Here is a 56,625-nt window from a genome sequence, read left to right on the forward strand (position 1 = left end):
TGAGGGGAGAACAAGCCAGCTTCATCAAAGCGTTGCTCTGCAGCGAGGCGTCCATGCGTCCAGAGATCTTCAATGCCGGTCTCCGTGTCTTGTCAGCTGCCATCTCCGAGGATGGCGGGAATTGCTGCCTGGTCTTCGCTTTCCTTGCGCTCCTTGCTCCGACCACGCTCGCCGACAGCGCCCCGCCGTTGGTCGACGCCGATTGGCTGAAGGCCAGCCGCGGCCGATCGGATGTGGTCGTTCTGGATATCCAAGCGCCCAAGGAGTATCAACGATTCCACATCCCGGGAGCCGTCAATGCACCCTACGATCGTTGGCGAACACAGCCGCCGAAATCGGACAGCAAGGCCAAAAACGCTGAGGCTGAGGACACACTGACGTCGATGCTGCCGCCGATCGAGAAGCTCGAGTCGATGCTCGGCGAGCTCGGCATCGACAACGGCGATCATCTCTTGATCGTCCCGACCGGCCGCGGTGCCGGGGACCTGGCCGCGGCCGCGCGGGTGTTCTGGACACTGAAGGTGCTCGGCCACGACCGGGCGAGCGTGCTCGACGGCGGCCTGATCGCCTATGCCGACAGCGGCTTACCGCTCGCGCGCGGCAGCGAGCAGCGCCCGGCAACCGAGTATCAGGCGAACCTTCAGCCCGAACTCGTCCCCGACGCCGAAGCCGTCCGCACCGCGATCGCGAACGACGCACAGCCCGTCGACGCCCGCAGCGAAGGCGAGTTCGTCGGCCTCTACACCGGCGACGAGGCCGAGCGCCCCGGCACCATCCCCGGTTCCCGCCACCTGCCGTACGACTGGGTCAGCAACGATGGCTCAAGCAAGCTGCGCGGCCCGGGCGCGCTCGATGCACTGTTCAAGGCCCGAGGCGTCGACACCGACGGCGAGCAGATCCACTTCTGCCACAGCGGCAATCGCGCCGCGCTGACCTGGTTCGCCGCCTATGCGGTGCTCGGCAACGAGGATGCACTGCTCTACGACGGGTCCATGATGGAATGGGCGCGCGACGACTCCCTCCCGATCAGCGCCGAGATCGAGCTCTGCGATGCCTGCTAGGCAGTCAGGGCAACAGCCAGAACTAGTCGTCGAGACGTCTGGTGTGTCGCGTTTGCTCGGCCGGTCGGAATCTTAGAAGAAGAGCGTGGGGAGGTAGGACTGTTTCGCCATCGACAACGCCAAGCTCACGGGAACTGCGGCGCCGCCCGCTGTGGTGCCGATCCCGGCGGCCGCTTGGCTCTTCGGGTCGGCATTGGCGGGGATGGTCGGCATCGGCTACCGGCGCACCCGCAAGGCATGACCTGGGTTGGCCACTGAAAAGCCACGACGAGCCGATAGGACTATCTATTGGCCGCCTTGCTTCCGGCGAAGGATCGCCAGGACAAGAGCACGCGGATGCTCGGAAGAGGCGGCCCGAAAGGGAGTCCCCACCCTGTTAAGGTAGTTCTCCCGGCGCGCATCGAGGAACGCAGCCCCACGCATCGACGGGCGCCTAAGGCGGCTTCCCATTCCAGCTTCTTCACCATCGCCTCGAGCAGTTACGGGTAGTGCAGCACCGTGATCGGGCGTTCGGCGAGCCTGACATCGTGAACCGCCGCGATGATGCCGGAGTCCGCTTGTTGTGAGTCAGACCGCGATGGTGCGCCGACGCGGTTGATTCGCTCCGGTTGGCGCTGCAGTGATCTCCAACTGCGCACCGGTGGCGAGGTGGCTTCATGCACCGCGCCGGCGTCGATCAGCACTCGCGACCGCTGTGCCGTGCATGCCGTCTTCCTTGTTGACGATGCCGCGTCTGCGCGGAGGCGCGCTTCTGTCTAGCGGCGGATGTTCCACGGTTTTTCTATGGCGCCGCGGCGACTTTCTGAGAGATTGTCCTCAAAGCGCTTTCCCCCACGCTGGCCCGGATTTCACCGGGGATGTTCCACGGCCTTCAGGGTCTGCTTACTCCGAAAACCCTGGTTTCCTTCCAAGATCGCAACAGATCTGTTCTTGTTTTAATCATCGAAGGAGCTCTCAGCGCCGCAACCCGCACTGCCGGGGGCGCTTCGTTTATCCTGCCGGCTGATGGTCCGGATCAGTCGTTGTCAAGGTATGACGAGAGACTGTCGATAGGACGTAGAGAAGGGCGTCGCGGTGAGGCACGCCGTCAACCCTGCTGGCCTGTTGAGCCCTCGCAGCCCGTGATCAAAGCACGTTTCTTAGAGCGAGACCATCCACGATGGCCGACGCGCGCCGCGCCCACGATCGCGCGAGCGATGACAGGGTGCGCGAACAGGTCGTCCCTGCCAACGATGCGCTGCAAGCCGATCCCGAGCGGGTCGTCTCGGTCGGCCAGGTCCGCGCCCGTTTGGTTGAGGAGGACTGGACGCTCCGCCGCCCTGGCGGGGCGTCTTCGTGCCCGAGGTCGACGTCCACCGCGTCGCGCTGTATCACTGTTGGGCGCTTCCAATTTGTGACAGTCTCAGCGGACAGCGGTCTTGCGTGTGGCGATGCGGACCAGGAACAGCGCGACCAGGCACTGGACAGCGTGAACAAGCCGGCTCTGAAGCTCACCGGCGCCGGCCGAGACACGATCTTGATTTCATTGGGTGCAAGAGTGAAGCAGACCGAACCCGAAACGCCGATATTCAGTCTCATGGCACATCAGAAGCGAGGCTTACCCCTATGCTGACCAGCATCGAAGGCATCTACGAAGACGGCCAGGTTCGTCTTCTGGAGCCGCTGCCCGGTGTCGAGCGGGCGCGTGTCGTGATCACGTTATTGCCCGAATCGATGGTGCCAGTCGACGGTACGCAAACACCTGCCGCGACCGTCACCCCCGATCCCGTCGTCGAGCACTTTGAACCACGTACCGAGCTGGGCCGCAGGCTCTGGACTCTGCGACGCAAGCATGTTGAGCAAGGGGGCAAGCTGCTGACCCCAGAGGAGATCGACGCGGAAGTCAGGGAGCGGCGTGGCGGTATCGTTGATGACTAAACGGGTCTATCTCGATACCGGCGTCCTGATCACCGCCTGGCGCGGACGCGAGCACGCCGGGCTGACAGCGCTGGAGATGCTCGATGACCCAGCCCTGCTGCTGGTGCTCAGCGATGCGGTCTGGCTCGAGGTGTTGCCCAAACCGCTCTATGAAGGGCGCCACGACGAGGTCGCTTTTTATCAGGTCGTCTTCGAACGCGCGGAGCGCCTCCCCTGGTCGCTCGACGTGCTTCGCTTGGCCCAGGATCTGGCCCGACAACACGCGATCGCGGCAATGGACGCGATTCATGCCGGATTTGCTGTCGGGCATGGTGTCGACGAACTGGTCACGACCGAAAGGCCGGAAAAGCCGCTGTTTCGTATCGAGCAGCTCCCGGTACGCTCGCTTCGTTCCGGTGCTCGATGAGCGCGTACTGCGTTGCAGGGACACGGCATAACGTGTGCACGACGGAATCTTCACTCGATTCTCGTCTGCACTCGGGCCCGCCGATGGACGGGGGTTGGGCTGCGGGACTCCCGCAGCGGCATCGCAAGCAGAACCGGGTCAGCGCTCTCGCGCACAAGAATCGCGAAGGCTGCGTCCGTGTCCTTGGGGGTCGCGCGATGCGCTCGCCAACCTCCGCCTTGTAAGCAAACAGTAAGTGGCTGTCAGTTTTCTACTTCCCGATGATCGCCCAACGCTGGCTCGTAAATCGGGAAGAAGTTGATGGACAGCTTCTTAGCGGCGATGTTTCGTTGCGTGCAGGAAGCCGTTGACCTGCTGGAGAACCCCGACCACCGCCCCGCCGCCGAAGTGAAGACCCGCTATGCGCAGTGGGTGCAGCACTTCAGCGAGCGGCTCAAGACCCCTGTCGGCGACACCATCCGTCACTGGGGAGAACAGCTCCTGAAGATCACCCGCAGCGATTGGCCGGGACTCTTTCATACCGATGACGTGCCGGGGCTGCCGCGCACCAATAACGATCTCGAGCACCTGTTCGGCTCTTTGCGTCATCAGGAGCGGCGCATCACTGGACGTCAAGTCGCCAGTGCCAGCCTCGTCGTGCGCGGTGCCGTGCGGGTGCTCGCCGCCGTACTGACCTGGCTGAGTCCCCCACACCGAGCCAGCTCGGCGACGTCGATCCGGCCGTCTGGCACGAAGAGCGCCGCCGGCTCGGAAAGCTCCGTCATGCGCGGGTGCTACAGCGGCGCTTCCGCCAACACCCCGAGACGTACCTCGCGGCGCTCGAGGAACAGCTGCTCAAGCTCAGTTTGCCTCCAGAGTTTTTTTGGACCGCATCAGGTTGACCTTTATGACCCGCGGTGGCGTAGACCTCTTCGGCCTCAACCTCACCGCTGAGCAGCGGATCAGGCTGCGCGCACTCGATGCCCTGGCGCAGTTGCTGGGTCATGCGCTGCACGTCATCCTTGTTGAGTCTCAGCTCCCTGGCGATCTGGCGATTCGACAGGTTCAACCCCATGAAGTACAGGCACAGCACCCAGGTGCGCAACGGCTGATGATGGCCCCCAAAGACCGTGCCCGTCAGGTCGTCGAACCAACGCCCGCAGTCGCCGCAGCGGTACTTCTGGCGCTCAAGCTGGGTGGTATCCCGTCCCTGCTTGGTGATCGCTGCCGAACCGCACTGCACGCAGCGCACCTCCTCGGGCCAGCGCAGCGTGCGCACCGTCTCGAAACACTTGGCATCGTCGATGAGCGTTTGGATGTTCAGCATCATGACACCCCGGCAGCGGTTCAACAGGGTCGGAGCGTATCGCTTGACCGCCTGCTGTCGCAACATCAACCCGCAGCTTTAGCGCATCAGCTCGCGGCCGGACGCCTGACTGGAACGCATAAAGGGCGTCATGCAAATCCAGATAGCAGCGTTCGGCATCGCCAAGACTCCGGCAGGCTGATTCGAAGTGGTCGCAGGCGCCTGCAGCCGGGCACGATAATGGAGTGCACTACCGAAAGCGAGGATTCCAAACATGGGCATGAACAAATGTCCGGATGCCTGATGAGCTCTTGCAACGGTTCCACGACACGGCGATACGCCTGCGCCGATCGAAGGGCTGGATCATCAACGACGCCGTGCGCGAGGGCTTGCGGCGCGAGGACTTGCTGCAGCGTCGCGACGCGGATACGCGGCGGCCTTGTCCGAGTTGGATGCCAGCCAAGTGGTCGAAGGCGAAAGAGGTGCTCGCCTGGATCGATAGCTGGGGCTCTAAAAACGAGCGAGAGCAGCCCCGTTGAAGCGGCTCCAGCTCACGGCGAGCGCCACAAGGGGTCTGCATGTTGTTTCCAACACTACTCCACCAGGATCGAACCGAAATACTCCATCTCTCCAACGGCCAAGCTCCCCGCGCTCGGATACTGCCTGAGCAGGCGCGGGACTTTCCGCTTACGACCCAGAGCTGCCACTGGACTTACGTCGCCCGGCGGCAGCTGAAGAAGCGAGACCAGACGTTATTGTTCCGCCAGGACTAATCCAGACGGAGGAGCCGCCTATTTCCAGTATCTGGCGGCTTCTTGGTGTCCGGATCACATAAGTCGGGACAATATCTGTGAGGAAGAAGGACTCCTCGGCGGTCATTGGAAGTACAAGATGTTCCTTTAAGTAGCCTATAGCGCTAAAATGCGGCAAAAAGGAGATCCCTAATGGCCGTCAACGTCAAGCTGCCCGAAGAACTCGTCAGCCAGGCGAAGCACTATGCTCGGGTTGAACATCGCTCGGTGCCCAAGCAGATCGAATATTGGTCGCAGATCGGCAAGATCGCCGCAGAGAACCCCGACCTGCCATTCTCGGTGATTCGCGAGATCCTGATCGCCGATCAGGAAGATGCGGTTGGCGAGTACCAGTTCGGCTGATGCGCCTGCTCGTTACACCGACCTTCGCTCGCGCGGTTAAGAAGCTCCATCGCAGGCAGAAGGCCGATCTCGACGAAGCGGTGAGGATCATCGCGCAAGATCCCGGGATCGGAGAGGCCAAGGTCGGCGACCTCGCCGGTGTCAAGGTCTACAAGTTCCGTATGGCCAATCAGCTGTGCCTGGTCGCCTACCGGGTCATGGACGCAGACCGTCAAGTATGCTGGTGCAAACTGTGCCGTAGCCGCGCCTGGCAAGTGTGGCAGCCACCGGTCCTTGGGGTTGGCGAATCAGTGCGGAGAGGATATTGGTGTCGAGCAGGTACCGAAGGCCCAAGACGTTCGTCATGGTCGTTAAAGTCGGATGTCGTCCAGTGGCGGCAGACCTTCGTCCACGTCGCGGAGGACCTCGTCGAGTGGCTCCCATCCGGCGAGCAGCGCGGCCAGATCGGGTCGGCGCCGGACCGGTTCGACGATCAAACGGTCGCCGTCTTTGCGGACAATTGCCTCGTCGGCATCCAGCTCTAACTCACGCGGGATGCGCAAGGCCTGATTGCGGCCATTGCGAAAGAGGCGCACATGACGCTCAGGCTGCATAGGAAGGCGCTCCTGAAGAGAAGAACGTGACATACGCCCAAGCATATGCCAAATGGTCAGGTTGCGCGAGACCTTCGGCGCGACATCCCGACATGCGCCGGGCGCCGGAAAGCCTTGAGGGAACCGCCCGAATGAAGACCGCGTCTATCCAGCGCCGCGGATGCGGGATCCGGGTGGTCTCGGATTGCGAGGGCTGTGGAGCCGAGCGGTCCTACGCGGGGATTCGGCGAGGGTCATTTCTTGGCCGTAAGCGGCCGAACGAGTGACTGGAACACTTTAAGACTCGTGGTGCTTCCGGCACCGACCAAATCGGCGGATAAAACCGCAACTGTCCTGGTGATTTATTGCGAGAAATCTTCGCGGAATAGCGTAAGCGACAACATCCTGCGGTGCCTTCGCAATTTGGTTGCCGAGCGCGACCCGGCGGCAGTCGTCCGCGTCAGCAAGCGCATGAGGTGCACAATCCGATTGCTTCGGGTCCAGCCAACGCTGGCGGCGAAGCAGCGGTTGCGCGGTCGCCTTGCCGACCTCGGCTTGACGCTTCGAGGCTGTTTGGACACTGCCGTGAAGCATCGATGTCAGGGTAACACCCCTAAACGATTCAATTGGGTCCGCCGACCCGCTTGACGGCATAAAGGTCAATCAGCGGGTCGTCGGTCATCAAGAACAGCGGCTCGGTCCTCGCTTGGGCGATCAGTAGGCGGTCGAAGGGGTCGCGATGATGGGCCGGCAAGTCCCGCACCGCCGCGGCATGGACTGCGGATACCGGCAGCTCGCGAAATCCGGTTTCCAGCGCGGCGCGATAGACCGCCTCGGGCTCGACGTCGAAATCCGGACGATCGAGTGCCCGCTTGATCGCGATCTCCCAGATATTGACGGCGCTGAAGAACACCTGGTGCTCGGGCGATTCCAATACATCCCTGTCGGTCGCATCGAGGCGCCCTGGCCGCAACAAGGCCCAAAGCAGAATATGCGTGTCGGTCAAGACACGCATCAGCGGCCCTCGACAGCGTCGATAAAATCGTCCGGGGTATCCGGAATCGGAGTGGCGTGCTCGTCAGGGAGCTTGAATTGGCCCTCTAGCCGCCCAAGCCTGCGTCGCTTGGGCTCCTCATCGACGCGCACGAGGCGAACGACTGGCCTCCCGGCCCGAGCAATGATTGCCTCGCCGCCGGCCTCCACCTGCTCGATCAGCTGGGATAGATGGGTCTTGGCCTCGTGAATACTGAACTGCGTGCGCATGATTAGTCTCCTGTTAGCTAACTGGAGATTAGGCGCTTTCCACCGACTGGACAAGGCCCATCGTGGGGCCTTATTCAGGCGTTCGTTTCGCCGTCCCGCCGTTCCATGACGCTCAGGAACGCCTATTCGGGTAGCGGCTTGCGAAGCAGGAGGCGCAACGACGACAAGGGGCGCGCCGACACCCGGGATCACCGCTCGGACGGTGCCGCGCCGCGCCACGCCGGCATAGCTGACCGGGGGGAACACGGAGCCATCCGAACGGCGGCCTAGACATCATGTCTAGGATCATTCGGGCGGGAAGCGGTCTCAGGGAAATGATGCTCTTGATTCTGGTCATGGCTGAGACAGAAGCCTGAACTGACTGCCAGACGGTCGCATCGGTATCAAGGAGCCAGGACCCGGCGAGCAGCGTCCTCTGACCACCCATCAAACAAGGCAAGTGCGATGACTCTTCCATTGCCAGCACTGACAGACATCCCGGCTTGGAGCAGCGTGAATGCGTCCCGCTTCGCCGACGAGCAGCAGTTACGAGCGCATGCGATCGATGCGATTGCCCTCGAGAGCTCAGCACGCGCCCGAGTCCTGAAGCGTGCCCGGAGCTGGGTGCACGCGGTTCGCCGCCACGGCCGCGCCGGTCTGCTGGATCGCTTCCTGGCCGAGTTCGGGCTCACCAGCCGTGAGGGCATCGCGCTGATGTGTCTGGCCGAGGCGGCATTGCGCATCCCGGACGATGCCACGCTCGACGCGCTGATCCGCGACAAGCTCAGCGGCACCGAATGGCGCCGCGGCGGCAACGCAGACGGCGGCTCGCTGTTCGTCAACGCCTCGACCTGGGCGCTGATGCTGACCGGCCGGTTGCTGGAGCCGGACGACGACCCCGCCGATCCGGAGACCGGCCTGTTGGCGGCCTTGCGCCAGCGGGTCCGGCGCGGCGGCGAGCCACTGGTGCGCAAGGCCCTGCGTCAGGCGATGGCGATCCTCGGTCATCAGTTCGTGATGGGCCGCGACATCGACGAGGCGCTCGCACGCAGCGCGAAGGGCGACGAGGCCCGCTACCGGCACTCGTTCGATATGCTCGGCGAGGCGGCGCGCACCGCTGAGGATGCCGAGCGTTACTTCGCGCGCTACCAGCACGCGATCGCCGCGGTCGGTCGCGCCGCGGCCGGCGCCGGGCCGATCGACGGTCCTGGCATCTCGATCAAGCTCTCTGCCCTGCATCCGCGCTTCGAGCCTGCGCAGTGGTCCAGGGTTCGCCCTGAGCTGGTCGCCCGAACGCTGGAGCTTGCGCAGGCTGCCGCCGCGGCGGAGATCGGTCTCACGATCGACGCCGAGGAGGCGAGTCGGCTCGATCTGCAGCTCGACGTGCTGGCCGCCCTCTGCGCCGAGCCCGAACTTGGCGGCTGGCAGGGGCTTGGCATCGCACTGCAGGCGTATCAGCGCCGGGCGCTCGACGCCTGTGCACTGCTCGGCGAGCTCGCGGACCGCCGCGGGCGCGGTCTGATGGTGCGCCTGGTCAAGGGCGCGTACTGGGATACCGAGATCAAGCTCGCACAGCAACTTGGCCTGCCCAGCTATCCGGTCTTCACCCGCAAGGTCAACACCGACCTCAACTACCTCGCCTGTGCCCGGCGCCTGTTCGATCTCGGCGAGCGGATCTATCCGCAGTTCGCGACCCACAACGCCCACAGCATCGCGGCGGTGCTCGAGATGGCCAACGGCCGACCCTTCGAGCTGCAGCGCCTGCACGGGATGGGCGAGGCCTTGCATGCCGAGGTGCTGGATCAGACTGGAACCCCATGCCGAGCCTACGATCCGGTCGGCAGCCACGATGAGCTGTTGCCCTATCTGGTCCGGCGTCTGCTCGAGAACGGCGCCAATAGCTCGTTCGTGCATCGCATCGCCGATGAGAGCCAACCGGTCGAGCAGGTCGTCACCGATCCGGTCGAGGTGGCCGCCTCGCAGCCCGAGGCCCCGCATCCGCGCATCCCGGCTCCGTCCGAACTGTATCGACCTGATCGTGCCAACTCCGCAGGGCGCGACCTCAGCGATCCGGTCGCGGTCGCGACCCTGTATCGCGCGATGGACTCGGCTGACGTGCCCCTTAGGGAAGCAGTGCCGATGGTGGCGGCTGCCGCCAGCTCGAAGACGAACCAGCGAGACCGACAGCTTGGCGCCGGGTCTCGCGTGGCGACGAGCTCTGGGGCTGAACCCCGTTCCGCCACAGGGCCTGATGCAACGCGCCGCGCACCATCCAGCTCAGCCTCGGGCGTCGATGACAGATCGAGCCGCAGCCGCCAACCGGCGGTGCGCACGCTGCAGTCCCCAGCCGATCACCGCCGCACTGTCGGACAGGTCCAGGATGCGCTTCCAGAGCAGGTGAGCGCCGCCATTGCAGCCGCCGCAGCTGCCTTCCCCGCGTGGGATCGATCACCTGCCGATCAGCGTGCGCAATGTCTCGATGCCGCCGCCGACCGGCTCGAGGCCCATCTCGGCGAGCTGGTCGTGCTCTGCTGCCGCGAGGCGGGCAAATCGATCCCGGACGGCATCGCCGAGGTGCGCGAGGCGGCAGACTTCTGCCGCTACTATGCGGCTCGCGCCCGGGAGGCATTCGCCGCACCGCTGGAGCTGCCTGGCCCGACCGGCGAGCGCAACCAGCTCTCGCTGCATGGCCGTGGGGTGTTCGTCTGCATCAGCCCCTGGAACTTCCCACTTGCGATCTTCACCGGCCAGGTCGCTGCCGCGCTCGCGGCCGGTAACACCGTTGTCGCCAAGCCGGCCGAGCAGACCCCGCTCATCGCCGCACGCGCGGTCGAGCTGCTGCGCGCCGCCGGCGTCCCGGACGCAGCGCTCCAACTGCTGCCAGGCGATGGGCCGAGCGTCGGCACACCGCTGGTCGCCGACCCGCGCATCGCCGGCGTCGCCTTCACCGGGTCGGTCGCGACCGCGCAAAGGATCAACCGGCAGCTCGCCGAGCGGAACGGCCCGATCGTGCCGCTGATCGCCGAGACCGGCGGCCAGAATGCGATGGTGGTCGACGCCTCGGCGCTGCCCGAGCAGGTGGTTGGTGACGTGCTGCAGTCGAGCTTCCAGAGCACCGGGCAGCGCTGCTCGGCGCTGCGCGTGCTCTACATCCAGGAAGATGTCGCCGAGCGCATGCTGACCATGCTCGCCGGCGCAATGGCGGAGCTGCAGATCGGAGACCCCTGGGACCTGGCAACTGACGTCGGTCCGGTGATCGACACCGACGCCCAGCAGGCACTCGCGGCCCATTGCGCGCGCATGGATCGCGAGGCGCGGCTGATCTATCGCTGCTCGCTTCCGCCGGAAACCGATCATGGCAGCTTCATTGCACCCGTCGCCTATGAGCTCGACAACATCGAGCAGCTCGATGGCGAGGTCTTCGGCCCGGTTCTGCATGTCATCCGTTACCGGAGTGATGCGCTCGATGAGGTCATTGCTGCGATCAACGGCACCGGTTTTGGTCTGACCTTCGGCATCCATAGCCGCATCGACCATCATATCCGCCGACTCACTGGCTCCGATCAGCCAGGCGTCAGGGCCGGGAACCGCTATGTGAACCGAAACATGATCGGCGCCGTCGTCGGCGTGCAGCCGTTCGGTGGCGAAGCGCTCTCCGGGACCGGCCCCAAGGCCGGAGGCCCCCATTACCTCCCGCGTTTCGCCGTGGAGCGAGCGCTCTCGGTCAACACCGCGGCCGCCGGCGGCAACGCCGCGCTGCTATCGCTCGATGAAGACCCGCCGTCGGCTCCGGATACCACAGCCAGCGGAATGATCCTATGAAACGGGTAAGACGACCCTGAAGTCCGAGCAATCAGATCGGGGCGGCCGCCCACAGCCGGGCAGACCCGCCCCTCGGGAGCCTACTTCGACGACTCGCTCGCAGCCGGTGCGGCCGGTGCCGCATACCCATAGGCCGGATAGCCATAGCCATAAGGCGCGACGCCATAGGCATATGGATAGCCTCCACCATAGTAGCCCGGATAGCCTCCCCAGTATCCGGGATAGCCATAGCCGTAGCCGTAGCCCGGCCCATACCAGGGCCCGCCCCAGCCGTTTCCCCAATTCCAAGGATTGAACGGCCCCCAGAAGGCATTCGCGGAGCCGGCCGCAAACAGGGTGGCGCCGGCCAGGCCGGCGGCAAGCAACAGACGCTTCTTGGCGAGCATTTCTCAACCTCCGTTCATTGGCGTTATCGATCGAGGCAACCGACCGTCTCGGCACGGTGCCGAATCAGCTTAGTCAGAGGTTTGCTGGATCGGTTTGATATAGATCAATATTTGAATATACTCATTTACTGAACTATCACTGCCCTTCGTCGCAATGGCTCAAGGTGGTCACCGGGTCCGTTCTTGCGTCAGTCGTTTCTGATAGCAGGGTAAAACGGGTAGCGACGCGCAACCACTCGTCTTGAGGTCGGTCGCCTGTCTCGGTGCTAGGCTTCCGCGAATACCTGTGATATTGGATGCTGCTCACGCCGACTGCATCCTCCGCTCGAATGCCTGCTCGGCATCAGCCTGACGGCCGTTTGCTCGATCCTGCACCAGGCCGCAACGGGGATCAGCTCCCGGCCGCAGGCCGATAGGGGTCCTCACGCGGCGTAAGAGCGACTAGCAGCTTAAGAGAGAACAGATGTCTATCGACGAGATCAAATCCCAACTTCAGGCCGAGCTCCCGGCCCTGCTCCAGCAGGACACCGGCTTTCGCCATTGGCTAGAAGACCTGATCCGCCGCACCGCGGTGCCCGCCGAGCGCTTCGACGACCGCTTCGACCGGATGCTCCGGGAGCTGGCAGCTGACCGCGAGGAACAAGCGCGCAAATGGGACAAGCAAGATCGCCAATGGGAAGAGCAGAACCGCAAGTGGGAAGAGCAGAACCGCAAGTGGGAAGAGCAGAACCGTTTCAACCACCAGTTGCTCGATGAGATCAAGCAGACCCGTACTCGACAAGAGCAAGGCATCGGCGCCCTGGGCGCTCGCTGGGGCCTGGCCTCCGAGGCCAGCTTCCGCTCCGCCCTCAAGGGCATCCTGGAGAAGTCCTTTGGCGTTGAGGTCATCAACGTCAACGAGTTTGATGACGAGGGCACGGTCTTCGGCGTGCCCGATCAGGTCGAGATCGACATCATTGTGCGCAATGGCGATCTCATCCTCTGCGAGCTCAAGTCGTCCATGTCGAAGTCGGACATCTACACCTTCGACCGCAAGGTCCAGTACTACCAGCGCCGCCATGGTCGCGAGGTGAGCCGCAAGCTCGTCATCTCACCGATGGTGAGGCCCGAGGCACGGCCGGTGGCAGAGCGTCTGGGCATCGAGGTCTTCGGATCTGCCGACGAGGTGGCCGATCTTTGACGACCAAATCACGAGCTGGATGTCCTGGTGCGTGATGGCGTCCCAACAAGATGCGTTTCGATGTCACCGACTCATCCCTGCGCTTTGCTTGGGCTCTGCGGCATCGGGGCAGCCGCCTCCGATCAGCGCAACCATTGGCATGCCCGGCTCCAGCTGGAAGAGACCGAGATCGTCTGGGACAAGCCGATTGAGCCGCGCATGAAGGCCGACGTCGTGGTCCAAGATACCCGGCCGTTCGTAGCATTAATCACGCTAGAGCACCTTAGTTAGAGCCCGAGCTCACTAATCAACGCCTCCATCTGCGGATCATCGGGCCAACGCTGCTTGAGACGTCGGGCGAACTCGATGGCCGCCGGGCGGTCCCCCGCATCCCGGCTGATGGTCATCAGCGCGACCAAGGTGTCGCGATCGGCCGGCGCCTCAAGGTGAGCCGCCGTCAGGACCTTCAGGGCCTCATCGAGCTTGCCTTCGGCCTCCAGTGCCAACGCGTACACATAGGCATAGCGCGCATTCTCGGGGGCGAGCGCTGCGGCGCGACGCAAGGCTGCCAGCGCTTGCTGCGTGCGATGCTGCCGGATATGCAGTAAGCCAAGTGAATGGGTCAGCGCGGCGTGCTCCGGAACCGCCGCAAGACCGGCGCGCAGTGTTGCCTCGGCTTCGGCATCCGAGCCGAGGGCGCGGAAGAGATCGGCCAGGTTGGCATAGGCCGGCGCGAATGCCGAATCGAGCGCGAGCGCCTGTCGATAGGCCTTGCGCGCCATCGCGACCTTGCCTTGTGCCATCTCGGCCAAGCCGATGTTCAGGTGCGACTCCGGGCGCTCGGCATTGACGAGCTGGGCGTCGCGGTAGGCGTCCAAGGCCGCATCGAGGCGGCCGCGCACCGGGTCTGGCAACTCGTAGCGAACCAGCGGAGCGAGCACCCTGGCCGCAGCAAGTCGAACGCTTCGGATCGGGTCCTCGAGCAATGGCAGGCCGAGCTTGTACCGCACCTGAGCATCGGTGACCTCGAGCCACCCGAGCGCAGCCTGCCGGACCAATGCCTCCGCATCCGAGAGCAAGGCTGGTAACGCTTGGATCTGGCTCGGCTGCAGCAAGGGCTGCAGCAGGTCGATGGCGGTTGCGCGCACAATACCGGGCATCGCGGCATCGCTTGCCAATGCGAGCAGCGCGGAACGCGCTTCCAGGGCTTGATCCCGTCCAGCAGCGAGCGCTTCGCCGTAATGGGGCTGGCGCGAGATCGCCTCGCCATACCAGTCGGTCACCGCGCCGAGCGCCCAGTCGGCAGTCTGGTCGCGGTGGCAGGTGTTGCATGCGTTCGGGGTGCCGATCTTGATGCTCAGATCCGGGCGCGGGATGCGCAGGCTGTGATCGGCACGGGCATCGATCCGCATGTAATCGCGTTGCGGCATGTGGCAGCCAATGCATGAGGCGCCATCGCTCTCGGGAGGGTGATGATGGTGCTCCGTGCTGGCGTAGCGTGCCGCCGGATGGCACTGCGCGCAGACCTCGTCGCCGTCGCGCTTCAGGCTGAGGCTATGCGGCTCGTGACAGTCGGAGCAGGTGACGCCGGCGGCGTACATGCGGCTCTGGAGGAAGGAACCATGCACGAAGACCTCATCGAGGATCTGCCCATCGGCGTGATAGAGCCCAGGGTCCAGCAGCGCGAGCTGGGAACGATCACCGAGCGGCGCACCCGGTACCTGTTCGGCATGGATCTGGCCGCGACGGGAATGGCAGCGCGCGCAGAGCTCGGTTTCGGCGTGGCTGGTGCGAGGCGGCGAGCGGCGTGGAAGCCCGGTGTCAGGATCGACGAGCCAGCGCACCTCGGCCGTCTCGCCGAGCACCACGGCAAGGCCTTTGTCGCGAGTCCAAGCATCGGCGTCGCCGGAAGCCACCGCGTTGGCTTGGGCGACATGCGCATTGGCCGGACCATGGCAGGCCTCGCAGGCGACATCGATCTCGGCCCAGCTCGTTGCGTAGCGATCCGCCGCGAGATCGTAGCCTTTCTCGAGCCCGGTCGAATGGCAGTCTGCACACTGATAGTTCCAGGTCTGGTCGCGCGAGGTCCAATGCAGTGGATGCTCCGGCCCCATCGCTGGCTCGTCGGGGTAAAGATGGAACCAGCGTTGCCCGCCCTCGGCTGCCGGACGGCTGTCCCAGGCCAACCCGAGGGCCTGCAATCGGCCGTCCGGAAACGCGATCAGGTACTGCTGCAGCGGCTGCCAGCCGAAGGTGTAGGCGATGCGGTAATCGTGCAGCGCGCCGTCCGGCCCATCGGTGCGGACGAACCAGGCGTCATCCCGCCGGAAAAACCTGGACGACACACCGTGCGCCGTCAGCTCCGCATCATTGAAGTCGCCGAGCACTGTGGCATCGCTCGGCTCGGCCATCGCGAGGTCGTGGTGAGAACCTCGCCACAAAGCGGCTTCGTCCGCGTGGCAGACCTCGCAGCTCGTGCTACCAACAAACTCGGCCGGAGGCGCGGGCTTAGCGGAATCCGCCAGCGTACCGGCATGACAACACATGAGCACCAGCACACCGAGCAGCCATGTCATCGGCCAAGGCATCTGCCGGCGAGCACGAAAGCACGGCGACACGACTCCCCCGGACGGACAGGCCGCACGCTTCTCGCGCTGAGCAGCGGGTCCCAGGCGCATCAGTCCTTCGCATCCTCGCGCGCTGGACCTTCAGCCGCTGCAGCGGCATCAGTGGGCAGGCCAACCGGCGATGCACAAGCCACCGCGAGCCGCTCACGGTGGCGCTCGCGCTCCTTCTCGATCCAGGCTTGGTTGTGTTCCTCAATGGCTCCGGCGGCGATCTCGTAGAGCAGGTCCATGAGCCCGTCGACACAATGACCCGCCTGGGTGACGAGTTGCGATGCCTCGCACTCGTCGAGAACCCGGCTCACGGAGCCACCGGTCTTCAGGGCGTCCTGGCTGCGAGTAATACAGGTCTCGAGGGGTTTCAAGAACCGGTCGCGGAACTCGCCCTTCACGCGTTCTCGAAAACGATAGTAGACATCCGCGGGCAGCACCTCGCGCGCCGCGATCAAAGCCGGACTCGCCTCCGAGCGCCAGCGAATGCTCGCGGCCTGATAGAGCTCGACGAGCTCGTCAAGATCATCGCCGCGGGTTTCCGATTGCAGCGCCGTGAGCAAGTGTTCGGCACGTGCGATCTGCTCGGTGGAGAGGGCGGAAAGGCGCGTCACGGCCTGCGTGCGGGCCTCGATCTGCGCTTGCTTGCGCTCCGCCGCGGCGCGCTGCAGCGTGTAGAAGTTGGTCAGCGCGCCGCCGACGACACCGGTCAGCAGGAAACCGATAACGATCGGTGCAAGGGGATGATGTAGCCACCCACCCGGGCCAGAATGTTTTGATTGCGCGTTCAATGCGGATGCCTATGAAACAATCGCTCATGATCGCACGAACGGGCCATGCCGTAACTATCCCTGCGCGCAAGAGCGCGAGGATCATTCGATGCTCATTGGCCAGCCTGAGGCCCCGCGTTGGGAAAGACGCTCGCCCAATCCCGCTTCATCGAGACGATCTGCCAGCCCTTCTCGGCCGCATCATCCAAGCCTCGATCAAGCCGCCCGAAATGGCTCTCGCGATCGTAAGCATACTCGCGCTCGCCGTCGTCGTGATGGAGCAGTAGCCCGAGCCGGGAGCCTGGCCCGGCGGTCGTCCACTCAAGCATCTGATAGTCACCGTCGGAGTTGCCGAAGGCAAGGAGCGGGCGTCGGCCGATATGCCGCATGATGCCGACCGGCTTACCGGCCTTGTCGTCGATGAAGGCGATCTCGGGCTGGCGAACGATCACCGGCTTGCCATCCTGGACCTCATACGCCAGCTCGATCTGCGAGCCGACCACCTGCTCCGGAGGGATGCCGTAGACCTGTTCTGTCCACGGGCGCATGAAGGCGATGCCGCCGCCGGAGACGATGTAGGTCTTGAAGCCGTTCGCGCGCAGATACTCGAGGAGCTCGAGCATGGGCTGGTAGACCAGCTCGGTATAGGGTCGCTCAAAACGGGGATGGCGGGCGGTGCCGATCCAGTCGGCGGCGAGCCCCGCGAACTCGGCGCTGGTCATGCCGGCGTGGGTAGCCATCAGCAGCTTCATCAGTCCTTCCATACCGGCCTCCCCGAGTGCCTCCTGATCGCCCTCGAGCGCAGCCTTGTACGGCTGTTGTTCCTGCCATTCCGGATGCTCCGACGCCATCTCCTTGAGACGGTCGAGGACGAAAGCGAGCTGGGTATACATGGGCTGTTCCACCCACAGCGTGCCATCGTTGTCGAACACCGCGATACGCTCGGGCACTGGAACGAAGTCCTCGCTGCCCTCGGTGGTCACAGCATCGACAAAGTCGGTGATGGCCTGTTTCGCCGGAGCATCGCTCCACGAGGGCAGCGGATCGGCGACGGCAGGGGCGAGCGAAAAAGCAAGCGTTAGGGCAAGAAGGAGTCTTTTCAGGATGCGCATCATCAGTCTCTGCTTCAGTTCGTCAAAATGGGTGTCGTTAAGAGGTGGGATTCGCGTCGCTCTTGGTACCCACTTGCGCCTGTCTTCTAATCGGCTTTCGGTTTGCGCCCGATCCGCCAACCGTCGACGGTTGCTTCAGGGACACGCATTCGGCGTGAGGTCAGAATCGCCAGGATGCGGACAACATCGGCCCGTTGAAGCTCACCCGGCTCAGCGCATCGCCATCGTGAAACTCCCAGGCCATGTGCCGGTACCAAAGGGCGAGGTCGACCTGGCTCATTGAATAGGCAATGCCGCCGCCAAGCTGCCAGGTCAGTTCCGAGTCGCCGGCGCCAATGTCGGCGTAGTAGGGCAATGACCAACCATCGCCGAGCTTGACGCGGCCCTTGGCACCGGTGATGACATCCCAGGTGACGACGGACGCGGCGATCCGACGCCGCGTGCCGAAGCGGCCTGCCTGCAGCCCGAGGTCGAGATCGGCATCCAGGTTCAGGTAGCGAGCACCGAGCAAGGCGTCCAGTCGGAAGCGGTTGGTATCGAGCAGGTTGTAAGCCGCGCGTGGCGTCACGGCCCAGCCCTTGGTCTTGGCATCCGCGGAGACGTCCAGGTCGATACGGTCGCCGCTTGCGACGCTTAGCGGCACCGTGCCGCCGTCGTCGACGCCGACGTTCAGATAGAGCAGATCCGCGCCAAAGGCCCAACGCTGGTGTCGCGCTTCGAAGGCTCCCATGAGGGCGAAGTTCAAGTGCTCGATAAGCTGGTCGAACCCCATTTCCAGCTCACCGCCGCCGGAGGTCTCACCGCTGATGCCTGCCGCCCACAAGTAAAGCGTGGCTCGCCCTGTCCATTCATCGGCGGGGTCGGCCGCTACCGCACGCAGGTCCGCAACTAAGAGCGCGGTCGCCGCGGCGACCGCGGCTGTCCATCGATGGGCGTTCGCAATCGTGGTTTTCATTGGCGCCCCGCAGAGCGAACGTTAACGGCGTGGCCGCCGCAACGTCCGGGTTGGAAGAGGTCCGAAAGCAGCGCACGCCAGAGGCCCTTCCGAAACGGTCGCAGCAACCAGTGGAACTTCCCTGTCCACGCTGGCGACCTCAGCCGCCACTTGGCGTCAGCTTCTCCATCACCTGATCGAGGCTAAAGCTCGCCGCCTTCTGGCGCGGTGGGAACTCCTGGAAGGTCTCCAAGAACTGCCCGACATAGGCCTGCGCAGGCACCAGCAGGTAGGCGCGGTCGAGGACCCAATCGTAGTAGGTGTTCGAGGTGATCTCGGCACGCTCGTAGGGGTCACGGCGCAGGTTCTCGATCAGCGGCACACGAAGCGGGATAAACGGGTCCATCCAAACGCGGAAGGTACCCGCGGTCTTCTGTTCCATAAAGATGAGCTTCCAGTCGGCGTAGCGCAGCGCGGTCAGGTCGCCGTCGTCCGAGAAATAGAAGATCTCCTTGCGCGGACCTTCATCGGTCTCACCCGAGAGCAGCGGCAGGATGTTGTAGCCGTCCAGATGGACCTTGTAGTCGCGCTCCATGGCCGGAACGCGGACACCCTCCTGCAAACGCTCTTTGACCTTGGGATCACCTGCGGCGGCAACGAGCGTCGGAAACCAGTCCATGTGATGGACGATCTCGTTGCTCCATGCGCCGGCCGGGATCGTGCCAGGCCAGCGCACCATCGCAGGCACCCGCCAGCCGCCTTCCCAGTTGGTGTTCTTCTCGCCACGGAACGGAGTGGCGCCGGCATCGGGCCAGGTGTTGTAGTGCGGGCCGTTATCGGTCGAATAGAAGACGATGGTGTCGTCGGCGATGCCGAGCTCATCGAGCTTGTCCAGGAATTTGCCGATGTGGCGGTCGTGCTCGACCATGCCATCGGCATATTCGTCCTGTCCTGAGATCCCGCGCAGCTCGTCCTTGACGTGGGTGCGAAAGTGCATGCGGGTCCCATTCCACCAGACGAACCAGGGCTTGCCGGCCTTGGTGTTGTCCTCGATGAAGCGGATCGCGGCATCGGAGGTCTCGTCGTCGACCGTCTCCATGCGCTTCTTGGTCAGAGGACCCGTGTCCTCGATCTTTTGGCTGCCGTCGGGCATGGCCCATGAATGGATCACACCGCGCGGACCATATTGCTCCTGAAAGGTCTTGCCGTTGGCAAGAACCCTATCACCGGGATAATCCTCGTTCTCCGGCTCTTCTTCGGCATTGAGATGATAGAGGTTGCCGAAGAACTCATCGAAGCCATGGTTCGTGGGCAGGTGCTCGTCACGGTCGCCGAGGTGGTTCTTGCCGAACTGACCGGTGGAGTAGCCGAGGGCCTTGAGCATGACGGCGATGGTGGGGTCCTCGGTCTGCATCCCCTCCTTGGCACCCGGCAGGCCAACCTTCGAGAGACCGGTGCGGAACACGCTCTGGCCGGTGATGAACGACGAGCGCCCGGCAGTGCATGACTGCTCGCCATAGTAGTCGGTGAAGGTCATGCCCTCGTTGGCGATGCGGTCGATGTTCGGCGTCTTGTAGCCGACCAGGCCGTGCGTGTAGGCGCTGATATTGGACTGGCCGATGTCGTCGCCCCAGACGACGAGGATATTGGGCTTCCCCCCGGCGTCAGCCGCCGAGGCCTGAGACGGCGCCGGGGCTGACGAGGGTGCCTGCTCGGCATGCAGCGGCGCTGCGAGCGCCAAAGCCGCCGTCAGCATCGGTAAGTTGAGTCTTGCCATTCAGTGAGGTCCTCCCAACGGGATCGGTTGTCATGATGCCATCATCTGGAGGAGGGCATAGAGCAGGGCCGATGCCAACTATTGCCCGGCAAGAAAGAAACCCGCTAAGCACCTCACGCAACGAGCATTCCCCAAGGAAATGGAAACCCGTGAGCGAACGCCGATACCCTCTGCTCACGAAATCGCGTCGATTCTTTTCTCGAAATGTCGTCACTCACGACATATCATGAGCGACCTCAAGACCGCGGTGGGGCTTGGCCAGCCGTTATGAATGGGACAGAGCGCGATAGGAGTTGCGATGACGCCCATGGTGGACACGCATTTCGAAGACCTGCTCACCGAGATCGCAGCGTCGTTCGTCCATGTCGATCCGGATGCGCTGGATGCTCAGATCATCGAGGCGCTTCGACGGATCGTCCTCTTTCTGGGGATCGACCGCAGCACCATCGGCCGTTTCGATGACGCTCAGGGTCAGCTCATGGCAACGCATTCGTGGGCGATCCCCGGAGTCGAGCCGTTACCCTCACCGCTGCGCATCGCGGACTTCCCCAACCTGACCAAGCGCCTCCATGTCGGCGAGCAGATCGTCCTCGAGCGGATCGACGCGCTGCCCGCGGACCATGCGGCAGATCTCGCGTCGCTGCGCGTTGCGGGCCTCAAGTCGATGGCCGCGTTTCCACTCACCGCGAAAGGGCAAACGCTCGGCTGGGTGTCTTTCGGCAACGTACGCGCGGAGCGCGACTGGCCGGAAGGGCTCATCCGCCGATTACGACTCGTGGCCGGCGTCTTCGCCAATGCGCTCGCGCGACGGCAGCAGGATGACGACCTGCGTCAGGCCCTGGTCGAAAACGAGCGCCTGCGTCACCGGCTCGAGTCGGAGAACGCGGTCTGGCGGGAAGAGGTCTTACATGCCCATGAGCACGAAGCGGTGGTCGGCGAGAGCAGCGCGCTGCGTCAGGTTGCACAGCAGATCGATCAGGTCGCACGCACCGACAGCACCGTCCTGTTGCTCGGGGAGACCGGAACCGGGAAGGATCTGATTGCCACGACCCTGCACAGCCGAAGCCTGCGCGCGCAGCGCCCCCTGGTGCGGGTGAACTGCGCGGCGCTGCCGGCAGCGCTCATGGAGAGTGAGCTGTTCGGCCACGAGCGGGGCGCCTTCACCGGCGCGGTGGCGCGGCGCCCTGGGCGCTTTGAGCTCGCGGACGGCGGCACCATCGTGCTCGACGAGATCGGTGAGCTCCCGCTCGAGCTCCAGGCGAAGCTCTTGCGCGTGCTGCAGAGCGGCGAGTTCGAGCGGCTCGGTTCTTCGGAGACCCGTCGCATCGACACACGCGTGATCGCCGCGACCAATCGCGATCTCGGCGCGATGATCGAGCAAGGCCGTTTCCGCGCCGACCTCTACTACCGGATCGGCGTGTTTCCGATCAGGGTGCCAGCGCTGCGCGAGCGGCGCGAGGACATCCCACTGTTGGCAGCCTTCTTCATCGACAAGCTCCGGCCCAAACTCGGACGCAAGAGCCTGCGCCTCACCGATCGAGCCGTTGCCCAGCTCGTCGAGTACGACTGGCCGGGCAACGTTCGCGAGCTCGAGAACATCATCGAGCGCTCGATGATCGTCTCCGCCGGCCCCGAACTGATCATAGAGGGGCTCCGCCCAGGCACCGCTGCGGCAAGGCGCGAGCCCCGATCCCAGAGCACGCAAGGAACGGTCGTCTCGAAGACCTCGACGCTGACGCTGGCCCAAGTCGAGCGCGAGCATATCCGAGCGGTATGCGCGCAATGCGGCTGGCGAATCAACGGCAAAGGGAATGCCGCCGAGCGGCTCGGTCTCAACCCGAACACCCTGCGCTCGAAGATGAAGAAGCTGGGCATCGAGCGACACAGGCGCGCCGGCGATAGGGTGGCGCTCTAGAATTGGCCCTGGCGCTCTAGAACAGAATGACCGGGCTGGACCCGATTGCCGACCTCGCCGTTCCAGCTGTCGTCTGGCTGTTGATGCTCGTCGTTGGTCTTGAGCTGTCACCCAGCGACTTTCGCCGCGTTCTGCGCTATCCCCGCGCAGTGATCACGGCAACCGCCGGCCAGCTCCTCCTGTTGCCCTTGATCGCCGCAGCATTGATCTTGGCCCTCGAACCGCCGCCGCAGATTGTCGCCGGCATGGTGCTGGTCGCCGCCAGCCCGGGCGGTGCGATCTCCAACGTCTACAGCCTATTGGCCGGTGCCCATGTCGCGCTCTCGGTGACCTTGACCGGCGTCACCACGCTCGCGGCGATGCTGACCATGCCGTTGCTCTGCAGTGCCGGATTCTCATTGTTCATGAGGCCGCAGGACCTCGTGCCAGCACCCGTGCTCGCGATGGCCATGCAGCTGCTGCTCACGCTCGTTCTTCCGATTGCGGTCGGCATGCTGCTGCGACGCTGGCAACCGCGCAGAGTCCACGGCCAAAAGCGGGCCTTGCGGCGTTTGAGCCTGCTGGCACTGAGTGCCCTGATTGCGCTGATCCTCTATGACCAGCGCGAGCTGCTGCGCGCCGCCTCGCCAGACATCGCCGTTGTGGCGCTGCTCTTCTCAGCGGGCGCGATGGTGACTGGATGGACACTTGGCTGGCTCACCGGGCTCTCGGCCGGCGACCGTTTCACGCTGCTGCTTGAGTTTACCGCGCGCAACCTGGCGATCACGGCACTGGTTGGGATCACGGTCCTCGGCCGCGCCGATTTTGTGCTCTTCGCAACCCTCTTCTTCTTGACTCAGATCCCGCTGATCCTCGGGCTCATTGCGCTGAGAACGACTCGTATCAACCTGCACCGAAGGATTTCTTCGTCCTAAGAACGGCCGCGATGAGTGCCGTGGCAGCGACCGCCTGACGTGGTATTGAGATCGCCAACAGCAGGTGATGGTACAGCGAAGGGATCTTGCGCTTGCCCGCCACACCGTCCGAGGCGTTACTCAGCCGCAGCAAATCGGGCGTTTCGTCGGCGCCTCACTATAACCTTGGCACCGCCGCGACCAAGCGCTCGGTGTAGGATTCACGCGGATTGCTCAGGATCTGAGCAGTCGTACCCTGTTCGATGATCCGCCCGTCATGCATCACATGCACCTCGTCGCAGAGGCGCTCGACCACCGCAAGGTCGTGCGAGATGAACAGATAGGTCAGCCCGAGCTCGCGCCGGAGCTCACCGAGCAGATTCAGGATCTGCGCCTGCAGCGAGAGATCGAGTGCCGAGACCAGTTCGTCGAGGATCAGCAGCTTCGGGGCGCCGAGCAGCGCCCGCGCAATCGCGACCCGCTGCGCCTGACCGCCGGAGAGCTGATGCGGATAACGATCGAGCAAGACCCGGCCTAAGCCGACCTGCTCGGCGACCTCGTCGATACGCTCGCGACGCGCGCGACGGTCTCGCTGATCCGCGGCCTCTTGCCACAGCCCGGCCAGCGTGATGCCGAGGATGCGGCGCACCCGATGGCGTGGATTCAGTGCCGCGGTCGCATTCTGAAAGACGTATTGCAGCTCTCGGCGCCACGCCGAACGGGCCGCTTGGTCGAGGGCGTCGAGCGGTGACCCTTGCCAGCGGACCTCCCCGCGGGTCGGCGCGCTCAGACCGGCGGCGATGCGGGCCAACGTCGTCTTGCCGCTGCCCGACTCGCCGACCAAGCCAAGGGCGGCGCCCTCTGGAATCGCGAGGTCCGTGGACGCCAAGGCGGTCTGCTGTTGCCGCCCTCCCGGCCAGAGCGCGCGCAGCCCGCTGCCGCGCGGATAAAGCTTGGCAACACCCAGCAGTTCCAGCAGCGGCGCGCTCATCAGCGGGACTCCTCTGCGCGCGCGTCGTCATTTTCTGGGAACAGACAGCGCACCCGGTGCCCCGAGGCCAGCTCATCGAGCGCCGGCTCGCCCTGCTCACAGACGGGCTGCGCCTTCGGGCAGCGGGGCGCGAAGCGACAACCGGCGGCCACCGCGCCCCAGGTCGACTCCGCGGGCGATGGCGGTTGCCCCGGGATCGCCGGCAACGGCTTATCCGGCCGCCCCAGCTCCGGCGAGCAGGCCAGCAGCGCGGCGGTGTACGGATGGGCGGGTTTCTCCAGCAGGCGTTCGCGCGGCGCGTCCTCGACCACGCGCCCGGCATAGAGGACCAGCACCCGATCGCAGAGCCCGGCGACGAGCGCGAGGTCGTGGCTGACGAACAGGAGCGACCTGTCGCGCCCGCGGCTGAGCCGTTCGAGCAGCGCGAGGATCTCGGCCTGGACCGTCACATCCAACGCCGTCGTCGCCTCGTCGGCGATCAGCAGATCCGGCTCGTGCGCCAACGCCATCGCGATCGCGACGCGCTGGCTCTGGCCACCGGAGAGCTCGTGCGGAAAGCGCCGTTGGATATCGGCAACGCCGTCCAGCCCGACCTTCTTCAGTAACGTCTCAATACGCTTGGATGTGTCAGCTCCGGATTGGTTACGTCTGGAGTCGCCAAGGCCAACCATGACAGCGGCCTTCTGAACGGGGTCGGCCTCTGAACGCCCCCCAGAGCCTTCCTGTGTGCTTGCTCGCTCCGCCGCACGCTCCTCACCCACCCCGGAACCGGTGTTAACGCTGGTCTCGCTCGTATGGGCCTGGATCGCCTCACGCAGCTGGTAGCCGACCCGTAGCAGCGGGTCGAGTGCGTCGGATGGCGCTTGCGGGATGTAGGCGATCCGCCGCCCGCGCAGATCGCGCAGTGCATCGGCGTCCACGGGCAGGAGATCGACGCCGTCGAGCTCGACGCGCCCCTCGAGCCGACCGCCCGGCGGCGCGAAGCCGAGCAGCGCCAGCGCGGTGAGGCTCTTGCCGGAGCCGGACTCGCCGACCATCCCGACGCGCTCGCCGGCCCGCAGCTGAAGGTCGAGCCGATCCACCGCCGCGGCGGCGCCCCCCTCGCTCGGCACCAGCACCGAGAGCCCCTTCGCCGCGATCAACGGCGGCCTGGAGCCGGTTGCCGAAGCGCTGTCGTTCGCGGGCTCGGTCGCGTCGGTCTCGGTGCGGTCGGCGTTCTGCTCACCCTGGTGACGCTCGTCACCCCGCTCCTCCTCGAAGGCATCCCGCCGATGGTGACCTCCCCTGCGGTGTTCCTCCTCGCGCGTATGCCGATCATCCCGGCGGCGGTCGTCCCGGCGCGGCCCAAGGCGCCGACCGCGATCCCGCAGCCGCGGATCGAGCAGATCGCGCAGCGCGTCGCCGAAGAGATTGATCCCGACGACCAAAATCAGGATCACGAATCCCGGCAGCACCGCGACGCGCGGATAGGTGGTCAGGAACTCCCGGCCCGTCCCGAGCATCGCGCCGAGGTCCGCATCCGGCGGCTGGGCGCCGAGACCGAGAAAGCTCAAGCCCGCGGTCTCCAAGACCATCCACCCGAGGGTCGTCGTCATCAGCAGCAGCACCGTCGGGATCAGGTTCGGCAGCACCTCGACGATCACGATCCACCACTCGCGATGACCGGCCAGGCGCGCCGCGTCGATGTAGTCCTGGTGGCGAATACCGAGCACCGCACCGCGCACCGCCCGCGCGAAGAAGGGCACATTGGCCGCGGCGATCGCCAGCATCGCATTGCCAAGGCCCGGCCCCAGCGCGGCGACGATCGCGAGCGCGAGCAGCAGATACGGGAAGGCCATCAGCACGTCGACGCCGCGCATCAAGAGCGCATCGGTGACGCGGCCAAAGAACCCCGCCAAGATCCCGATCAGCGAGCCGATCAGGGCCGCGACCAGCGTCGCGACCACCCCAACGGTGATGCTCGAGCGTGCGCCCCAGATCAAGCGCGCCAGCAGATCGCGGCCGAGGGCGTCGGTGCCGAGCGGATGGCCAGTCGATCCGACCGGCAGCATCCGCTGCGCCGGCATCGTCAGCGTCGGATCGGCCAGCGGCAGCCAGGGCGCCGCCAGCGCCGGCACCACCACCAACCCGAGCAGGCCCAGGCCGACCATCGCGCCCGGTTGGCGCAGTAGGCGTGCCCCAAGCGTCGTCATCGCGGCGGCTTGCGTTGCTCGGCATGCCGCATCGGGATCGAGATCACCACGATCAAGCGGCCCGCGTGCGCCGATCCAGCGCATGCTGGGTCAGATCGGCGGCCAGGTTGACCAGCACATAGGCAGCCGCCAGCACCAGCACGCCGCCCTGCACCAGCAGCAGATCCCGCGCCGCGATCGCCTCCACCAGGAGCCGGCCCAGGCCCGGCCATTGGAAGATGGTCTCGATGTAGACCGCCCCGCCGATCACGAAACCGGCCTGCAGCCCGATCACCGGGACCATCCGCGCCGAGACCGATTTCAGCCCATGGACGAGCAGCACCCGGCGTTCCGGAACCCCGCGGGCGCGCGCCATCCGAACCGGCGCCGACGCCAGCACATCGATCGCCGCACCGCGGGTCAGCCGACCGATCACCCCGCCGGCCACCAGTGCCAGGCTCAGCGACGGTAGCAGCAGATGCCGCGCGACGTCGGCCACCGACCAGAGGCTGCTGGCATCCGACCAGACCTGGGTCATCCCGCTCACCGGCAGCCAGCCGAGCCAAACCGCGAACACCAGGATCAAGACGAGCCCGAGCCAGAACGACGGGATCGAGATACCCAAGAGTACGCCGAAGGTGACCAGACGATCCGTCAACTGGTTATGGCGCAACGCCGCGACCATGCCCGCGACCAAGCCGAGCAGGGTCCCGAGCAGCAGCGCGGTGCTCGCGAGCAGCACCGTCGGCCCCAAGCGCTCCAGCACCGCCTCGAGCACCGGTCGTTCCAGCGAGACCGAGCGGCCCAGATCGCCGTCCAGCACCCCGCCGAGCCAGATGCCGTAACGCACCGGCCAGCTATGGTCCAGCCCGAGCTCGGTGCGCAGCTCGGCGAGACGCTCAGGCGTTGCATAGGGACCGAGGATCGCCAGCGCCGGGTCGCCCGGCACCAGACTCATGACCCCGAACACCACCAGCGAGACCCCGAGCAACACCGGGATCAGCATCAGGAGCCGCTTGACGAGATAGGCGCCCATTCGCGTTACCGGATCACCCTATTCTGATGATGGAAATCAGTGCGACAGCTTGACCCAGGCCAATCCGGCCCTAATGCCCATTGGATGCCGCCTCGTCGAAACCGCCGGCAGCACCGCATCCGCTCTTCGCCGCCTGCTCCAGCCGCAGGAAGAACGAGGGCTCGAGCCGCAATCCCGAGATCGCATCCTGCGCGACCAGACTCTGCCGCCAGCTCGCGACCACCGCCCAGGGCGCGTCCTCATGCACCGCCCGCTCAAGCTGGTGATAGAGCCGCGCCCGCTGCTCGCGATCGGTCGCGCGGCGCGCCTGCTCGATCAGCGCGTCCACCTTCGGGTTGCAGTAGTAGCCGGAATTGAACCCGCCCTGCTCCGGGCTCGCATCGCAGCGCAACGCCAGATAGGGCAGCGTATCGGGATCATTCGTCATCCAGGCCATCTCGGCGATGTCGGTATCGTCATCGAGCCCGTCGTTGACCCGCGCCAGATAGGCGTTCCATTCAAAGCTCTGGATCTCGGCGTTGATCCCGATCCGGGCCAGGTCTCCCTGGATCGCCGTCGCCATCGCCAGCGGCGCGAGCATCCCGGAGCCGCCGCGCGGCACGAGGAATCGCAATCGCAGGCCGTCGCCATGGCCGGCCTCGGCCAGCAGCTCGCGCGCCGCTTGCCGATCCTGCCGATACGGGCGCACCTCGGGGTTGTTCGCCCAGTCGAACGCCGCCGGGACCGGACCGGCCGCCGGCACCGCGGTCTGGCGCAGCACGTCCTCGGTGAGCACCTGCGGATCGATGGCCAGATTGACCGCCCGCCGCACGCGCACATCGCTGAGCGGCCCGTCGCGCGTATTCAGGATCAGGAACCAGAGGTGCGGGCCGGTCGCCTCGAGCACCTGAAAGCCGTCGCGCTCACGAAAGGCCGCGACGTTGTCGGGCGAGAGCTCCAGCGCGACGTCGACGCCGCCGGCGAGCAGCTCCGCGACGCGCGTCATCGGGTCGGTGATCGGGCGGAAGATGAGCCTGTACACCAACGTCCTATTCTTGGCACAGCTCCGCTCGGCTACTCGGCGCTCTCGCGCCTCGCCAATTCTCGCTTCAACCGGTTCTCCGTCTTGAATGCCGACTTGCGTGACCGTTGCGCTGCCCGCTTGTTGCTGTAACTGCCTTCGTGTTTGCCAGTCCGTCTGCCCCTTCGCCAGTTGGCCGACGTGCCTCTGCGCTTGTCTGTTCGTTCGTTGCCCAGGAAGCTGAATGGCTTGCTCGCCGATTGACGCATCCTCACGCGCGCCACCCGATTCTTGCCCGCTCAAGCCATGATAGCCAGCAAACCGTTCTAACCGCACCCGCTCGCCGGGGCGCCAGTCGACGAACCGAAACGGCCCGGTGCCGCTCGGATGCCGACCGACCTCCTCACCCCAGCGCTCGACCGCCGCCGGCGAGACGATCAGCCCGGCCGGATAGGCCAAGTTCGACAGGAACGGCGCGAAGGGCTGGTCGAGGCGGAATCGCACCGTCAGCGGATCGACCACCTCGATCGATTCGACGGCCTCGAAGAAGAAGGCCAGCGGAAACGGTCCAGTCTCGTGATAGGCATGTTCTGGATCGAGCATGCGCTGAAAATTGAACCGGACCGCCTCGGCATCGAAACGCGAGCCGTCGTGGAAACGCACGCCGTCCTTGAGCTGGAAGGTGTAGACGCGACCGTCATCGGAGACCTCCCAGGACTCGGCGAGCGCCGGGGCGGGCTCGAGCGTGCCGGGCCGATAGCGCACCAGCCCCTCGAAGACATTGACCAGGATGCGAAAATCGTTGAGCGCCGTGGTCACCTGCGGGTCCAGCGAGCGCGGTTCCGCCACCTGCGCAATGACGAGCGTCTCCCCTGGCGGTCGCAATGGGTCACAGCCACCGTTTAACATCAGGATGATCGCGGCTATGATAATCCTCAGGCGCTCGGCCCGATCCATGCGCTCCTCCCCGTACCGAGCAAGGCGATGAAACGCAAAGTCTAGCCGACTGCAGGCCGTCAAGCCGGGCGCTTCAGCCAACGGCCTTATCGGGCTCCGATCAGGGTGCGCAACAGATCCAGTCTCGACCCACTGAAACCTGTCTGAACGCGTTAGAGTCTATTGCAGAGCCAGCAGCCGAATCGACCGGCCGGAAACGGGGACACGGATATGGGATTCAAACGCATCGAGAACACCAACGATTGGGCCGAGGCCTTGCGGTTATCGGTCGCGAACGCCGATGAGACCGGCATCGCCAGCGTCTTCAGCAGTCTCGCTTGGCGCGACGGCGAACAGATTGCCAGGCGGGCGCACCGTTTCCTCGAGGAGATCGCCCCTTACTATCTGGCCGAGCAAGGGCCGAGCGCGGCAACCGCCGCCGACCGTCTGCGCATCGACCTCTTTCGAGAGAGCATGCTGGCCTACTTCGAAGACAAGCCCGCCCCGATCGACACGGCCAGCGAGGACGACGCGACGAGCTGGGTCATCGCTAACGCGCCAGCCGCTGCGAGCGCCAATCTGCAGACCATGGAGGCAGCCATGGGCACGCCTGGTGTCCGCACCCATCGCGCGATCATCAAGCTCCACAAACACCTGGATATGCGCACCTGCGAGGCACTGCAGCAACGCGTCCTGATGCAGGTCTGGGAGGGCATTCAGGCCACGCTAGCCGAGCTGCTCGCGGCTGCCCCGCGCTGACGCGATCAAGCGAAGGACGCCAAAAACCCACCCCAGATCAAGCGTTAAGCCTCGCGGTCCGCAGTTCCTCAACAGGTTTATCCACAGCGACCCTGGACAGCATCGCGGCCACTCCAGAGACGGGTTGGACGACTGGCGACCTAGCGCAGGAGGTACTCAGGCCGGAGGCCCCACTTCGCCGGGTCTTCGGCACTGAGGATGCTGTCCTGTCCGTAGACGTTTTCAGCAGCCAAATCGATGTCGTGCGGCGGCAGGCGCCGGCGCGAGGGGATGTCGAACATCAGGCGAACGACCGGCTTCAGCAGTTGATGGCGCCCGGTTTCGACCACCACCGCGAGACGCTGGCTCTCGAGCCGAATCAGGGTTCCGATCGGGTAGATACCGACGCAGCGGATAAACTGGTGGACGAGCGAGCGATCAAAGTCGTGCGGGCTCCACTCTAGGAGTTTGCGCAGCGCCTCATGAGGGGGGATCGCACCGTGGTAGACACGCTCCGTCGTCAGCGCGTCATAGACATCGACGATGGCCGCCATCCGCCCGAACTGCGAGATCGCATCGCCTGCCTTGCCTTCAGGGTAGCCGGTTCCCTGTAGCCGCTCATGGTGCTCGACGACCACATCGAGCGCAACCGACGGGATACCCGAGGTCTGCGCCAGGATCTCATGGCCATATTCCACATGCCGGCGGATGATATCGAATTCGGCAGCGGTGAGCCGACCCGGCTTGTTCAGGATGGCATCCGGAATCTGACTCTTACCGACGTCGTGTAGCAATGCGCCGAGCCCAATCCCCTCGATCAGGTGGCTGTCGAGCCCCAACGCCCGCGCGAACGCGATCATCAAGACGCTGACATTGACCGAATGCTCGAAGGTATACAGGTCGACGCTGCGGATGCGATTGAGGCCGATCAGCGCGTCCTGGTTGCGGACGATCGAGGCAATCGTCTCACGGATCAGGGCACGCGCCGGATCGAGCTCGATCTGTCGGCCCAGTCGCACATCTTCCGTGATCCTCCGCGCCACGCGGCTGGCCTCGAGCAGAATCCGTCTCGCCCGTGCCCGCTCCTCGGTCAGGGAGGTCGCCCGGAACGATGGGGGCCGCTGTCGGGCCGCGGCGTCGAGGGCCGGCTTAAGATGCGTCTGCAGCTCCGATCCGCCGCGCGCACCCGGGGCATCACGGCCGAGCTCGGTATCGATATCGACCTCGCTGACGCCAAGCTCACGGATGCGGCTGAGTTGATCCTCCCCCTCGAGCAGGAACCGGTTGCGCAGGAAGGGATGGCTAAGCCAGTCGCAGTTGAGATTGTGCACATACATGCCAATCCGCAGCTGTTCGACTGGTACGCGTTTGATCAAAGCGCTGATCTCCCTATGCGGCGAGAGCCTATTCGAGCAACCTACAGAAATCCACGCCGCCGATCGCACTCTTCGCGGGAAGACCAAACAGTATCCCGTTAGCAAACAAGCGTCTATTCTCGTATGTGCCCCATGCTATTAGCGGAATTATAGCAGGCGTACTGAGACCAGAGCGCTTCGCAGGCGAAAAGCGCGCTCCTTCGGCACGCCGGGCAACGAACCGATGACGTTCTCCTTCAGACTGTTGACCGTGCTGCGCAGCGGCTAATGCCGGCGTGTCCTGGCCCTCAGACGCTGAGGTCAACCTGCTGCGTGGTACCGACCGTGCTTGCAGTGCTCAGATAGAGCCCGGTAGAACGCACGGCCCCGAGGAATGAGCCTCCTTTAGGAGGTGATGTCGGTTGTCGGCGGCAAAAGTTGAGCAGCCCGAGGCATCAGGCCCTCGCACAGTCTGTCGGTGGGTCTCCTCCTTTCTCGCGTGCTCTGGCTCACAGTGTCAGCGCTGCGCTCGGTCTATTGTTTCAGCTCCAGTGCGCGTAGGAGGGCCCACAGCTCCCTCACTGCAGTCACCACCCCAGCCGGGTCTCCCAATGAAGTTGCTGAGGCATCCCCTATCGACCCTTTCGGCCTTGCTCCTGCTGGCTGGCCTTAGCGCCGCAGCATCGCGCGCGCTCTATGCCGAGGACTTCCGTTTCCAGATCGCGATGACAGAGAAGTCGGCTGCCACCTATTACGTACCGGGGAGTATCCAGGGCTATGGACCGATCGAGCTGATGGTCGACACCGGTTCTGGCTACATGACCATCAACGAGAAGACCCTCGCGGTTCTGAAACGCCGCGGTGCAGTCCGATACCGGAAGCAGTTACAGGGGGTGCTGGCCGACGGGACCGAGTTGGAGGTCCCGGTGTACACGATCGCCCGAATGCGCATCGGCAGCGAGTGCTGGCTCGAGGATGTCGAGGCCGCAGTCCTGCCCGGCTCCTCACGGCCGATCCTTGGCTTGAGTGCATTGCGGCGCGCAGCCCCCTTCATCTTTTCGGTCGACCCACCCAGCTTGACCCTGAGCGGCTGTGATGCGCCTAAGGAGGTCGTTGACGACGCGCCCTCCCAGCAGCTGCTGAACGCGACCAGCCAGCCAGGCTGATCGGGGCGCCAGCGGCCGTAGCGGGTCAATACACCCGCCAGCGGTTCATAAGGCACTGCACAAGCTCATGTTCTGACGCTCCGGCACGCTGCTCGCCGGTGCTCTACTGGGCAATGCCCGTATTGGCCCGAGGTTTGCTCTCCCCCTGGTCGAGCACCGCGGCCGCACTTGCGGTCGCGCTGTCTTCGCACCACCCTGAGGAGCAATCAGCATGAACCTTCCGACACCGACCCAGGCCTTCCGAGCCCCACGCCTGCCCATGGCCGTCAGCGCATTGGCCAGTACTTGGGGTGGCGGCCTTCTCTTGACAGGGCTGCTAGCCGGCCCCGTCGCGGCCGGCTCGGTCGAAAAGGACATGGACGGGCAGAAGCAGACACAGACCGGTTCCGGCCAGCAGGCATCCGGCGAGACCGGTAAGCCGATCACCAAACGGCTGCCAGACCGCTATCAGCTCAGCAGCTGGATGGGCATGCCGGTGCAAAACCCGGCCGGTGACAAGCTAGGAACCGTCAAGGACCTGGTGATGGATGATCTCGGCCAGGTCCGTTACGTCATCATGAAGAGCCAGCTGCTAGCGGACAATAAGCAGGGCGACCTGGTGGCGGTTCCGGTTGGACATTTCGTCTATCCGCTGGCACGCGAGGACCACCTCGTCTTCGACGCCACCCCGACGCAAGTATCGCAAGCCCCGGCGTTCGGTCCCCACGCCACGCCGAACATGGGACGGCCCGAGATCAGCAGCGTCATCGTCGCCTACTGGGTGCCTGAGGACAGCGAGCAGTCCGCTCAACAGACGGGAGAGCCGGGTTACGAGGGCAATCGCGACATCATCAAGTTGTCGGAGCCCAAGAGCGAGCTATTCAGCGCGCTCGACCAGAATGACAGCGGCGCGATCGAGCCGAAGGAGGCCAAGGATCACGAGCGGCTATCGGAACAGTTTGAGGAGGTCGATACCTATGGTAACGACGCGATCACCCGCTCCGAGTTTGCCGCCTTCGAGCTCAAGGAGGCCGAAGCAAGCCAATACAAAGACTCCGACGGTAACATGACCCAATAGTCGCGGCGCGGTCCAGCAGGACCCGCCCAATAGGAGCCGCCAAATAGGGCCCGCCCAATAGGACCCAATGGAATCGACCAACCTAAGGCCGGAACTGAGCCGGCCCTTTTCGGACGACACAACTAGGAGATGCGCTATGACAACCCACCCGTTATCACAGAAGCGATCCCTCAGCGTTGGCGTCGCGGTGTTCTCCCTCGTCCTACTCGGGGGCTGCGACCAATCCCCAGAGATGAACGATGATGAGGTCAGCGGCGAGGTTCAAGACGCTGTCGAGGAAACCCGCGAGGCCGCCGATGAGGCGGTCGAGCAGACCCGCGAGGCGCTCGAGGAAACGGGCGATCGTATCGAGGAGGCCACCGACTGATCGCCAGAGACTACCGACCGGCGCCGCCCGGTCGGTCCAAGCATCGATCTCGCCACAGTCCGCCCGGAGCCGCGATGACACGGTCTGAAAACACCCATTCCATCCTGATCGGCTACCTGCTTTGGATCTTCGGATTCATGGGCGCCCATCGGTTCTACTTCGGCAAGCCGGTTACCGGGACGATCTGGTTCTTCACGCTGGGGCTCCTCTTCATCGGCTGGATCATCGATCTGCTGCTGATTCCGGGCATGAACAGCCAAGCGGACCGCCGATTCTTGGCCGGCCCCAAGGACTACAACGTCAGCTGGATTCTCCTGACGTTCCTCGGCCTGCTAGGCATCCACCGATTCTATCTCGGCAAGTGGCTGACCGGGCTGATCTGGCTGCTCACCGGTGGACTCTTCCTGCTCGGCTACCTGTACGACTATTGGACGCTGAATGAGCAGATCGACGACGTGAACGGGAAGCTCCGGTAGGCGCTTTCCCAGCGCCGAGCAGCGCCGAGCAGCGCCAGCGCCCAGCGATGCGCGGCGGCGAGCGGACGCGGCTTGGGCGCGTTCGCTGCCGCCCTGTCCGTTCGGATCACTGCGCCGGCGACGAGACCGAATCCAGGTGCCGTTTCAGGATCGGGCAGAGGGCCGGTCCGACCCCGACAGCGCCGTTTTCAATCCCCCAATGCGACCATCGCCAGCGCGCGCTCGACCTTGCCCTGACCCCAGGTCTTCGGCGCGGAGAGGGACCCGTCGTCGCCGATCATCGTCCCTTCGCCGGGACCGAGGATCACCACCCCCTTGCCGCTGCCGACGCTCACCTCACCGTCGAGCACGAGCACGCCGGTCGCACCATCAATCGGACCGACCCAGACCTCGGTACCGCGGACCCCGAGGATCGCAACCGGCGTCCGGATGCGGACCTCACTGTCGCCGCCGAAGAGCTTCTCGCCGATGAAGAGCAGCGCGCCCTTCAGCGAGCGCAGCGTGATGGCGCGCGTCTCGCCGGGCGCATAGACGAACTCGTCGATCGCAAGCTCCGCGTTCTCGCCCATCGTGACCACCGATCCATCCTCGAGTCGGGCGCTGAGTCTGGCCTTCGGCCCGGTTCGCAGCAGATCGAGAAAGTAGAGCGCGGAGGCCGGCTGCAGGCGCCTGACCCGGTCTGCGAATGCGGCTTCGGCGCGATTGGCGACGCGCTCGACCGCGCCGACATCGGTGCGACTGGCCGCCGACGGCTCCGCAACGCCGTCGCCGGCGTCCACAACGATCAGGCCCATCGTCATCAGCACACCGAGAACAGCAAAAAAGAACGCTTTCATCCGGGTCTCCATCGCGGCTTTGGCATTGAGGAGCGGTGGCTTGCCGAAGCAGTCTTGCATTATTGTCAATCGCATTCCAGCGCGCTCGCATCCACGCGGCGCTGTCCCCAATGATCCGCGCTCGCCGCTATCGCGGACGCCGGCATCAAACCCAGGGCCTGTACCGAACGATCATGCGGCTGCGGCTGAGCCAGATACCGACCCTGTTGGGGCTTCTCGCGCTCGGCCTGCTGCTTGCGGCCCAGATCCGCTTCCCGAATGCGATGGGTTGGGCAAGGCACCTCGTATTCGATGCCTATATCGCCGCCGGGCCGGCCGTCACCGACGCCCCGGTCACCGTCGTGAGCATCGATGAAGCGAGTCTTACGCGCGAGGGGCCCTGGCCTTGGCCGCCAGCGCGGCTTGCCGCCCTTGTCGACCGCACCCGTGACCTCGGCGCATCCATCGTTGCGCTCGCGCTGATCCCGTCCGAGCGCGGGGATGGCGCCCTCACGGCCGCGGACCCGAACGCTGCATCCCCAACGCCGGCTGCACAGCCCGTCGACCCACTCGCGGTCAGCCTCGCCCGGCTGCCCTCGGTCATGGGCTTCGCCCTCACACATAGCGGCGGGAGCGCGCTGCACCCGCCGCGGCACGCCGGCCTCGCGACCGTCGGCGAGCGCGACCTGCGCCTGCCGGGCCGGCTTCCGGCTAGCCTACTGCCACCGGCGCAGGCGTTGGAACTCGCGGCCGGCGCGGGCGCCCTGAACGTGTTTCCCGACCCGGATGGCCGCCTGCGGCGGCTGCCGCTGCTGGTGCAGATGGGGGACGCGCTCTACCCGTCGCTCGCGGCAGAGGTGTTCCGCCTCCGGCTCGGCGCTGGCTCCTACCTGGTGCGCGCGCAGCGCGGGCAAGCTGCCGAGACGCCCATCACGCTCAAGATCGGCGACAGGACCATCCGACTCAACGGCAACGGGGAGGTCTGGCTGCACTTCGCGCCCCGCGCTGCGCTCCCGCGCATCAGCGCCAGCAGGGTGCTGCGGGATGAGGCGGAGGATGACGCGCTGCGCGCCCGGATCGCGATCATCGGGGTCGAGGCCGCAGGAATAGGCACCGCAATCGCATCGCCGCTCGGCGAACGCCTCGCTCCGGCAGAGATCCACGCCCAAGCGCTGGCGCAGCTGATGAGCGGCGTCCATCCATGGCGGCCCGCCTGGGCCGCCGGCGCCGAGCTGACGGTCGCGGCGGCCGGCGGGCTGCTGCTCATCGGCATCGCGCTCTGGCGGCGCGGCCTGTGGCTGGTGGTGACCGGCGCAGGCATGGTCGGTTCTGTGATCGCCGCCGGCTACCTGCTCTTCAGCACGCAGCGGCTGCTGCTCGATCCTCTCTCCCCAGCGATCACCATCACCGTGGTCTATGTCGTCCTCGCGCTCAGCAGCTACCTGATCTCGGAGCACGAGCGGCGCTGGGTCCAGCGGGCCTTTGCGCGCTATCTGTCGCCGGCGCTGCTGCAGCATCTGACGCGGCACCCGGAGCAGCTCAAGCTGAGCGGGGAGCGCCGCGAATGCAGTTTCATCATGACGGACCTGGCCGGGTTCACGCCGCTCGTAGAGCAGAGCGAGCCGGAAGCCCTCGTCGACCTGTTGAACCGATATCTCGACCGCCTCCTCGAGGTCATCTTTGCCCATCAGGGCACGCTCGACCGCATCGTCGGCGACGCGGTATCGGTCCGGTTCTCAGCGCCGGTCCACCAGCCCGACCATGCGCAGCGCGCGGTCGACTGCGCGCTGGCGTTGGACCACGCCGCCCACGCATTCGCCACTGAGATGCGGCAAGCGGGGGTCCCCTTCGGCGAGACTCGCATCGGCGTCCACACCGGTGAGGTCATCGTTGGCAATTTCGGCGGCAGCCGGCACCTCGACTATCGCGCGTTCGGCGACGCCATCAATACCGCGGCGCGTCTCGAGACCGCGAACAAGGTCGTTGGTACCCGGATCATCGTCAGCGCCGATGCCTGTGCGCGCTGCACGGAGCCGGCACCCATGCGGCCGATCGGCGACCTCCTGCTCAAGGGAAAGGCGCATCCGGTCGCCGCGCTGACGCCGTTCTCGGCGGACGAGCGCGCAAGCGAGCTGCCGCGCGACTACGAACGAGCCTATCGCGCCATGCAGCATCTCGAGCCCAATGCGCGCGCGCTGTTCGAGACTTGCGCTGCGCGCTTTCCGGACGATGCCCTCACGCGCTTCCACCGCGAGCGGCTGCGCGCCGGCGAACAGGGGACGGCGTTCAGCGTCGGCCTGTAACCGTCGCGGGATCGCCGGCCTAGGCCAGATATTGGAGCAGCCGCGCGTTCCGCTTCAGCATCTCGGCGAAATGGGCCGCCAGGTTCACGAGCATCTTCGCGCACAGCGCATCATCGAGCGCCGCGAAAGGCACCTGGAGACAGACCATCGCGCTCTGCGCGGTCACGTTCGCGGTCCGATCCTGATCGCTCAGCAGCCCGATCTCACCGAAGACCGTGGCCGGCCCGAGCGTCGTCAGACGCAGGCGCCCGCCTTTTCCGGGCCATTCCTCGGTCCGGACCCAGACCTCGGCCTCGCCTTCGAGGATCGCGTAGAGACAATCGGCGGGCTCGCCAACCTTGACGATCAGGGTATCGGGCGCGAAGCGCTGGACGGCGCCGGCAGCGCGCACCGCATCCAACTCTGCCTCGTCGAACCCGGCGAACAGATACTGCGACTCCAACGCCGGCCCCTGACCCTCGGCCTCGGGCAGCCCCGCTTGCAGCAGCAACGCGCTTTCGCACCACTCCAATGCGCGGTCGGTCTCGTCGAACACCAGCCAATCAGGGGTCTGGGAGGCGATGACCGACTTCTGCAGGTGGCGCCGGAACGGGTACAGGTGCCTGCACTCGGTGAAGAACAGGTAGCTGCCGCTGGCTTGCGCCTTCGCGCAGAGGTCACCGAGCAGGCCGGCGGAGGCCTGGTCCATGTCGATCAGGCGCTTGAGATCGACGATCAGCGCCTCGGCATCATCGAGTGCCCCAAGCACCTGCAGCGCCACCGACTCGGCGCTGCCGAACAGCAACTGCCCCTGCAGCTCGAGCACACGGATGCGCTCCCCGTGCTGCTGCAGCCAACGCTGCTGCAGATCGCCGCGGCGGCGCCGGGATGGCGCCTGACCGCAGTCATAGCCCCGCCGGATCACCGACGCTGAGGTCCCTTGAGCGACGTTGAACATGTGCAGACCGAAATCCCTCGAGACGCGCTCGCAGACGCGAATCCCGCGCACACTGTTGCCCTTGTCGTCGAGCCTTGGCGAGAACACCCCGAGCCCGAACTGACCGGGCAGCACCGCCATGATGCCGCCGCCGACGCCGCTCTTCGCGGGCATGCCGACGTTGAAGATCCAGCCGCCCGAGAAGTCGTACATGCCGCAGGTACTCATGATGCTGAGAACCCGGTGCACCCAGTCGGACTTCAACGCGACGATGCCGCTCACCGGATTGACGCCGCCGTTCGCCAGGCAGGCACCCATCAGCGCGAGGTCACGGGCCGTCACCAGCATCGAGCACTGGCGGAAATAGAGATCGACCACCTCTTCCGGCCGGCGGTCCAGGATGCCGTGACCATAGAGCAGGTGCGCAATCGCGCGATTTCGATGCCCGGTCTCGCTCTCCGAGCGGTACACCGCCTCGTCGATACTGAGCTCGCGGCCGCAATAGCGCCTGAATGCCTCCAGCAGATGCTGCAGCGGGTCGACGCCATCCTCATGCTCGATCAGGCCCGTGGTCGCGATCGCGCCGGCGTTGATCATCGGGTTCAGCGGCCGCCCGGTGTCCGGCTCCAGGCTGATGGAGTTGAAGGCCTCCCCCGTTGGCTCGACGCCGACCTTGCTCAGCACCGCATCCAGCCCGCGGTCCTCGAGCGCAAGCCCGTAGCTGACCGCCTTCGAGATCGACTGTACCGTGAACGGCTGCCGCGAATCGCCGACCTGATAGACGTGACCGTCGACCGTGACCAACGCGATCCCGAGCCAATCCGGGTCTGCGCGCGTGAGCTCCGGGATATAACTGGCGATCTCGCCGGCGGAGACGGTCTGCAGCTCTGCATGCAGGCGTTCGAGGTACTGCTGGACGGGTGAAATCGCAAGCGGTTGGTTCATCGGCATTCCAGCAGACGCACTACGACGGTGCGGTTGATCGGAAACCGGGCGCCAAAGTCGTGCGAAGGACGCGGCAGGACCCGGCGGCGGGCGAGCAGGTTCAGGGCCGCGCTCCCGCATGGAGCGCATTCCGGGCGGGGTAAGCAGCTATCAGACCAGGCTGCTGTCTCTGCTGTCTCTGCTTTAGCCTTGCCCAACCATTAGCGACGATCGCTAGGCATCCTCGCCGTGCCGCATCAACGGCCCCGGGCCGGCCTCAAGCGGAAGGTTGGCCCCAGAGCGATTATTCGCGCGCGGCTTGGCGCGAGCCGCCCGAAGCGCACCTACTCGACAACGCGCGCGATCACCTTGCCTCCGCAGGCGGCGAAGCACTCGCGGTAGCCCTGGTCGCACGCGAGCGTGCTGCTGTAAGGGCAAGGGCTCGGGCTGACGCAGTGCTTGGCGCCGCTCTCCTTGCAGGCGTTGTAGTTCTGCTGCATGACGCTGTAGTTGTTCTGGCACTGCTGATTCATGATCTGCTTCATCTGCCGGCAGTTGCTCGCCGCGTTTTGGCATTGGGAGGTGCAGACCCGACCTTCTGTCGACTCGGGCGGGATGTAGTCGTAGACGATCCGCGGCCCGCAGCCGACGAGCGCGATCAGCACCAGCATCAGGCTGCCGCGCGCGAACAGCCGACAACCCACATTCGCGAGCACAGGTTCCGGAACATGCATCAATCCGTTCTCCATGAGAGCTACCAGCAAGGGTCCAACGGGTCGAGCCGCCAGCACCGGCCCGCTTTGTGCGGCCGGCGCGCCGGACAATACCATCGACACCGGGTCGGGCGTCGCACTCGGCCGGCGGGACTCAGCTTACTCCGTTGGCGAATTGACGAGAAACAGCGCCGACTGGCGCTGCTGGTCGCGGCGCTGCTCAGCCTCGCCCCACTCGGGCTGAGCGCGGAGCAGAACGCGCAGGGCCAGCCCGCGGCGAAGGAGCCGATGCCGATCGCGGACGCGCATCTCCACTATAAGTGGAACCAGGCCGAGGTGACCTCGCCGCAAGAAGCGGCAGCGGCGTTGCGCGCGAACAAGGTCGAGCTGGCGGTCGTGACCGGGACGCCGGCCGAGCGGGCGCTCGAGCTCTACGAAGAGGCCCCTGAGATCGTGGTGCCGATCTTCGGCGCCTACCGTCGCGGCGGCGACTGGTTCGGCTGGCAGGCGCGCGATTCATTGGTCGACGAGGCGCGCGAAGCGCTCGAGAACGGCCCCTACCGCGGGATCGGCGAGCTGCATCTGATCGGGGGCTTCGCGATGCGCTGGAACCGCAGCGACGTGCTGCAGGCGCTGCTGAAACTGACGGCCGAGCACGATGTGCCGATGCTGATCCACACTGAGTTCTCGCGCGCTGAGCCGACGCTCTCGATCTGCAAGGACAATCCGGACAACCGGATCGTGCTCGCGCACGCAGGCGCCGCGCTCTCTCCGGCCGAGGTGCGCCGGGTGCTCGACGCCTGCCCGAACCTGTGGATGGACCTCTCCGCGCGCGACCCGTGGCGTTTCATCAGCTTTCCGATCAGCGATGACGACGGCCGTCTGCTACCGGAGTGGGAGGCGCTGGTGTTGGACTATCCGAGCCGCTTCGTCATCGGCTCCGACGCCGTCTGGCCAGTGGACCGACTCGACGCCTGGGATCGCGCCGACACCGGCTGGGAGCACATCGGGGATTTTCTGGATTTCCACCGCCGCTGGGCGTCGTTCCTGCCGGAGATGATTCGGCGCAAGGTGCTGCTTGAAAACGCCATAACACTATTCCGGCCGGAAACTGACAATGGGACAGGTCATTGAAGTCGGTCGGCCTTCGGTAACCCCTGACAGCTGAAGCGCCGGCATTGCTGGGCCAACAGCCAGACCCGCTCGACCCCTTTTTCTTCCGGTCCTGCCTTGCCGGAGACGGTGAGATCGATTCGAGCCCTTTGCGCTTTGCGCGTTCTCTAAGTCCCTGACTCAACGACGGGATTGATCGCCGCTTCGGCTTTGAGCAGCGCGCCATCCGAGGCACCGCGATCATCAGCGTGCTAGAAATCAGTCGGCCCCGCATCGACAGCTTGACAGCTCGCGGAAGGTTAGACTCGGGCGGTTCCGAGACCGTGATAGCGCAACTCTCTCAAAGTGTCAGAAAACTTTACACGATTGACGCGGATCAGGCGCTTAGCGTTAGAACAAAGTACGCGGTTCTTGCGATTATTCTTCCGGTCCTGTCTTCCCGGAGACGTTGAGGTCGATTCGAGCCCTTTACGCTTTGCGCGTTCTCTAAGTCCCTGACTCAACGACAGGATTGATCGCCGCGTCGGCTTTGAGCAGCGCGCCATCCGAGGCACCGCGATCATCAGCGTGCTAGAAATCCGTCGGCCCTGCATCGACAGCTTGGCAACTCGCAGGAGGACCAACTTGGGCCGCTCGAAGACCGTGATAGCGCAACTCTCTCAAAGTGTCAGAAAACTTTACACGATTGACGCGGATCAGGCGCTTAGCCTTGAAAAAAACCCCCCAAACAGACTCGTATGATTTTGGCATGTGAATTGTTAGCACGATACCGCCTGCATCCGAAGGCGCTCAACGGGTGGCGTTAGCATGTTAAACACACCACGGAGGATATATCATCCATGCTCCCTCAAATTCAGAAGCTACAGGTCCGTTTTGCAATCGTCTCAACGCTTTTGCTGCCAATTCTTGCGCAGGCAAGTGTTGTTGAAATCTCTGGGGATGTAGCAATCGTTTCTCCGCCGCCGTCTGTAGAGCAGGGAGAATTTGAAAGCAATACTCGAATTGCAGTGTTCCCTGAGCTACAGGGCGTTCTTCTCAACGCACCTCTCGACGTCGATGCGCTAAATCCCGGATCTTATGGACCTGGCGCTGATCTGAATAGCTTTCCCCCAGCCGCGATTCCCGAGGGAACGCTTGTTTCTAGTTACTATCTGCATGCAGATCAAATTGGTTCAAGCGGATCAACATCCGTCTTTGGAACGGTCAGGTTTGACACAGATATCTTGGGTATCGCGTTTACCAAAGAAAGGCTTAGCAGTACTAGAGTCATACTAGGCTTGCCCACAACTACATATGACAACAGTCAAACTGCCGTGAACGGTACAGACCAGATCGTCATTAGTAATGATCTCCGCACAGTTACATTCGATGTGAACCAAGGTCCTGGCGCAGATAGTATGCGCGTCATAACACAAGTTGTTCCTTTGCCACCTGCACTCTGGCTTTTTATTTCTGGAGTTGCCGGTCTCGCTTCTATCGGGATGACAAGGAGCAATAAGAAGAAGCGGAACCATTGAACTATAGTTAACAGCAATTTGGTCTATAATTAAGAGGGTAAGCTCAGAACTGACTCGGAGGTGATGAAGATGACCCGCAGTCGTCGCATCGAGATTCCGAACAAAACGTTGTTGCGCCGGTATTTAGAAGAAGAAAAGGACCCCACCGTGCGCCTGCGCCTGACCGTGCTGAACCTGATCGCCGAGCTGCCACGCTCGCTCTCATTGGCGCAGATCTGCGTGATGGTCGATGTGCCCGAGCCGACCGCCTATGTGTGGGTGCGTGCCTGGCGTGATCGCGAGCATCCGACCGAGAGCGGTGGCGAGCCAGGCCGACCGCCCGCGCTCGATGACGACGACTTGAACGCCCTGAAGGCCCTGCTCGAAGACCGCCCGTTCTGGCAGACCCGCGAGGTGCGCACCCTGATCCGCGAGCACTTTGGTGTGACCCTCTCCGAGAGCCAGGTCAGCCGCATCTTGCGCGACAAGCTCGGGATGCACTTCGGCAAGCCGTATCCTTACGATGCCAAACGCCCCAGCGACGCCGAGGCGCAGCTCGAGCAGCGCTTGATCGACGCCTATGAGCGCCTGCGGGCGCAGGGGCTCAGCGATACAGAGATCGCCCTCGGCTTCCTCGACGAGGCCAGCCCCCAACTGACGGCCAACACCGCCCGGGTCTGGCACTTCGGTCATGGCGAGATCACCAAGAACACCGCGCGCCTGAAAGCCAACGCCATCGGCTTCTACGCCCTCATCGGCACGTCCTTGCAGGACTTCCTGCCGCGGTCCAACCAGACGGCGATCGCCGCGTTCTTCGACGCCATCAAGGCCGCCAATGCCGACTACCAGGCCATCATCGCGATCCTCGACCACTTCAGCAGCCATCACGCCGCCGAAGTCAAGCAGGCGGCCAAAGAACACGCCATCGAGCTGGTCTTCCTGCCACCCTACGCACCGGACCTCAACCCGATCGAATTCATCTGGAAGAGCGTCAAGCGGGTCATCTCGGTGAACTTCATCGGCTCGCTCGACGAACTGAAACACCACATCCGCGTGACCTTCAACGAAGCCAGCCAGTATTGCTCCTATGCGCGGTCCTGGATCGAGCGTTTCGTGCCGCATGTCTTAGACTATAAAGAATTTTGCGGATGACCATACAATCCAATTCGTTGACACAGGTACCCCTATAGGGTACTTTCACCCCTGAGCAGGTCAATATAAAACTACCTGCTAATCCGTCGACTGAGCACCGGATTGTGCCGTTGTATTCGCTCGAATCAAACCACAAGCCCTAGTGTTCTTCATCAACAGAGACGCCTACTGGTAGCCGATTACACTCGAAAAACAATACCTCATTGATTTGGCAACCGGACACCGTTGTCCCCTGTGTTCACGCCCATCCCGGACGTATACCAGCAAATCAAGCGGGTTCAAAAAGCGTGCGTCTGGCACAAAGTGTGACTAAACGCTAGGAGTAGCGCTCTCTTTGGTCGTCTTAACTCATATGTCAGGCAGCGACAAAGCTGTGAAATTTGCTTTTTTAAGGAGATAATCAATGAAAACCCTTGAATTGGTTTGCACCTTTTTCACTCTCAGCTTCTTAACATTGGCACAATCTGTTGAAGCCGCGTTCATTACTGACACTCTTGAAGACATCGGCCCCGACGGTGCTGCAGTAGAGGTCCGTTCGATAGGTGGTATAAGTGTATTCATAAATCCCTCGGATGGATTAGTGATGGAGGGAAGAACGTATTTCGATTCCACCCCGCAAGCGTTCGCAGGTCCGGCACACAACGCAACCCCTAACGTACCTCTTCATCCAGGCAATGTGTCGGGTACAAGGTTCATTTCGACTGCAAACTCCTCAAATTCACCAATAAGGCCCATTGATTGGGTCGAACCCATCGTCTTTGACTTCTCTAGCCCAGTTTTCGGGTTCGGGATAACAACGCTAGATTTGCTCGAAAATGGAGTTCTTGCTACGGACTTTGTGACGTTTGAAGCACGGGATATTAATGGCTCGCTCGTTAGCACACACACCCGAGTAGGACAGCAAGGCAAAAGTGGTTTGGACTTGGATTGGCTTGTGTCCTCCAATCAAGCGAACATCTCGCAAGTTACTATGTTAACGTCGGACATGTCTGGTTGGGGCGGATATGGTCTAGACGATATGATTCTCGATGTAAGCCCGTCTGTAGTACCCCTCCCAGCAACCGTTTGGTTTTTCTTTTCTGGTCTCGGCGCGTTGTTGTTTGCAGGTTCTCGCGTACAAGTAGCTAATCGGCTAAAGGCGGATGTTTAGCGCGCCCACCGCGTGGCGGGAGGCAGTCACCCGCCATCAGCTCCCAGAGAACGTCGCGAGCGGATGTCCCGCACGACGCTCTTCGAGGGCTGAACGATTCATAGCACAGCGAGAGCTTGCAAGGCCGCGTAAGGGCAATGTAGCGTCGGTCGCTGTAACGGGAACCGCTCCTTGATCCGGTGGACGACCTCCCAAGTGACCTGTCCCTTGCGGCTGCGACTACAGAGCATCTTGTGCCAGTAGCCTTCCACTAACCGATGCACGCCCCCCTGGGTCAGGCTATGCCGTAGTAGGCGTCGTGCGTACGCAGGACTCGGTTGAGGTTGATCGCCTGTTCCCAAACGGGTAGGTGGTGCATCTGTCGCATCAGCTCGCTGAGCTCGGCCATGCTGCGCTTTAGCTGAGTCTTCTCGGTGCGCAGCCCGACCTTGAAGTGGCGCTTGCGGCTACGTGTTCCGTCCCGGTCCCCCCGGGTCAGGGTAGACGTCGCCGATCGCGTTGGAAGGTCGCCCCACGGCCTCACAGCGGACGGAGCCGACGGAAAAGCGGCGCATCTTGCCCCGCCCCCCTCGATAGCTCGCCGCGTACCCACCTAAGCCGAGCAATCAGGGACTCGCTCCTGCCCCGCGCAGATGCTGGACGAGCGGCAACGACGAGCAAAGGCTGAGCTTGGCGGGCCCTTAGCAACATGGCGCCCCCGCACAACGGCGACACACACCGGGCGGCGAACGGCAGCATTCACCTGCCGCCGCGTGAGAAACTGACGCCCCGCGCGGTAGGATTGGCCGCAAGACGAGCACTCGACCAAGACGATGGAGGCCTGCATGGCACCGCCCATCGAAGACTATGCCCTGATCGGCAATACCCGATCCGCCGCGTTGGTGGGCCGAGACGGTTCCATCGACTGGCTTTGCCTGCCGCGGTTCGACTCCCCCGCCTGCCTGTGCAGCCTGCTCGACGGGCCCGATCAGGGTCGCTGGCTGCTCGCGCCCACCGGCGAGGCACGGCGGACCAGGCGCCGCTATCGAGCCGGGACCCTGGTACTGGACACCGAGATCGAGACTGCAACCGGGCGGGTGCTGATCACCGACTGCATGCCGCAATGGCAAGGACGGTCGGATGTCGTTCGGGTCGTCAAGGGCCTGCAAGGCTCGGTGCCGATGGAGATGAAGCTGACCATCCGCTTCGACTACGGCACCGTCATCCCATGGGTGCAATCCAACGACGGCGGCATCATCGCCACGGCCGGACCTGATTCCCTGGAGCTGCGCACACAGCTCCCGCTGAAGGGAGAGGGCTACCAGACCTTCTGTGGCTTCGAGGTCGGCGCCGGACAGGTCGCCTCATTCGTGCTGACCCACTTTCCGTCCGAGCAATGTCCGCCGCTCCCGATCGATCCGTTGGCTGCCTGCGACATGACCGAAGGCTGGTGGCGTGACTGGAGCCGGCGTTCGACCTACCGTGGTGACTATGCGAAAGCGGTCGAGCGTTCGCTGGTCGCCCTCTAGGCGCTGACGTATTCGCCGACCGGCGGCATCATTGCCGCGCCGACGATGGGTCTGCCCGAGAGTTGGGCGGGGGGGCGCAACTTTGGTTTCCGCTATTGCTGGCTCCGGGATGCGACCTTAACGCTCTACGCTTTTCTGATCTCGGGCTATATGGACGAGGTGCGCCGATGGCGAGAGTGGCCGCTGCGGGTCGCCGCAGGTCGGCCCCAGGATCTGCAGATCCTGTACAGCCTCGCTGAAGAGCGCCGCCTCAGCGAGAACGCGTTGGACTGGCTGCCCGGTTATCAAGGCATCGGGCCGGTGCTGATCGGTAATGCCGCGCACTCCCAGCACCAGCTCGACGTCTATGGCGAAATCTTTGACGCCCTGCACCTGGCCCGCCGGGCCGGGATCGAGCCCGAAGCGCAGGTCTGGTCGCTGCAACGAGAGCTGTTGGACTTCCTTGAGTCCAAGTGGACGGAGCCAGACGACGGCATCTGGGAGATGCGTGGTCCACGCCGACAGTTCACCCACTCAAAGGTAATGGCCTGGGTCGCTTTTGACCGCGCCGTCAACACAGATCCGCGACCAGATCCAAAACGAGATTGGCGTCGAGGTACTGTTGGAGCTTGGCAGTCACATGGGCCTCAGTGAACGCGTGTGGCCAGCCGGTGGGTCGCATCGGAACGAAACTCCCGTCGATAAGCTCGCCAGGCGTGTCACCGACGACCGCGGCCAGCTCCTCGATCGTCAGCAGCGGCTCCGTTTGCGATTCGTCACGAGCTGCGGTGGGCATAGGCGACGCGATGGCAGCAGCAACAGGATAGACCTGCGGGACCCCCGCCCGACCGGGCTCGGTCCGGCATCGAATGCGATACACCTTCACCTCAGCCCACTGCATGTCAGCCTGTCGTTGGATCAACAGAAGACGCCGGCTGAGCAAGCCGTGCTACCGCCATTCGAATTGTGGGAGCGGCCGACTTCCGCGATACGGCGCGGAGGTGGTCAGGGCAGACGTCGCCGATCGCGTTGCAAGGCCGCCCCCACGTCCTCAATCGGTTCCCAGATGATCCCTCGATCTGGCCTCAGCTCAACTTGCTCTCGCCGCCCGCGCGTTCGCCGCCGGTCTTGCCGCACGGCCGCGCTGCGATCCCCCAGTCAGCGAGAACGCTCATGACCGTCTCGACGATCTCCGGCATGACCTCGTGCAGAGGTTCCGACAAGGCCAGTTCCATCTCCAGCCGCCCCGGCACGATGCCGATCAGGACGATCTCGGGCGGCGCATAATCGAGCAGCTCGGCGAGCGCCAGCAGGTCAGCGATGCCGAGATGGTGCAGCGACACCTTCTCGGTCAATGCGGACCGGATCTCGCCATCGCGAATCACCCGAATCGTCCCGGGCGGCGCATCCGACGCCAATGCATCGATCAACAGCAGCCGCCGCTGATCCTTGAGCAGCGGCAGCAGATCCAGCCCAGAAGTCCCGCCATCGACCAGCTCCACCCGCGGTTCGAACGCGTACTCCGCCTCCAGCTGCCGCATCGCGTGCACGCCAACGCCCTCATCGCCCATGATTAGGTTGCCAAGCCCGATCAGCATCGCGCTCGCGGGCTCAGCCTTACTCGACAGACCAGCAGGGCCGAACCGCGCCCTGCCCGGCACCGCCGCCGACAACAACTCGGAATCGCTCATCGCCTCGCCTCCCCTGCCCGCTCCGGCCGAGCTCAAGCCGTGCTCACCTTCACCACCGTCTGCCGCTCGTTGTCGTGCAGATGGACCGCGCAGGCCAGGCAGGGATCGAACGAATGGACAGTGCGCAAGACCTCCAGCGGCCGATCCTCTTCGAGCACCGGGTTGTCGATCAACGACGCCTCGTAAGGCCCGCGCGCATCATCCTGATTCCGCGGTCCGGCGTTCCAGGTCGAGGGCACCACCGCCTGGTAGTTCTTGATCTTGCCATCCTCGATCACGATCCAGTGCGACAGGATGCCGCGCGGCGCCTCGTGGAAGCCGAAGCCCATCTGCTCGCCCTTCTGGAACACCGGCTTGTTGAAGCTCGTGAAATCACCGGACGCGATATTCGTCACCAGCGCGTCGTAGTTCTCCTGCATCATGTCGTACAGCACCTGGGTCCGTACACAACGCGCCGCATGCCGGCCGAGCGTCGAATGCAGCACCGACAGCGGCACCTCTGATCCGGTCAATGCACCGATCCGATCCATTGCGATCTTCAGGTACTTCTTGGTCGGCTCATGCCCGGCCGCAACGCCGGCGAGCACGTTCGCCAACGGCCCAACCTGCGCCGGCTGATCCAAGAAGGTCGGTGCCTTCACCCAAGAGTAGGCCCCCTCCTCGTTGAAATCGGTGTAATCCGGCTCGGTCTCTTCCTCATACGGCGAGCGCGTCCAATCACCCTGATACCAACTGTGCTTGATGCTCTCCTTGACGTTCTGCTCGAAATAGGGATCACCGAAATGGCTGATCTGATGGAACTGTGACAGATCGGCGTTCGGGATATAGCCGCCCGGCATCCCGAACTCGGTCCCCTTCCCGTCGCGCGGGAAATCCGGCGCCGATAGATAGTTCGTCACGCCTTGACCATAGGGCAGCCAATCGGCATAGAGCGCTGCGATCGCGGTCACATCGGGTAGATAGACCTCACGTACGAAGGCGCCGATCTCGTCCATCAGCGTCTTCACATAGGACAGCCGTTCCATATTCAGCGCCGACTGATCATCCGGGTTGATCGCATTGGCAACACCGCCGACCGCGAGGTTCTGCACATGCGGCGTCTTGGCGCCGAGCACGGCCGTGATCTGATTCGAGCGCCGCTGATATTCGAGCGCTTCTAGATAATGCGCCGTCGCCATCAGATTGGCCTCGGGCGGCAAGATCATCGCCTGGTGGCCCCAATAGCCGTGGGAGAAGATGCCGAGCTGGCCACTGTTGATGAACTTCTTGATCCGCTCCTGCACATTGGCGAAGTGCTGAGCGTTATTGTTCGGCCAATTCGAGATCGACTGCGCCAGCTTCTCGGTCGCCTTGGGATCGGCCTTCAGCGCCGCGGGCACATCGACCCAGTCCAGTGCCGACAGATGATAGAAATGGACGACATGATCATGGATGCCATGCGAGGCCATGATCAGATTGCGGATCAATTGCGCATTCAACGGGATCTCCAGATCCAGCGCGTTCTCGACCGCCCGCAACGAGACGATCGCATGCACGGTGGTACAGACGCCGCAGATGCGTTGGGTGTAGAGCCAGGCGTCACGCGGATCGCGCCCGCGCAGGATGGTCTCGATACCGCGCCACATCTGGCCGCTGGACCAGGCGTCGACGACCTTGCCGTCCTGGATGTCGCAATCGATGCGCAGATGGCCCTCGATGCGGGTCACCGGGTCGACGGTTATACGGTTCGTGCTCACTGTCTCGAATCTCCAGCCGGTTGGCGGCGCGGGCGCTCAGACCACCCCTCACCGCCGAATCATGTGTCGGTCAAGCGGATGTCGCAGCCGTCGGGCGATAGCTTGCTGAATCTTGTGTGCTAGACGGCGCCCCTTCGAGCCAACGAGCTGTGTCTAGACCTGACCCTGCCCTGCGATCTGAGCCCCCTCCTTCTGGAGCGGCCATCATCACCGGTGTCATCTTCACGAAGAACAGGTAGGCCATGATCTCGAAGGCGACGATGCCGATGGTGATCATCATCTCGCCGACGGCCGGGAAGTAATGCCAGCCCGGACCAGGATCGAACGCAATGATGAAGGCGTTGAAGCGATACAGCCCGCCCCCGAACAGCACCGCCAACGAGGTCCAGAACAGCACCGTTGGCCGTACCCGCTTCTGTGGGTCACGCAACAACCGGATCGCATAGAGGAAGAGCGCAACCTCGATGGCGAACAGGATCGGCTCGGGCCCAGCTTGCAACAGCATTGCGAATTCGCCGCTGCGCGCGATATCAGCCGCGCGGATGAACAGATAGGCGATCAACAGCCATGGAATCAGCGCGCTGACCTTGGCTAAAAGCGGCGTTTCGAGCGGTCGGTTCAGGTTGACCGATGCATACAGCGACTCGAAGACCACGATCGCATAGCCCATCGTAATCGCGGTCAACAGGAACAACAGCGGGATGACGTTGCTCTGCCAGAGTGGATGGACCTTGTCACCGGCGATGATCAGCAATGAGCCGAGCGATGACTGGTGCATGGTCGGCAGCAGGATGCCGAGGCCGATCGCCAGGAACAGGAAATGCCGCAGATTGCGCAGCCAACGCTTCGCCTGCATCGCCTCGAGGATGGCCGGGGAGAACTCGATCCAGAGCACGAGGGTGTAGAGGGTCACGCAAAGCGCAACCTCGAGCATCACCGAGTTCAGATTCATGTACTGAGGCAGGAAGACATTATAGAGCTGCCACCAGCGACCGACATCGACGATGATCGAGGCGCCAGCCAGCGTATAACCGAATACACTGGTCAGCAGCGCCGCACGGACCATCGGATGGAATTGGCCACGATTGAACACGTAGACCAGCAAGGCCATCGCATAGCCACCACAGGCGATCGCAGTCCCGGTGACGACGTCATAGGTGATCCAGATCCCCCAAGGGAAGCCGTCACTCAGGTTGGCTACGGCGCCAATCCCGAAGATGAAGCGTTTGACGATAAAATAGGCGCCAATCAACAACAGGACGCCGAGGAAATAGAAGTGCGGGGTCAAAAGACGCCCGCCGATCGGACGGAAGCGCTCACTCATGACCGGCTGCCCTCCTTCGTTTCCGAAGCCGACTTCGGGTTGGTCGTCACGGGCGCATCAATGCCGGCACCCTCGCCCAGCCCGTCGTCCGCCCGCTCGCGCTCGTCCCTGGTATTGCGATAGGCCGCATAGACCAGTCCGCCGAGCAACAGCGTCGGCGCCACCATGCCGCCATAGAGGGTATGCTGGATGGTCTCCGAGAGCCGCGCGCTCGACTCGTTATCCAGCGTCGGCAAGCCCAACTTCTCGAACGGCACATCGGCCATCAGCATGTACTGGGTGCCGCCGGTCTCGGTCTCGCCGTAGATGTGCGGCCTATAGTCGGCGACGGTCCCGACCTTGGTATCGGCGCTGTCGAGCGCATGGATCGGATACTCGAGGCGGGAGCCAGGCTCGGCCGCGAGCCGCCGATGTCCCTCGGCGCGCAGGTCCTCGACCCGGCCGAACAGGCTTGCCCCAGTCGGGCAGGCCTCACAGCAGGCCGGGATACCGCCCTCGGCGATGCGATCGGTGCACAGTTGGCACTTGACGATCTGCGGGAAGGTCTTCTCGTACTCGAACTTCGGGATATTGAACGGGCACGCGATCTGGCAGTAGCGGCACCCGATACAGGCGTCCGGGTTGTACTGCACGATCCCGGTCTGCGGGTCCTTGGTCATCGCGCTTACCGGGCAGGCCGAGACGCAGTTCGGATCGACACAATGCATGCAGGCGCGCTTGACGAAGCTCAGCTCATCGCTCGCCGCTGCCGACTCGGCCAGCACCGCGTCCGCGCGACTCGCCTCGACGGTCTTGAGGCCCGGATAGGCCTTGATCTTGTTCATCGTGCGACTGTCGAGGTCATCGCCACCGTCCCAGGCCCCCCGAACCCCATAGACCTGATCGAGCGCCGGGTTCTCGACCGGCGGCAGATCATTGTGCGCCTTGCAAGCGACCTCACAGGCCTTGCAGCCGATACATTGGGTGGCATCGTAAAGGATGCCGACGGCACCCGGGGCCAGCGCCTTCGCTGGCCGTGCAGCAACCGGACCCGCAATGGAGCCGGCTCCGAGACTGGCGGCGCCAGCCGCCAAACCTTTCAGAAAATGGCGACGATCGATACTCATTGCCCTGACCTCCGATCAAACTTCAACCGGCTCGCCCCGCGTTGCAGCGGCAACGCATCGGGGCGGGTCCTCATCCGTCTTGCTGAGCGCCCTCTGCGGCCTCAGCCTTCTCGGCGCGCTTGAGCTTGTCGTACGCGCCCACCGCATAGACGGCCGCACCGCCGGCGATGGCGCCAGCGACGGCCGCTGAGGCGGCGGTGATGCCGCCGCCGTGCTCGGCGAAGACACCCGGGAACATCGATGGCGGCGTCACCGCGGTCACATCGGCCTGCTCATGCAGGGCCTTGTGGAACCCGACGCCGCGCTCGGAGCAGCCGAAGCAGGGGTGCCCGATGCCGACCGGCCAGGTGTTGCCGCCAACATCGCCGAACTCGATCGCTGGGCAATTGGCATAGGTCTCGGGGCCCTTGCAGCCGAGCTTGTACAGGCACCAGCCCTTGCGGTGGCCTTCATCGCCGTACTCCTCGGCGAAGCGACCAGCGTCGTAGTGCGGACGGCGCTCGCAGTTGTCGTGGATCAGCCGCCCGTAGGCGAACCGCGGCCGCCCCTTGGCATCGAGCTGGGGCAACTGCTTGAGCGTCAGGTAATAGAGAACGGTCGACAGGAAGTTATAGGGCGATGCCGGACAGCCCGGCAGATTGATCACCGGCAGCGCATTGCCGTCGGCCTGGGTGATGCCCTCGAGCTGCAGCGCTTCAGCAAGCCCCACAGCGCCGGTCGGATTCGGCGCCGCGCTCTGCACCCCGCCCCAGGAGGCGCAGGAACCGATCGCGATCGCCGCTGCCGCATGCGGCGCGATCTTGTGCAGCATCTGCTGTGGCGTCTGCCCGGCGACCTTGCAGAAGTTGCCGTTGTCAGCGGTCGGCACCGAGCCCTCGACGACCAGGATGAAGCGACCGTCGTTGCGCTGCATCGAATCGCGCAGCGCGGACTCGGCCTGGTGTCCGGCCGCGGCGAGCAGCGTCTCTGAATAATCCAGTGAGACCATCTCGAGGATCAGGGTCTCGAGCGTCGGATGGGTCGCCCGCAGCAGCGATTCGGTGCAGCCGGTGCATTCTTGGAAATGCAGCCAGATCACCGCCGGCCGGGACGATCCCTCCTCGATCGCCGCCATCACGCGACCCGACATCCCGATCGGCAATCCCATCGCCACCGTCATGCTGGCGGCAAACTTGATGAAGCTGCGCCGGTCGATCCCTCTGCATTCCAACTCGTCCGAGACCCTCGGACCAATCGCATTCGCTAGCCACTCACCTGTCGTCTTCATGAGCCGTTACCACCTCTCATGGCTCGTACATCAAGGAAATGCGGAGCCTGTGCATGTCCCATCCAAGGCGATATGCCCCACTCCGACGATCTCCGACCACCCAATGCCATACCGGGCAACGACGACGACTTGTCGCACGAACACCACAGCATTATTGGCATTGCGAAAAGTCAATTAGTCAATAATATTATAATTTACTAACTTACATGAAAGCTGTATAGACCATGGATTTTCCGGTGTCCACCGACGGCGTTCACAGTTCAGCACGATTCGAGAATCGAGCCGCACAAGTCAAAGAACGACCATCTTTGGCTTGCCAGCCCGACCCGACCGTGATCGCGGCTCGATCATCCAGCGACCGAGCCACGCAAACCATGGTCAGGGAGGCGATGAGCCACCCCGGAGGATCTTGACGGGTAGGCTAGGTCTTCGCTTGGGGATCTGTCTCTCGCACGCCACAGCGCAGTGCCGTGCACGAGTGGAAGGTGCAATAATGTCGAGAGCGGCGCAGCGATGGGCTACAAGGGCGCGTCTTCCAGGGTGACCTCATAGCGGCGTTCTGGCCCGTCGAGCCGCCGGATGCTGCCGGCACGCAGCGGAAACCGCCCCGCCGCGCGGTCGCGAAAATAGAGCTGGAGGGACTCCTGGATGACGGGAAACGCGATCTCCTCCCAGGGGATCTCGGCCTCGGTCATCAGTTCCGCCTCCAGGCTCTCGCTGCCCGGCCCGAACTCCGGCGCGAGCAGGCGCGCACGAAACAGCATGTAGACCTGGTTGATGTGGGGCAGATTGAACAGCGCGTAGAGCGCGCCAACCTCGACCCGGGCCTCGGCCTCCTCGAACGTTTCGCGCGCTGCCCCCTGCTGCACCGTCTCCCCGTTCTCCATGAATCCGGCCGGCAGTGTCCAGAGACCGTAGCGCGGCTCGATCGCACGGCGGCAGAGCAGCAGCCGATCCCCCCACTCCGGGATACAGCCGACCACGATCTTCGGGTTCTGATAGTGGATGGTGCCGCAGTCTTGGCAAACGTGCCGCGGCATATTGTCCCCTTCGGGCACGGTGAGCGTGACGCCCGCCCCGCATTGGCTGCAATATCGCATCAGTCTCGTTCGGTCTCTTGCATTGCGCTGCATTCTACGCGCTCGCCGCCCCGGCATTCGCGACCAGGCTTGGCGCCCCTGCTTCGCGATCAGGCCCGCCGATCAAACTCGGCGATCCAATTCGGCGATCCAATTCGGTGAGCCGGCTCGGGCGGACAGTCATGCTGCCGACATACCGTCATCTGCCGCGAGGCTTTACCATGGGGGCAGGATACCCTCGGAGCCAGTGCCCGCGGCGCACGCGACCGGCCTCCATTCTCGCCACGACCGACCAGGAAACCTCCGCCTCATGGCATCCAAGCATTACCGCACTCAGGCCGGCGACTGGGGACTCGCCGGCGCCACCTTCGCCGAAGGCGGCGTCAACTTCTGCTGTTTCTCGCGCCACGCCACCAAGGTAGAGCTGCTGCTATTCGAGCAGGATCACAGCCGCGAGCCGTTCCAGATCATCGAGCTCGACCCGAAGGTCAATCACACCTTCTTCTTCTGGCATGTCCTCGTCGAGGACCTCCCGGACGGGATCTACTATGGTTGGCGCATCGACGGCCCGAACGATACGCGCGAGAGTGGCTGCCGGCACGATCCCGACAAGCTCCTGCTCGACCCCTGGTGCACCACCGTTAGCGACCGGCTTTGGGACCGGCATGCGGCCAGCCGGCCCGGCTGTAACCTGGAAACCGCGATGCGCGCCAAGCTGGTCCGTGACGAATACGACTGGGAAGGCGATCAGCACCTCCATGTGCCGCTCACCGAGGCGATCATCTATGAGCTGCACGTCGGCGGCTTCACCCGCCATCCATCTGCGGACACGCAGAACCCCGGTACGTTCCGCGCCATCATTGAGAAGATCCCCTATCTATCAGAGCTCGGCATCACCCACGTCGAGCTGCTGCCGGTGATGGCCTTCGACCTGCAAGATGTCCCGCCCAACACCGCACAGCTCGGCCTTGAGAACTACTGGGGCTACAGCACCCACAGTTTCTTCGCGCCCCACCCGCACTATGCCTGCGACCCGAGCCACGCGCGCGACGAGTTCCGCGACATGGTCAAGGCGCTGCATCGCGCCGGCATCGGTGTGATCCTCGATGTGGTCTATAACCATACCGCCGAGGGCGGCGCCGATGGGCCAATCATCAGCTTCAAGGGCATGGGTAACGAGATCTTCTACCACCTCGATTTCGACGACCGTCGCCGTTACCGCGACTACACCGGCTGCGGCAACACCGTCAACTGCAACCACCCGCTGGTCACCCGCTTCCTGATCGACTCGCTCTACTATTGGGCGCACGACATGCATGTGGATGGCTTCCGGTTCGACCTGGCCAGCGCGATGGCGCGCGGCGAGGACGGCAATCCGCAGTACCACGCGCCGGTGCTCTGGTCGGTCGAGCTCTCGCCCGAGCTTGGCCGCGCGCACATCATCGCCGAGGCCTGGGATGCGGCCGGACTCTATCAGGTCGGTGACTTTCCCGGCTTTCGTTGGGCCGAGTGGAACGGGCTCTACCGCGACACCCTCCGCGCCTTCGTCCGTGGCGACCCGGGCCTGATCGGCGATGTCGCCACCCGGATCGCCGGCTCGAGCGATCTCTACCAGAGCCGCGGCCGCCGTCCGGGCAACTCGATCAACCTGATCACCTGCCATGATGGCTTTTCGCTCCACGACCTGGTCAGCTACGACGAGAAGCACAACGAGGCCAATGGCGAGGACAATCGCGACGGCCATGATCACAACCTGAGCTGGAACTGCGGCGTCGAAGGGCCGACCGATGATCCCGCGATCCTGGCGCTACGCCGCCAGCAGGCGCGCAACTTCATGGCGCTGCTGTTGCTGAGCCAAGGGGTGCCGATGTTGTTGGCTGGCGATGAGCTGCTGCGCACCAAGCAGGGTAACAACAATGCCTACTGCCAGAACAACGAGCTGTCCTGGGTCGACTGGCGGCTCGCCGATGACAATCGAGAGATGCTCGATTTCACGCGCGGGATGATCGCCTTCCGTCAGCGTCATTCAACGCTGCGGCG

50 protein-coding genes and 3 pseudogenes (1 of these 53 only partly in view) are annotated in these 56,625 nt (G+C 64.1%); 26 read left to right on the forward strand and 27 right to left on the reverse strand.

Features of this window, described 5'->3' with window-relative positions:
- Positions 1-1,061 (forward strand): sulfurtransferase (locus CKO40_RS07450; RefSeq protein WP_207173477.1); only part of this gene is annotated, 1,061 nt, incomplete at its 5' end.
- A 72-nt stretch (positions 1,062-1,133) separates the two neighbouring features.
- On the opposite strand, the gene CKO40_RS07455 is transcribed toward CKO40_RS07450, so the two are convergent.
- Positions 1,134-1,274 carry a hypothetical protein gene (locus CKO40_RS07455; protein WP_200345574.1) on the reverse strand — a complete coding sequence of 47 codons (141 nt, stop codon included), beginning with the start codon at positions 1,272-1,274 and terminating at the stop codon, positions 1,134-1,136.
- Positions 1,275-1,540: 266 nt separating this feature from the next.
- On the reverse strand, positions 1,541-1,744 hold the full coding sequence (locus CKO40_RS07460) for a hypothetical protein (RefSeq protein WP_200345575.1): 204 nt from the start codon (positions 1,742-1,744) through the stop codon (positions 1,541-1,543).
- A gap of 476 nt (positions 1,745-2,220) precedes the next feature.
- Between CKO40_RS07460 and CKO40_RS07465 the strand changes: the two genes are divergently transcribed.
- The 4 genes and pseudogenes from CKO40_RS07465 to CKO40_RS25315 form a co-directional block, all read left to right on the forward strand.
- A complete protein-coding gene (locus CKO40_RS07465) occupies positions 2,221-2,673 on the forward strand; it encodes a hypothetical protein (RefSeq protein WP_200345576.1) in 453 nt (150 codons plus the stop codon).
- Positions 2,667-2,978, forward strand: coding sequence for a hypothetical protein (locus CKO40_RS07470; protein ID WP_200345577.1), 312 nt, complete (start codon positions 2,667-2,669; stop codon positions 2,976-2,978). Before CKO40_RS07465 ends, CKO40_RS07470 begins: the two co-directional genes overlap by 7 nt.
- Positions 2,971-3,384 carry a type II toxin-antitoxin system VapC family toxin gene (locus tag CKO40_RS07475; protein WP_200345578.1) on the forward strand — a complete coding sequence of 138 codons (414 nt, stop codon included), beginning with the start codon at positions 2,971-2,973 and terminating at the stop codon, positions 3,382-3,384. Before CKO40_RS07470 ends, CKO40_RS07475 begins: the two co-directional genes overlap by 8 nt.
- Before the next feature lie 480 nt (positions 3,385-3,864).
- A pseudogene (locus CKO40_RS25315) lies at positions 3,865-4,048 on the forward strand (ISNCY family transposase); the annotation flags it as partial.
- On the opposite strand, the gene CKO40_RS07485 reads toward CKO40_RS25315, so the two are convergent.
- A complete protein-coding gene (locus tag CKO40_RS07485) occupies positions 3,996-4,148 on the reverse strand; it encodes a hypothetical protein (RefSeq protein ID WP_200345580.1) in 153 nt (50 codons plus the stop codon). The pseudogene CKO40_RS25315 and the gene CKO40_RS07485 overlap by 53 nt on opposite strands.
- A gap of 95 nt (positions 4,149-4,243) precedes the next feature.
- Positions 4,244-4,690 (reverse strand): annotated as a pseudogene (locus CKO40_RS07490) (transposase); the annotation flags it as partial.
- Between the two features lie 275 nt (positions 4,691-4,965).
- Here CKO40_RS07490 and CKO40_RS07495 point away from each other — a divergent pair.
- The 3 genes and pseudogenes from CKO40_RS07495 to CKO40_RS07505 form a co-directional block, all read left to right on the forward strand.
- Positions 4,966-5,208 carry a hypothetical protein gene (locus tag CKO40_RS07495; protein WP_200345581.1) on the forward strand — a complete coding sequence of 81 codons (243 nt, stop codon included), beginning with the start codon at positions 4,966-4,968 and terminating at the stop codon, positions 5,206-5,208.
- A gap of 405 nt (positions 5,209-5,613) precedes the next feature.
- A complete protein-coding gene (locus tag CKO40_RS07500) occupies positions 5,614-5,823 on the forward strand; it encodes a TA system antitoxin ParD family protein (protein WP_200345582.1) in 210 nt (69 codons plus the stop codon).
- Positions 5,823-5,981: pseudogene (locus CKO40_RS07505) on the forward strand (type II toxin-antitoxin system RelE/ParE family toxin); the annotation flags it as partial. The gene CKO40_RS07500 and the pseudogene CKO40_RS07505, both read left to right, overlap by 1 nt.
- Before the next feature lie 192 nt (positions 5,982-6,173).
- On the opposite strand, the gene CKO40_RS07510 reads toward CKO40_RS07505, so the two are convergent.
- The 3 genes from CKO40_RS07510 to CKO40_RS07520 all read right to left on the reverse strand — a co-directional run bounded on the left by CKO40_RS07510 (position 6,174) and on the right by CKO40_RS07520 (position 7,658).
- Positions 6,174-6,416, reverse strand: coding sequence for an antitoxin (locus CKO40_RS07510; protein ID WP_200345583.1), 243 nt, complete (start codon positions 6,414-6,416; stop codon positions 6,174-6,176).
- 601 nt (positions 6,417-7,017) lie between these two features.
- On the reverse strand, positions 7,018-7,410 hold the full coding sequence (locus CKO40_RS07515; RefSeq protein ID WP_200345584.1) for a type II toxin-antitoxin system VapC family toxin: 393 nt from the start codon (positions 7,408-7,410) through the stop codon (positions 7,018-7,020).
- The gene (locus tag CKO40_RS07520) at positions 7,410-7,658 is read right to left on the reverse strand and encodes a type II toxin-antitoxin system Phd/YefM family antitoxin (RefSeq protein ID WP_200345585.1); all 249 of its coding nucleotides are present in this window, start codon (positions 7,656-7,658) and stop codon (positions 7,410-7,412) included. The genes CKO40_RS07515 and CKO40_RS07520 overlap by 1 nt, the downstream gene beginning before the upstream one ends.
- A 444-nt stretch (positions 7,659-8,102) precedes the next feature.
- On the opposite strand from CKO40_RS07520, the gene putA reads away from it, so the two are divergent.
- On the forward strand, positions 8,103-11,459 hold the full coding sequence (gene putA, locus CKO40_RS07525) for a bifunctional proline dehydrogenase/L-glutamate gamma-semialdehyde dehydrogenase PutA (protein ID WP_420827372.1): 3,357 nt from the start codon (positions 8,103-8,105) through the stop codon (positions 11,457-11,459).
- An 80-nt stretch (positions 11,460-11,539) separates the two neighbouring features.
- Here putA and CKO40_RS07530 read toward each other — a convergent pair whose 3' ends face one another.
- Positions 11,540-11,845 (reverse strand): sulfur globule protein CV3, encoded by a 306-nt coding sequence (locus CKO40_RS07530; protein WP_200345587.1) that lies wholly within the window; start codon positions 11,843-11,845, stop codon positions 11,540-11,542.
- 463 nt (positions 11,846-12,308) lie between these two features.
- Between CKO40_RS07530 and CKO40_RS07535 the strand changes: the two genes are divergently transcribed.
- Both CKO40_RS07535 and CKO40_RS07540 read left to right on the forward strand, forming a co-directional pair.
- On the forward strand, positions 12,309-13,025 hold the full coding sequence (locus CKO40_RS07535; RefSeq protein ID WP_200345588.1) for a PD-(D/E)XK nuclease family protein: 717 nt from the start codon (positions 12,309-12,311) through the stop codon (positions 13,023-13,025).
- Between the two features lie 60 nt (positions 13,026-13,085).
- On the forward strand, positions 13,086-13,295 hold the full coding sequence (locus CKO40_RS07540) for a hypothetical protein (protein ID WP_200345589.1): 210 nt from the start codon (positions 13,086-13,088) through the stop codon (positions 13,293-13,295).
- Here the strand turns inward: CKO40_RS07540 and CKO40_RS07545 are convergent.
- The 5 genes from CKO40_RS07545 to CKO40_RS07565 form a co-directional block, all read right to left on the reverse strand.
- Entirely contained in the window at positions 13,292-15,580 is a 2,289-nt protein-coding gene (locus tag CKO40_RS07545) for a tetratricopeptide repeat protein (RefSeq protein WP_242476896.1), read from the reverse strand. The genes CKO40_RS07540 and CKO40_RS07545 overlap by 4 nt on opposite strands.
- Positions 15,581-15,681: 101 nt before the next feature.
- Positions 15,682-16,410 (reverse strand): hypothetical protein, encoded by a 729-nt coding sequence (locus CKO40_RS07550; protein ID WP_200345591.1) that lies wholly within the window; start codon positions 16,408-16,410, stop codon positions 15,682-15,684.
- A gap of 92 nt (positions 16,411-16,502) precedes the next feature.
- Positions 16,503-17,501 carry an HAD family hydrolase gene (locus CKO40_RS07555; RefSeq protein WP_200345592.1) on the reverse strand — a complete coding sequence of 333 codons (999 nt, stop codon included), beginning with the start codon at positions 17,499-17,501 and terminating at the stop codon, positions 16,503-16,505.
- 160 nt (positions 17,502-17,661) lie between these two features.
- The gene (locus CKO40_RS07560) at positions 17,662-18,456 is read right to left on the reverse strand and encodes a hypothetical protein (protein WP_200345593.1); all 795 of its coding nucleotides are present in this window, start codon (positions 18,454-18,456) and stop codon (positions 17,662-17,664) included.
- 139 nt (positions 18,457-18,595) lie between these two features.
- Positions 18,596-20,212, reverse strand: coding sequence for an arylsulfatase (locus tag CKO40_RS07565; RefSeq protein ID WP_242476897.1), 1,617 nt, complete (start codon positions 20,210-20,212; stop codon positions 18,596-18,598).
- A 298-nt stretch (positions 20,213-20,510) separates the two neighbouring features.
- Here CKO40_RS07565 and CKO40_RS07570 point away from each other — a divergent pair, with 298 nt between their 5' ends.
- Positions 20,511-22,127 carry a sigma 54-interacting transcriptional regulator gene (locus CKO40_RS07570; RefSeq protein WP_200345594.1) on the forward strand — a complete coding sequence of 539 codons (1,617 nt, stop codon included), beginning with the start codon at positions 20,511-20,513 and terminating at the stop codon, positions 22,125-22,127.
- A gap of 26 nt (positions 22,128-22,153) precedes the next feature.
- Positions 22,154-23,041: a bile acid:sodium symporter family protein gene (locus tag CKO40_RS07575; protein WP_200345595.1), complete on the forward strand. Its 888-nt coding sequence runs from the start codon at positions 22,154-22,156 to the stop codon at positions 23,039-23,041.
- A 157-nt stretch (positions 23,042-23,198) separates the two neighbouring features.
- Here the strand turns inward: CKO40_RS07575 and CKO40_RS07580 are convergent, their stop codons facing one another.
- The 4 genes from CKO40_RS07580 to CKO40_RS07595 all read right to left on the reverse strand — a co-directional run bounded on the left by CKO40_RS07580 (position 23,199) and on the right by CKO40_RS07595 (position 29,175).
- Positions 23,199-24,011: an ABC transporter ATP-binding protein gene (locus CKO40_RS07580; protein ID WP_200345596.1), complete on the reverse strand. Its 813-nt coding sequence runs from the start codon at positions 24,009-24,011 to the stop codon at positions 23,199-23,201.
- Positions 24,011-26,287: a dipeptide/oligopeptide/nickel ABC transporter permease/ATP-binding protein gene (locus CKO40_RS07585; RefSeq protein WP_200345597.1), complete on the reverse strand. Its 2,277-nt coding sequence runs from the start codon at positions 26,285-26,287 to the stop codon at positions 24,011-24,013. The genes CKO40_RS07580 and CKO40_RS07585 overlap by 1 nt, the downstream gene beginning before the upstream one ends.
- A complete protein-coding gene (locus CKO40_RS07590) occupies positions 26,256-27,218 on the reverse strand; it encodes an ABC transporter permease (protein WP_200345598.1) in 963 nt (320 codons plus the stop codon). Before CKO40_RS07590 ends, CKO40_RS07585 begins: the two co-directional genes overlap by 32 nt.
- A 70-nt stretch (positions 27,219-27,288) precedes the next feature.
- Entirely contained in the window at positions 27,289-29,175 is a 1,887-nt protein-coding gene (locus CKO40_RS07595; protein WP_207173481.1) for an ABC transporter substrate-binding protein, read from the reverse strand.
- Positions 29,176-29,385: 210 nt separating this feature from the next.
- Here CKO40_RS07595 and CKO40_RS07600 point away from each other — a divergent pair, with 210 nt between their 5' ends.
- Positions 29,386-29,913 (forward strand): hypothetical protein, encoded by a 528-nt coding sequence (locus tag CKO40_RS07600; RefSeq protein WP_200345600.1) that lies wholly within the window; start codon positions 29,386-29,388, stop codon positions 29,911-29,913.
- Between the two features lie 140 nt (positions 29,914-30,053).
- Here the strand turns inward: CKO40_RS07600 and CKO40_RS07605 are convergent, their stop codons facing one another.
- Positions 30,054-31,268 (reverse strand): HD-GYP domain-containing protein, encoded by a 1,215-nt coding sequence (locus CKO40_RS07605; protein ID WP_200345601.1) that lies wholly within the window; start codon positions 31,266-31,268, stop codon positions 30,054-30,056.
- A gap of 590 nt (positions 31,269-31,858) precedes the next feature.
- On the opposite strand from CKO40_RS07605, the gene CKO40_RS07610 reads away from it, so the two are divergent.
- The 4 genes from CKO40_RS07610 to CKO40_RS07625 all read left to right on the forward strand — a co-directional run bounded on the left by CKO40_RS07610 (position 31,859) and on the right by CKO40_RS07625 (position 34,313).
- A complete protein-coding gene (locus CKO40_RS07610; protein WP_200345602.1) occupies positions 31,859-32,413 on the forward strand; it encodes a retropepsin-like aspartic protease in 555 nt (184 codons plus the stop codon).
- A 211-nt stretch (positions 32,414-32,624) separates the two neighbouring features.
- The gene (locus CKO40_RS07615; RefSeq protein ID WP_200345603.1) at positions 32,625-33,470 is read left to right on the forward strand and encodes a PRC-barrel domain-containing protein; all 846 of its coding nucleotides are present in this window, start codon (positions 32,625-32,627) and stop codon (positions 33,468-33,470) included.
- A 136-nt stretch (positions 33,471-33,606) separates the two neighbouring features.
- Positions 33,607-33,837, forward strand: coding sequence for a hypothetical protein (locus CKO40_RS07620; protein WP_200345604.1), 231 nt, complete (start codon positions 33,607-33,609; stop codon positions 33,835-33,837).
- Positions 33,838-33,911: 74 nt separating this feature from the next.
- On the forward strand, positions 33,912-34,313 hold the full coding sequence (locus tag CKO40_RS07625) for a TM2 domain-containing protein (protein WP_200345605.1): 402 nt from the start codon (positions 33,912-33,914) through the stop codon (positions 34,311-34,313).
- A gap of 188 nt (positions 34,314-34,501) precedes the next feature.
- On the opposite strand, the gene CKO40_RS07630 is transcribed toward CKO40_RS07625, so the two are convergent.
- Positions 34,502-35,149 (reverse strand): FecR family protein, encoded by a 648-nt coding sequence (locus CKO40_RS07630; RefSeq protein ID WP_200345606.1) that lies wholly within the window; start codon positions 35,147-35,149, stop codon positions 34,502-34,504.
- A 62-nt stretch (positions 35,150-35,211) separates the two neighbouring features.
- On the opposite strand from CKO40_RS07630, the gene CKO40_RS07635 reads away from it, so the two are divergent.
- Entirely contained in the window at positions 35,212-37,431 is a 2,220-nt protein-coding gene (locus tag CKO40_RS07635; RefSeq protein WP_207173483.1) for a CHASE2 domain-containing protein, read from the forward strand.
- A gap of 19 nt (positions 37,432-37,450) precedes the next feature.
- On the opposite strand, the gene glsA is transcribed toward CKO40_RS07635, so the two are convergent.
- Positions 37,451-39,292 (reverse strand): glutaminase A, encoded by a 1,842-nt coding sequence (gene glsA / locus CKO40_RS07640; RefSeq protein ID WP_200345608.1) that lies wholly within the window; start codon positions 39,290-39,292, stop codon positions 37,451-37,453.
- 323 nt (positions 39,293-39,615) lie between these two features.
- On the reverse strand, positions 39,616-40,005 hold the full coding sequence (locus CKO40_RS07645; protein ID WP_200345609.1) for a hypothetical protein: 390 nt from the start codon (positions 40,003-40,005) through the stop codon (positions 39,616-39,618).
- On the opposite strand from CKO40_RS07645, the gene CKO40_RS07650 reads away from it, so the two are divergent.
- The 6 genes from CKO40_RS07650 (at position 40,000) to CKO40_RS07675 (ending at position 47,036) form a co-directional block, all read left to right on the forward strand.
- On the forward strand, positions 40,000-41,118 hold the full coding sequence (locus CKO40_RS07650) for an amidohydrolase family protein (protein ID WP_200345610.1): 1,119 nt from the start codon (positions 40,000-40,002) through the stop codon (positions 41,116-41,118). The two genes, CKO40_RS07645 and CKO40_RS07650, sit on opposite strands and share 6 nt — an antisense overlap.
- Before the next feature lie 818 nt (positions 41,119-41,936).
- Positions 41,937-42,614, forward strand: a complete 678-nt coding sequence (locus tag CKO40_RS07655; RefSeq protein WP_200345612.1) for a hypothetical protein — start codon at positions 41,937-41,939, stop codon at positions 42,612-42,614.
- A 69-nt stretch (positions 42,615-42,683) separates the two neighbouring features.
- The gene (locus CKO40_RS07660; protein ID WP_200345613.1) at positions 42,684-43,745 is read left to right on the forward strand and encodes an IS630 family transposase; all 1,062 of its coding nucleotides are present in this window, start codon (positions 42,684-42,686) and stop codon (positions 43,743-43,745) included.
- 403 nt (positions 43,746-44,148) lie between these two features.
- The gene (locus CKO40_RS07665) at positions 44,149-44,895 is read left to right on the forward strand and encodes a hypothetical protein (protein ID WP_200345615.1); all 747 of its coding nucleotides are present in this window, start codon (positions 44,149-44,151) and stop codon (positions 44,893-44,895) included.
- Positions 44,896-45,719: 824 nt separating this feature from the next.
- Positions 45,720-46,403, forward strand: a complete 684-nt coding sequence (locus CKO40_RS07670; RefSeq protein WP_200345616.1) for a trehalase-like domain-containing protein — start codon at positions 45,720-45,722, stop codon at positions 46,401-46,403.
- A gap of 3 nt (positions 46,404-46,406) precedes the next feature.
- Entirely contained in the window at positions 46,407-47,036 is a 630-nt protein-coding gene (locus CKO40_RS07675) for a glycoside hydrolase family 15 protein (protein WP_276570794.1), read from the forward strand.
- 431 nt (positions 47,037-47,467) lie between these two features.
- Here the strand turns inward: CKO40_RS07675 and CKO40_RS07680 are convergent, their stop codons facing one another.
- From CKO40_RS07680 to CKO40_RS07705, 6 genes are all read right to left on the reverse strand, one after another.
- A complete protein-coding gene (locus CKO40_RS07680) occupies positions 47,468-48,073 on the reverse strand; it encodes a HyaD/HybD family hydrogenase maturation endopeptidase (RefSeq protein WP_242476898.1) in 606 nt (201 codons plus the stop codon).
- 32 nt (positions 48,074-48,105) lie between these two features.
- Positions 48,106-49,809, reverse strand: coding sequence for a nickel-dependent hydrogenase large subunit (locus tag CKO40_RS07685; RefSeq protein WP_200345618.1), 1,704 nt, complete (start codon positions 49,807-49,809; stop codon positions 48,106-48,108).
- 70 nt (positions 49,810-49,879) lie between these two features.
- A complete protein-coding gene (hybB, locus tag CKO40_RS07690) occupies positions 49,880-51,133 on the reverse strand; it encodes a Ni/Fe-hydrogenase cytochrome b subunit (RefSeq protein WP_200345620.1) in 1,254 nt (417 codons plus the stop codon).
- Positions 51,130-52,239, reverse strand: coding sequence for a hydrogenase 2 operon protein HybA (gene hybA / locus CKO40_RS07695; protein WP_200345621.1), 1,110 nt, complete (start codon positions 52,237-52,239; stop codon positions 51,130-51,132). Before hybA ends, hybB begins: the two co-directional genes overlap by 4 nt.
- A gap of 70 nt (positions 52,240-52,309) precedes the next feature.
- Positions 52,310-53,506 carry a hydrogenase small subunit gene (locus CKO40_RS07700; RefSeq protein ID WP_200345622.1) on the reverse strand — a complete coding sequence of 399 codons (1,197 nt, stop codon included), beginning with the start codon at positions 53,504-53,506 and terminating at the stop codon, positions 52,310-52,312.
- 518 nt (positions 53,507-54,024) lie between these two features.
- Positions 54,025-54,606 carry an NUDIX hydrolase gene (locus tag CKO40_RS07705; protein ID WP_200345623.1) on the reverse strand — a complete coding sequence of 194 codons (582 nt, stop codon included), beginning with the start codon at positions 54,604-54,606 and terminating at the stop codon, positions 54,025-54,027.
- 289 nt (positions 54,607-54,895) lie between these two features.
- Between CKO40_RS07705 and glgX the strand changes: the two genes are divergently transcribed.
- Positions 54,896-56,625: the 5' portion of a glycogen debranching protein GlgX gene (glgX, locus tag CKO40_RS07710; RefSeq protein WP_200345625.1), read on the forward strand. The gene runs 343 nt beyond the window's last position; only the first 1,730 of its 2,073 coding nucleotides appear in the window; the start codon lies at positions 54,896-54,898; its stop codon lies beyond the right edge, outside the window.

Source organism: Halochromatium glycolicum (assembly GCF_016584085.1).
Classification (GTDB): domain Bacteria; phylum Pseudomonadota; class Gammaproteobacteria; order Chromatiales; family Chromatiaceae; genus Lamprobacter; species Lamprobacter glycolicus.

Excerpts from the sequence above, each read along its gene's own strand:
- CKO40_RS07700 (WP_200345622.1), bottom strand. The coding sequence starts at position 53,506 with ATGAAGACGACAGGTGAGTGGCTAGCGAATGCGATTGGTCCGAGGGTC.
- CKO40_RS07530 (WP_200345587.1), bottom strand. The coding sequence starts at position 11,845 with ATGCTCGCCAAGAAGCGTCTGTTGCTTGCCGCCGGCCTGGCCGGCGCC.
- CKO40_RS07580 (WP_200345596.1), bottom strand. The coding sequence starts at position 24,011 with ATGAGCGCGCCGCTGCTGGAACTGCTGGGTGTTGCCAAGCTTTATCCG.
- CKO40_RS07515 (WP_200345584.1), bottom strand. The coding sequence starts at position 7,410 with ATGCGTGTCTTGACCGACACGCATATTCTGCTTTGGGCCTTGTTGCGG.
- CKO40_RS07555 (WP_200345592.1), bottom strand. The coding sequence starts at position 17,501 with ATGCGCATCCTGAAAAGACTCCTTCTTGCCCTAACGCTTGCTTTTTCG.
- CKO40_RS07545 (WP_242476896.1), bottom strand. The coding sequence starts at position 15,580 with ATGACATGGCTGCTCGGTGTGCTGGTGCTCATGTGTTGTCATGCCGGT.
- CKO40_RS07535 (WP_200345588.1), top strand. The coding sequence starts at position 12,309 with ATGTCTATCGACGAGATCAAATCCCAACTTCAGGCCGAGCTCCCGGCC.
- CKO40_RS07625 (WP_200345605.1), top strand. The coding sequence starts at position 33,912 with ATGACACGGTCTGAAAACACCCATTCCATCCTGATCGGCTACCTGCTT.
- CKO40_RS07465 (WP_200345576.1), top strand. The coding sequence starts at position 2,221 with ATGGCCGACGCGCGCCGCGCCCACGATCGCGCGAGCGATGACAGGGTG.
- CKO40_RS07470 (WP_200345577.1), top strand. The coding sequence starts at position 2,667 with ATGCTGACCAGCATCGAAGGCATCTACGAAGACGGCCAGGTTCGTCTT.
- CKO40_RS07600 (WP_200345600.1), top strand. The coding sequence starts at position 29,386 with ATGGGATTCAAACGCATCGAGAACACCAACGATTGGGCCGAGGCCTTG.
- CKO40_RS07565 (WP_242476897.1), bottom strand. The coding sequence starts at position 20,212 with ATGGCAAGACTCAACTTACCGATGCTGACGGCGGCTTTGGCGCTCGCA.
- CKO40_RS07680 (WP_242476898.1), bottom strand. The coding sequence starts at position 48,073 with ATGAGCGATTCCGAGTTGTTGTCGGCGGCGGTGCCGGGCAGGGCGCGG.
- CKO40_RS07630 (WP_200345606.1), bottom strand. The coding sequence starts at position 35,149 with ATGAAAGCGTTCTTTTTTGCTGTTCTCGGTGTGCTGATGACGATGGGC.
- CKO40_RS07475 (WP_200345578.1), top strand. The coding sequence starts at position 2,971 with ATGACTAAACGGGTCTATCTCGATACCGGCGTCCTGATCACCGCCTGG.
- CKO40_RS07520 (WP_200345585.1), bottom strand. The coding sequence starts at position 7,658 with ATGCGCACGCAGTTCAGTATTCACGAGGCCAAGACCCATCTATCCCAG.
- CKO40_RS07590 (WP_200345598.1), bottom strand. The coding sequence starts at position 27,218 with ATGGGCGCCTATCTCGTCAAGCGGCTCCTGATGCTGATCCCGGTGTTG.
- CKO40_RS07495 (WP_200345581.1), top strand. The coding sequence starts at position 4,966 with ATGCCTGATGAGCTCTTGCAACGGTTCCACGACACGGCGATACGCCTG.
- CKO40_RS07560 (WP_200345593.1), bottom strand. The coding sequence starts at position 18,456 with ATGAAAACCACGATTGCGAACGCCCATCGATGGACAGCCGCGGTCGCC.
- CKO40_RS07650 (WP_200345610.1), top strand. The coding sequence starts at position 40,000 with ATGCATCAATCCGTTCTCCATGAGAGCTACCAGCAAGGGTCCAACGGG.
- CKO40_RS07455 (WP_200345574.1), bottom strand. The coding sequence starts at position 1,274 with ATGCCGACCATCCCCGCCAATGCCGACCCGAAGAGCCAAGCGGCCGCC.
- CKO40_RS07575 (WP_200345595.1), top strand. The coding sequence starts at position 22,154 with ATGACCGGGCTGGACCCGATTGCCGACCTCGCCGTTCCAGCTGTCGTC.
- CKO40_RS07620 (WP_200345604.1), top strand. The coding sequence starts at position 33,607 with ATGACAACCCACCCGTTATCACAGAAGCGATCCCTCAGCGTTGGCGTC.
- CKO40_RS07510 (WP_200345583.1), bottom strand. The coding sequence starts at position 6,416 with ATGCAGCCTGAGCGTCATGTGCGCCTCTTTCGCAATGGCCGCAATCAG.
- CKO40_RS07610 (WP_200345602.1), top strand. The coding sequence starts at position 31,859 with ATGAAGTTGCTGAGGCATCCCCTATCGACCCTTTCGGCCTTGCTCCTG.
- hybB (WP_200345620.1), bottom strand. The coding sequence starts at position 51,133 with ATGAGTGAGCGCTTCCGTCCGATCGGCGGGCGTCTTTTGACCCCGCAC.
- CKO40_RS07655 (WP_200345612.1), top strand. The coding sequence starts at position 41,937 with ATGCTCCCTCAAATTCAGAAGCTACAGGTCCGTTTTGCAATCGTCTCA.
- CKO40_RS07670 (WP_200345616.1), top strand. The coding sequence starts at position 45,720 with ATGGCACCGCCCATCGAAGACTATGCCCTGATCGGCAATACCCGATCC.
- CKO40_RS07485 (WP_200345580.1), bottom strand. The coding sequence starts at position 4,148 with ATGACGGAGCTTTCCGAGCCGGCGGCGCTCTTCGTGCCAGACGGCCGG.
- glsA (WP_200345608.1), bottom strand. The coding sequence starts at position 39,292 with ATGAACCAACCGCTTGCGATTTCACCCGTCCAGCAGTACCTCGAACGC.
- CKO40_RS07595 (WP_207173481.1), bottom strand. The coding sequence starts at position 29,175 with ATGGATCGGGCCGAGCGCCTGAGGATTATCATAGCCGCGATCATCCTG.
- CKO40_RS07570 (WP_200345594.1), top strand. The coding sequence starts at position 20,511 with ATGACGCCCATGGTGGACACGCATTTCGAAGACCTGCTCACCGAGATC.
- CKO40_RS07645 (WP_200345609.1), bottom strand. The coding sequence starts at position 40,005 with ATGCATGTTCCGGAACCTGTGCTCGCGAATGTGGGTTGTCGGCTGTTC.
- CKO40_RS07705 (WP_200345623.1), bottom strand. The coding sequence starts at position 54,606 with ATGCGATATTGCAGCCAATGCGGGGCGGGCGTCACGCTCACCGTGCCC.
- CKO40_RS07585 (WP_200345597.1), bottom strand. The coding sequence starts at position 26,287 with ATGCGCTGGATCGGCGCACGCGGGCCGCTTGATCGTGGTGATCTCGAT.
- CKO40_RS07540 (WP_200345589.1), top strand. The coding sequence starts at position 13,086 with ATGTCACCGACTCATCCCTGCGCTTTGCTTGGGCTCTGCGGCATCGGG.
- putA (WP_420827372.1), top strand. The coding sequence starts at position 8,103 with ATGACTCTTCCATTGCCAGCACTGACAGACATCCCGGCTTGGAGCAGC.
- CKO40_RS07660 (WP_200345613.1), top strand. The coding sequence starts at position 42,684 with ATGACCCGCAGTCGTCGCATCGAGATTCCGAACAAAACGTTGTTGCGC.
- hybA (WP_200345621.1), bottom strand. The coding sequence starts at position 52,239 with ATGAGTATCGATCGTCGCCATTTTCTGAAAGGTTTGGCGGCTGGCGCC.
- CKO40_RS07665 (WP_200345615.1), top strand. The coding sequence starts at position 44,149 with ATGAAAACCCTTGAATTGGTTTGCACCTTTTTCACTCTCAGCTTCTTA.
- CKO40_RS07615 (WP_200345603.1), top strand. The coding sequence starts at position 32,625 with ATGAACCTTCCGACACCGACCCAGGCCTTCCGAGCCCCACGCCTGCCC.
- CKO40_RS07500 (WP_200345582.1), top strand. The coding sequence starts at position 5,614 with ATGGCCGTCAACGTCAAGCTGCCCGAAGAACTCGTCAGCCAGGCGAAG.